Source organism: Kitasatospora sp. NPDC051984 (genome assembly GCF_044593455.1).
GTDB lineage: Bacteria > Actinomycetota > Actinomycetes > Streptomycetales > Streptomycetaceae > Kitasatospora.
Map to the genome: position 1 here is coordinate 44975 of NZ_JBIUCB010000025.1, position 57671 is coordinate 102645.

At 71.4% G+C, this 57671-nt stretch carries 52 protein-coding genes and 1 pseudogene (1 of these 53 cut by a window edge); 42 read left to right on the top strand and 11 right to left on the bottom strand.

The features are described from left to right. Both ACIHEI_RS31645 and ftsY read left to right on the top strand, forming a co-directional pair. Nucleotides 1-2071, top strand: a 2071-nt coding sequence (locus tag ACIHEI_RS31645; RefSeq protein WP_396609123.1) for an AAA family ATPase, incomplete at its 5' end; no start/stop codon positions are given. Between the two features lie 24 nt (nt 2072-2095). Beyond that, entirely contained in the window at nt 2096-3361 is a 1266-nt protein-coding gene (ftsY, locus tag ACIHEI_RS31650) for a signal recognition particle-docking protein FtsY (RefSeq protein WP_387649280.1), read from the top strand. A gap of 109 nt (nt 3362-3470) precedes the next feature. Here ftsY and ACIHEI_RS31655 read toward each other — a convergent pair whose 3' ends face one another. Further along, nucleotides 3471-4136, bottom strand: a complete 666-nt coding sequence (locus tag ACIHEI_RS31655; protein ID WP_396609124.1) for a bifunctional DNA primase/polymerase — start codon at nt 4134-4136, stop codon at nt 3471-3473. Nucleotides 4137-4568: 432 nt separating this feature from the next. Between ACIHEI_RS31655 and ACIHEI_RS31660 the strand changes: the two genes are divergently transcribed. The 7 genes from ACIHEI_RS31660 (at nt 4569) to ftsH (ending at nt 14591) form a co-directional block, all read left to right on the top strand. Further along, complete coding sequence (locus ACIHEI_RS31660) at nt 4569-6023, top strand: hypothetical protein (RefSeq protein WP_392955319.1); 1455 nt, start codon at nt 4569-4571, stop codon at nt 6021-6023. A gap of 175 nt (nt 6024-6198) precedes the next feature. Beyond that, nucleotides 6199-7515, top strand: coding sequence for an ammonium transporter (locus ACIHEI_RS31665; protein WP_396609125.1), 1317 nt, complete (start codon nt 6199-6201; stop codon nt 7513-7515). Then, complete coding sequence (locus ACIHEI_RS31670; protein ID WP_387649291.1) at nt 7512-7850, top strand: P-II family nitrogen regulator; 339 nt, start codon at nt 7512-7514, stop codon at nt 7848-7850. The genes ACIHEI_RS31665 and ACIHEI_RS31670 overlap by 4 nt, the downstream gene beginning before the upstream one ends. Continuing rightward, on the top strand, nt 7847-10219 hold the full coding sequence (locus ACIHEI_RS31675; RefSeq protein ID WP_396609145.1) for a [protein-PII] uridylyltransferase: 2373 nt from the start codon (nt 7847-7849) through the stop codon (nt 10217-10219). Before ACIHEI_RS31670 ends, ACIHEI_RS31675 begins: the two co-directional genes overlap by 4 nt. 103 nt (nt 10220-10322) lie before the next feature. Further along, nucleotides 10323-11876, top strand: a complete 1554-nt coding sequence (gene ffh, locus ACIHEI_RS31680; protein WP_387649293.1) for a signal recognition particle protein — start codon at nt 10323-10325, stop codon at nt 11874-11876. Between the two features lie 228 nt (nt 11877-12104). Then, complete coding sequence (locus ACIHEI_RS31685; RefSeq protein WP_396609126.1) at nt 12105-12629, top strand: GNAT family N-acetyltransferase; 525 nt, start codon at nt 12105-12107, stop codon at nt 12627-12629. Between the two features lie 57 nt (nt 12630-12686). Next, nucleotides 12687-14591, top strand: coding sequence for an ATP-dependent zinc metalloprotease FtsH (ftsH, locus tag ACIHEI_RS31690; protein WP_396609127.1), 1905 nt, complete (start codon nt 12687-12689; stop codon nt 14589-14591). On the opposite strand, the gene ACIHEI_RS31695 is transcribed toward ftsH, so the two are convergent. Further along, complete coding sequence (locus ACIHEI_RS31695; RefSeq protein ID WP_387649301.1) at nt 14578-15387, bottom strand: class I SAM-dependent methyltransferase; 810 nt, start codon at nt 15385-15387, stop codon at nt 14578-14580. The two genes, ftsH and ACIHEI_RS31695, sit on opposite strands and share 14 nt — an antisense overlap. Before the next feature lie 244 nt (nt 15388-15631). On the opposite strand from ACIHEI_RS31695, the gene proS reads away from it, so the two are divergent. The 18 genes from proS to ACIHEI_RS31785 all read left to right on the top strand — a co-directional run bounded on the left by proS (nt 15632) and on the right by ACIHEI_RS31785 (nt 33450). Continuing rightward, the gene (gene proS, locus ACIHEI_RS31700) at nt 15632-17044 is read left to right on the top strand and encodes a proline--tRNA ligase (protein ID WP_396609128.1); all 1413 of its coding nucleotides are present in this window, start codon (nt 15632-15634) and stop codon (nt 17042-17044) included. Nucleotides 17045-17466: 422 nt separating this feature from the next. Beyond that, nucleotides 17467-18045, top strand: a complete 579-nt coding sequence (locus ACIHEI_RS31705) for a hypothetical protein (protein ID WP_043916169.1) — start codon at nt 17467-17469, stop codon at nt 18043-18045. A gap of 426 nt (nt 18046-18471) precedes the next feature. Continuing rightward, complete coding sequence (gene rpsP, locus ACIHEI_RS31710; RefSeq protein ID WP_043916170.1) at nt 18472-18900, top strand: 30S ribosomal protein S16; 429 nt, start codon at nt 18472-18474, stop codon at nt 18898-18900. Between the two features lie 2 nt (nt 18901-18902). Then, on the top strand, nt 18903-19142 hold the full coding sequence (locus tag ACIHEI_RS31715; RefSeq protein WP_043916171.1) for an RNA-binding protein: 240 nt from the start codon (nt 18903-18905) through the stop codon (nt 19140-19142). 238 nt (nt 19143-19380) lie between these two features. After that, nucleotides 19381-20055, top strand: a complete 675-nt coding sequence (gene rimM, locus ACIHEI_RS31720; protein WP_396609129.1) for a ribosome maturation factor RimM — start codon at nt 19381-19383, stop codon at nt 20053-20055. Between the two features lie 5 nt (nt 20056-20060). Further along, a complete protein-coding gene (gene trmD, locus ACIHEI_RS31725) occupies nt 20061-20879 on the top strand; it encodes a tRNA (guanosine(37)-N1)-methyltransferase TrmD (RefSeq protein WP_380488282.1) in 819 nt (272 codons plus the stop codon). A gap of 155 nt (nt 20880-21034) precedes the next feature. After that, a complete protein-coding gene (gene rplS / locus ACIHEI_RS31730) occupies nt 21035-21385 on the top strand; it encodes a 50S ribosomal protein L19 (RefSeq protein WP_030458810.1) in 351 nt (116 codons plus the stop codon). 176 nt (nt 21386-21561) lie between these two features. Continuing rightward, complete coding sequence (lepB, locus tag ACIHEI_RS31735) at nt 21562-22338, top strand: signal peptidase I (protein WP_396609130.1); 777 nt, start codon at nt 21562-21564, stop codon at nt 22336-22338. Between the two features lie 268 nt (nt 22339-22606). Continuing rightward, on the top strand, nt 22607-23371 hold the full coding sequence (lepB, locus tag ACIHEI_RS31740) for a signal peptidase I (protein WP_396609131.1): 765 nt from the start codon (nt 22607-22609) through the stop codon (nt 23369-23371). Nucleotides 23372-23576: 205 nt separating this feature from the next. Further along, nucleotides 23577-24500, top strand: coding sequence for a signal peptidase I (lepB, locus tag ACIHEI_RS31745; RefSeq protein ID WP_396609132.1), 924 nt, complete (start codon nt 23577-23579; stop codon nt 24498-24500). Between the two features lie 167 nt (nt 24501-24667). Continuing rightward, nucleotides 24668-25417, top strand: coding sequence for a signal peptidase I (gene lepB / locus ACIHEI_RS31750; protein WP_396609133.1), 750 nt, complete (start codon nt 24668-24670; stop codon nt 25415-25417). A 70-nt stretch (nt 25418-25487) separates the two neighbouring features. After that, entirely contained in the window at nt 25488-25961 is a 474-nt protein-coding gene (locus ACIHEI_RS31755) for an NUDIX hydrolase (RefSeq protein WP_396609134.1), read from the top strand. Nucleotides 25962-26017: 56 nt separating this feature from the next. Further along, a complete protein-coding gene (locus ACIHEI_RS31760) occupies nt 26018-26344 on the top strand; it encodes a DUF2469 domain-containing protein (RefSeq protein WP_030458804.1) in 327 nt (108 codons plus the stop codon). A 289-nt stretch (nt 26345-26633) separates the two neighbouring features. Then, nucleotides 26634-27104 carry a YraN family protein gene (locus ACIHEI_RS31765; protein WP_387649382.1) on the top strand — a complete coding sequence of 157 codons (471 nt, stop codon included), beginning with the start codon at nt 26634-26636 and terminating at the stop codon, nt 27102-27104. Nucleotide 27105: 1 nt separating this feature from the next. Further along, nucleotides 27106-28758, top strand: a complete 1653-nt coding sequence (locus ACIHEI_RS31770; protein ID WP_396609135.1) for a YifB family Mg chelatase-like AAA ATPase — start codon at nt 27106-27108, stop codon at nt 28756-28758. 609 nt (nt 28759-29367) lie between these two features. After that, nucleotides 29368-30519 carry a DNA-processing protein DprA gene (dprA, locus tag ACIHEI_RS31775; RefSeq protein WP_396609146.1) on the top strand — a complete coding sequence of 384 codons (1152 nt, stop codon included), beginning with the start codon at nt 29368-29370 and terminating at the stop codon, nt 30517-30519. A 1327-nt stretch (nt 30520-31846) separates the two neighbouring features. Continuing rightward, nucleotides 31847-32716, top strand: coding sequence for an RNA polymerase sigma factor WhiG (gene whiG / locus ACIHEI_RS31780; RefSeq protein ID WP_396609136.1), 870 nt, complete (start codon nt 31847-31849; stop codon nt 32714-32716). A 98-nt stretch (nt 32717-32814) separates the two neighbouring features. Next, nucleotides 32815-33450 (top strand): TetR/AcrR family transcriptional regulator, encoded by a 636-nt coding sequence (locus tag ACIHEI_RS31785; RefSeq protein ID WP_392955344.1) that lies wholly within the window; start codon nt 32815-32817, stop codon nt 33448-33450. A gap of 120 nt (nt 33451-33570) precedes the next feature. On the opposite strand, the pseudogene ACIHEI_RS31790 reads toward ACIHEI_RS31785, so the two are convergent. Further along, nucleotides 33571-34158, bottom strand: a pseudogene (locus tag ACIHEI_RS31790) (peptidoglycan DD-metalloendopeptidase family protein); the annotation flags it as partial. A 441-nt stretch (nt 34159-34599) separates the two neighbouring features. Between ACIHEI_RS31790 and rpsB the strand changes: the two are divergent. The 7 genes from rpsB to rlmN all read left to right on the top strand — a co-directional run bounded on the left by rpsB (nt 34600) and on the right by rlmN (nt 40551). Further along, entirely contained in the window at nt 34600-35460 is an 861-nt protein-coding gene (gene rpsB, locus ACIHEI_RS31795) for a 30S ribosomal protein S2 (protein WP_387649330.1), read from the top strand. A gap of 131 nt (nt 35461-35591) precedes the next feature. Next, entirely contained in the window at nt 35592-36431 is an 840-nt protein-coding gene (gene tsf / locus ACIHEI_RS31800) for a translation elongation factor Ts (protein WP_387649333.1), read from the top strand. A 287-nt stretch (nt 36432-36718) separates the two neighbouring features. After that, on the top strand, nt 36719-37474 hold the full coding sequence (pyrH, locus tag ACIHEI_RS31805) for a UMP kinase (RefSeq protein WP_387649334.1): 756 nt from the start codon (nt 36719-36721) through the stop codon (nt 37472-37474). Nucleotides 37475-37555: 81 nt separating this feature from the next. Further along, nucleotides 37556-38113 carry a ribosome recycling factor gene (gene frr / locus ACIHEI_RS31810; protein WP_014138333.1) on the top strand — a complete coding sequence of 186 codons (558 nt, stop codon included), beginning with the start codon at nt 37556-37558 and terminating at the stop codon, nt 38111-38113. A 142-nt stretch (nt 38114-38255) separates the two neighbouring features. Continuing rightward, nucleotides 38256-39122, top strand: a complete 867-nt coding sequence (locus ACIHEI_RS31815) for a phosphatidate cytidylyltransferase (protein WP_396609137.1) — start codon at nt 38256-38258, stop codon at nt 39120-39122. 99 nt (nt 39123-39221) lie between these two features. After that, complete coding sequence (locus ACIHEI_RS31820) at nt 39222-39410, top strand: hypothetical protein (protein ID WP_392955349.1); 189 nt, start codon at nt 39222-39224, stop codon at nt 39408-39410. 40 nt (nt 39411-39450) lie between these two features. After that, nucleotides 39451-40551 (top strand): 23S rRNA (adenine(2503)-C(2))-methyltransferase RlmN, encoded by a 1101-nt coding sequence (gene rlmN / locus ACIHEI_RS31825; protein WP_387649339.1) that lies wholly within the window; start codon nt 39451-39453, stop codon nt 40549-40551. 59 nt (nt 40552-40610) lie between these two features. Here rlmN and ACIHEI_RS31830 read toward each other — a convergent pair whose 3' ends face one another. The 4 genes from ACIHEI_RS31830 to ACIHEI_RS31845 all read right to left on the bottom strand — a co-directional run bounded on the left by ACIHEI_RS31830 (nt 40611) and on the right by ACIHEI_RS31845 (nt 44546). Continuing rightward, complete coding sequence (locus ACIHEI_RS31830; RefSeq protein WP_396609138.1) at nt 40611-41750, bottom strand: hypothetical protein; 1140 nt, start codon at nt 41748-41750, stop codon at nt 40611-40613. A 9-nt stretch (nt 41751-41759) separates the two neighbouring features. Continuing rightward, nucleotides 41760-42467 carry an ABC transporter ATP-binding protein gene (locus ACIHEI_RS31835; protein ID WP_396609139.1) on the bottom strand — a complete coding sequence of 236 codons (708 nt, stop codon included), beginning with the start codon at nt 42465-42467 and terminating at the stop codon, nt 41760-41762. A 214-nt stretch (nt 42468-42681) separates the two neighbouring features. Continuing rightward, a complete protein-coding gene (locus ACIHEI_RS31840; protein ID WP_387649345.1) occupies nt 42682-44076 on the bottom strand; it encodes an aspartate aminotransferase family protein in 1395 nt (464 codons plus the stop codon). Further along, nucleotides 44073-44546 (bottom strand): Lrp/AsnC family transcriptional regulator, encoded by a 474-nt coding sequence (locus ACIHEI_RS31845; RefSeq protein WP_014138339.1) that lies wholly within the window; start codon nt 44544-44546, stop codon nt 44073-44075. The genes ACIHEI_RS31840 and ACIHEI_RS31845 overlap by 4 nt, the downstream gene beginning before the upstream one ends. Before the next feature lie 266 nt (nt 44547-44812). Between ACIHEI_RS31845 and ACIHEI_RS31850 the strand changes: the two genes are divergently transcribed. The 5 genes from ACIHEI_RS31850 to ACIHEI_RS31870 all read left to right on the top strand — a co-directional run bounded on the left by ACIHEI_RS31850 (nt 44813) and on the right by ACIHEI_RS31870 (nt 49866). Next, nucleotides 44813-46258 (top strand): gamma-aminobutyraldehyde dehydrogenase, encoded by a 1446-nt coding sequence (locus tag ACIHEI_RS31850; protein ID WP_387649349.1) that lies wholly within the window; start codon nt 44813-44815, stop codon nt 46256-46258. Nucleotides 46259-46431: 173 nt separating this feature from the next. Then, complete coding sequence (locus tag ACIHEI_RS31855) at nt 46432-47790, top strand: aspartate aminotransferase family protein (protein ID WP_387867674.1); 1359 nt, start codon at nt 46432-46434, stop codon at nt 47788-47790. A gap of 209 nt (nt 47791-47999) precedes the next feature. Further along, a complete protein-coding gene (locus ACIHEI_RS31860) occupies nt 48000-48227 on the top strand; it encodes a hypothetical protein (protein WP_387649353.1) in 228 nt (75 codons plus the stop codon). A gap of 68 nt (nt 48228-48295) precedes the next feature. Further along, entirely contained in the window at nt 48296-49252 is a 957-nt protein-coding gene (locus ACIHEI_RS31865; RefSeq protein WP_396609140.1) for a WXG100 family type VII secretion target, read from the top strand. Beyond that, nucleotides 49249-49866 carry a hypothetical protein gene (locus ACIHEI_RS31870; RefSeq protein ID WP_387867678.1) on the top strand — a complete coding sequence of 206 codons (618 nt, stop codon included), beginning with the start codon at nt 49249-49251 and terminating at the stop codon, nt 49864-49866. Before ACIHEI_RS31865 ends, ACIHEI_RS31870 begins: the two co-directional genes overlap by 4 nt. 26 nt (nt 49867-49892) lie before the next feature. On the opposite strand, the gene ACIHEI_RS31875 is transcribed toward ACIHEI_RS31870, so the two are convergent. Further along, on the bottom strand, nt 49893-51539 hold the full coding sequence (locus tag ACIHEI_RS31875) for a PucR family transcriptional regulator (protein ID WP_392955362.1): 1647 nt from the start codon (nt 51537-51539) through the stop codon (nt 49893-49895). A 184-nt stretch (nt 51540-51723) separates the two neighbouring features. On the opposite strand from ACIHEI_RS31875, the gene ACIHEI_RS31880 reads away from it, so the two are divergent. The 3 genes from ACIHEI_RS31880 to ACIHEI_RS31890 all read left to right on the top strand — a co-directional run bounded on the left by ACIHEI_RS31880 (nt 51724) and on the right by ACIHEI_RS31890 (nt 55703). Then, on the top strand, nt 51724-53238 hold the full coding sequence (locus tag ACIHEI_RS31880; RefSeq protein ID WP_396609141.1) for a gamma-aminobutyraldehyde dehydrogenase: 1515 nt from the start codon (nt 51724-51726) through the stop codon (nt 53236-53238). A 73-nt stretch (nt 53239-53311) separates the two neighbouring features. Beyond that, nucleotides 53312-54073, top strand: a complete 762-nt coding sequence (locus ACIHEI_RS31885) for a hypothetical protein (protein WP_396609142.1) — start codon at nt 53312-53314, stop codon at nt 54071-54073. 106 nt (nt 54074-54179) lie between these two features. Then, complete coding sequence (locus tag ACIHEI_RS31890; protein WP_387649369.1) at nt 54180-55703, top strand: CoA-acylating methylmalonate-semialdehyde dehydrogenase; 1524 nt, start codon at nt 54180-54182, stop codon at nt 55701-55703. 59 nt (nt 55704-55762) lie between these two features. Here ACIHEI_RS31890 and ACIHEI_RS31895 read toward each other — a convergent pair whose 3' ends face one another. The 3 genes in view from ACIHEI_RS31895 to ACIHEI_RS31905 are tightly spaced (at most 32 nt apart) and all read right to left on the bottom strand, a layout consistent with a single transcriptional unit that may run on beyond the window. After that, complete coding sequence (locus ACIHEI_RS31895; protein WP_396609143.1) at nt 55763-56404, bottom strand: TetR/AcrR family transcriptional regulator; 642 nt, start codon at nt 56402-56404, stop codon at nt 55763-55765. A 32-nt stretch (nt 56405-56436) separates the two neighbouring features. After that, nucleotides 56437-57174 carry a DUF4166 domain-containing protein gene (locus ACIHEI_RS31900; protein ID WP_392955372.1) on the bottom strand — a complete coding sequence of 246 codons (738 nt, stop codon included), beginning with the start codon at nt 57172-57174 and terminating at the stop codon, nt 56437-56439. After that, nucleotides 57171-57671 carry the 3' portion of a hypothetical protein gene (locus ACIHEI_RS31905; RefSeq protein WP_396609144.1) on the bottom strand. Its footprint extends 477 nt past the window's final position, so 501 of the gene's 978 nt are visible here — the last part of the coding sequence; its start codon lies beyond the right edge, outside the window — the gene reads right to left on this strand; it ends in the stop codon at nt 57171-57173. The genes ACIHEI_RS31900 and ACIHEI_RS31905 overlap by 4 nt, the downstream gene beginning before the upstream one ends.

Here is a 57671-nt window from a genome sequence, read left to right on the forward strand (position 1 = left end):
ACTGCTGATCGCCGCCGATGGCACGGACGTTGACGACCGGCTGCCCGAAGGTGCCCGCCCGGCAGGGGAGTTGGTCGACGGACCGATGGCCGCCGCCGCGGACGCCGTCGCCGTCGAGGACGTGGCCACCGCCGCCGCCGCACTCACCCGGCTCCGGGCCGAGGACGGCGGCCGGGCCGCACTGCTGATCGCCGCCGATGGCACGGACGTTGACGACCGGCTGCCCGAAGGTGCCCGCCCGGCAGGGGAGTTGGTCGACGGACCGATGGCCGCCGCTGCCCGAAACCTGCTGCGCCGCACCGCCGTCGTCGAAGACCTCGACGCCGCACAGCAGTTGATCGACCGGCAGCCGTACTGGACGGCCGTCACCCGGGACGGCGACCTGCTCTCCGCCACCCTCGCGCACGGCGGCTCGGCCGGCGCGCCCAGCCCGCTGGAGACCCAGGCCGCCGTCGCCGAGGCCGCCCGCGGTATCGAAGAACTCGACGCCCGCTGCGAAGAGTTGACCCACCGACTGGCCGAGACGCAGGAACACCACCGCGAACTCGGCGCCGAAGTCGAACAGTTGGCCGCACTGCGTCGGCAGGGCGAGAAGCAGCGCGCCGAACTCGCCGGAGCACTCGGGCGATCGGGCGGCGCCGCGCGCGCCGCCGCCGGCGAAGCCGAACGCGCCACCACCGCCGCCGCCAAGGCCGAGAGCGGCCTCGCCGAAGCCCGCGCCGCCGCCGAAGAACTCGCCGAACGCCTCGCCACCGCCGAAGAGTTGGCCGACAGCGGCGAGGACGAACCCAACAGCGCCGAACGTGACCGGCTGGCTGCCGCCGGTACCGCCGCCCGGCAGACGGAGCTGGAATCCCGGCTCGCCGTCCGCACCCACGAAGAACGGGTCCGCGGACTGGCCGGCCGCGCCGACCAGTTGGACCGCGCCGCCCGCGCCGAACGCGAAACCCGGGCCCGCGCCGCCGAACGCCGCGCCCGCGCCCGCCGGGAATCCGCCGTCGCCGGAGCCGTCGCCACCGGCGCCCGCCACCTGCTCGGCCGGATCGAGGAGACCCTCGCCGCCGCCGAGACCGAACGCGCCGCCGTCGAGGCCGACCGGGCCGCCCGCGAGGGCGAACTGCGCCAGTTCCGCGAACACGGCCGCGAACTCCAGGCCGAACTCGACCGGTTGGTCGACGCCGGCCACCGCGACGAGGTGCTGCGAGCCGAGAAGCGGCTGCGGATCGAGCAGCTGGAGGCCAAGGCGCTGGAGGAGTTCGGCATCGAGGCCGCCGAACTGCTCACCGGCTACGGCCCCGACCTGCCCGTCCCCGCGCCGCCCGCCGAGGACGGCGAGAGCGCCGGCGAGGAGCGCCCCTACGTCCGGGCCGAGGTCGAGAAGCGGCTCAAGGCCGCCGAACGCGCCTACCAGCAGCTCGGCAAGGTCAACCCGCTCGCGCTGGAGGAGTTCGCCGCCCTGGAGGCCCGCCACCAGTTCCTCGGCGAACAGCTGGACGACCTGCGCAAGAGCCGCCGCGACCTGCTCGACATCGTCCGCGACGTCGACGCCCGGGTCGAGCAGCTGTTCACCGCCGCCTACCACGACACCGCCGCCCAGTTCGAAGGCGTCTTCGCCCGGCTGTTCCCCGGCGGCGAGGGCCGGCTCGTCCTCACCGACCCCGAGAACATGCTCACCACCGGTGTCGAGGTCGAGGCCCGCCCGCCCGGCAAGAAGGTCAAGCGGCTCTCCCTGCTCTCCGGCGGCGAACGCTCGCTGACCGCCGTGGCACTGCTGGTGTCGATCTTCAAGGCCCGGCCCAGCCCGTTCTACGTCATGGACGAGGTCGAGGCCGCGCTCGACGAAACCAATCTGCGCCGACTGATCGCGATCATGGAAGAACTTCGGGAAAGCTCCCAACTGATCGTCATCACCCACCAGAAACTCACCATGGAATCCGCCGACGCCCTGTACGGCGTGACCATGAAGGGGGACGGCATCTCCCAGGTGATCAGCCAGCGCCTGCGGATGCCCGAGAGACCGCCACAGCACAGGACGAAAAGGCTGGAGCCCGCACAACCCGGGCCGGCATAGGCGCTAAGTGATACTGGACGGGTTATGGAATACGTGATCCTTGCCGTTGTCATCGCGGTGGTCGCCATCGGCGCGATCACCGGACTCGTCGTTTCCGGCAGACGACGCAAAGAGCTCGACAAGCCGAGCCAGACCCCCACGATCACCGCGCCGCCCACTGCGGACACCAAGAGCGCGCCCACCAAGCCGGCCGAGACCGCCGCGCCGCCGACCGTCGAGAAGCCCGCGGTAGCGAAGCCCGCGGCGGAGAAGCCGGCGGTCGAGGAACCGGCGGCGGAGAAGCCCGCGGTCGAGGAACCGGCGGTCGAGAAGCCCGCCGAGGAGGTGCGGATCGAGGAGGCGGAGGCCGCCCCCGCGATCGAGGTCCCCGAACCCACCGCCGGACGCCTGGTGCGCCTGCGCTCGCGGCTCTCCCGCTCGCAGTCCACGCTCGGCAAGGGCCTGCTCACCCTGCTCTCCCGCGACCGCCTCGACGAGGACACCTGGGAGGAGATCGAGGAGACCCTCCTCACCGCGGACGTCGGCGTCGGCGCCACCCAGGAACTCGTCGACAACCTGCGCACCCGGGTCAAGGTGCTCGGCACCCGCACCCCCGACGAGCTGCGCGGACTGCTCCGCGACGAGCTGATCAAGCTGATCAACCCCGAGCTGGACCGCACCGTCCACTCCGTCAAGACCGACGGCGGCCCCGCCGTGGTCCTGGTGGTCGGCGTCAACGGCGTCGGCAAGACCACCACCACCGGCAAGCTCGCCCGCGTCCTGGTCGCCGACGGCCGCAAGGTCGTGCTCGGCGCCGCCGACACCTTCCGCGCCGCCGCCGCCGACCAGCTCCAGACCTGGGGCGAACGGGTCGGCGCGCACACCGTCCGCGGCCCCGAGGGCGGCGACCCCGCCTCCGTCGCGTTCGACGCGGTCAAGCAGGGCATCACCGACGGCGTCGACACCGTCCTGGTCGACACCGCCGGCCGCCTGCACACCAAGACCGGCCTGATGGACGAACTCGGCAAGGTCAAGCGGGTCGTCGAGAAGCACGGGCCGGTGGACGAGGTCCTGCTGGTGCTCGACGCCACCACCGGCCAGAACGGCCTGGTGCAGGCCCGGGTGTTCGCCGAGGTCGTGGACATCACCGGCATCGTCCTCACCAAGCTGGACGGCACCGCGAAGGGCGGCATCGTGATCTCGGTGCAGCGCGAACTCGGCGTGCCCGTCAAGCTCATCGGCCTCGGCGAAGGCGCGGACGACCTCGCGCCGTTCGAGCCCGGCGCATTCGTGGACGCGCTCCTGGGCTAGCCGCCCGGGTGGGTGCGAGAACAGGGGCGCGGGGGACTGCGCGAGGCACCCGGCAGCAAGGTCCGTTCGAGGAGGGATGTTCTCTCCTGGGACGGACCTTGCTGTGTGTTCAACCCGCCAGCGAGGTTTCCCGATCGCGGGTGCGGTGGCACGCGTACGCCAGGGTGCCCAGCAGCAGGCGGGCCTCCGGCGGGGGGTTGTCCGCGGTGGGGCGGCGCAGCCATCGCATGGGGCCGAGCGGGCCTAGGGCGACCGGTGGGGCGGCCAGGTAGGAGCCGAGGCCGTGGCAGGCGAGGTCGAGGGAGGCGTCGTCCCAGCCCATGCGGTAGAGCAGGTCGGGCAGGCGCTCGGCGGTGCGCGGGGCGACGAAGAGCAGCAGTCGGCCAGTGGGGGAGGCGAGGACGGGGCCGATCTGGGTGCCCATCCGTTCGAGCCGGAGCAGGGCCTGGAGGCCGGGCTGGGCCGGTACGTCCAGGACGTCGAACTGGTGGCCGGTGGGGAGCAGGAGCGGCGCGTCCGCCGGACAGCTCGCGGCGAGTTCGGCGGCGCCGGTGCCGGGGGCGATGAGCGGGCCGACCCGCTGGTGCAGGTTGGGCGCGGCGCAGAGCGGGACGGCGCATTCGCAGCGGGCCGAGGTGTGTGCGGGCGGGCTGCCGGCGGCGAGCGTCCAACCCCAGCGCTCGGAGTACTCGGTGGCGGCCTGGAGCGCGGTGGGCCGGGTGCGGCGGCGGGCGCCGAGGGGCGCGCGTCGCAGGGTGCCGAACAGCTTGTCCATACCTCCCCCAACAGCTTCCGGTTGCCGGTGGTTACGGGATTGTGACGGTGCGTCGCCCGGTGGGCGTGTGATGCGTGGTGCGCCGGAGGCGCGCGCGGACCGGCGCACACCGATTCGCGCGGCTCGGGCGAGCAAGCGCCTTGTACGGGTGGTTCGGATGCCGGATCGTCGTTGCCGCACGCGTGCCTCCGTCGGGTCCGGGCATGTGCCGGGGTCATGCCGGGCTGACACATAGTGAAGCGCGGCTCCACGCCCGGTAGTTCACTCGTGGGGGTGGCGAAGGGTGGCGTTTCAGCGGCGTCGCTCCCTCGGATGGCGGAGGGACGCTACGTTCTGGATACGGAATGCAGCGGACCGGTCACTGCGGTCGGCGAAATGACGAGTCGTCAAGGCGAGCGGGAGCCCCGGGCCGGGGCGGGATGGGGACTTCCCATGGGTGAGAAGCAGCCGAACGAGAAGCTGGGCTCCTGGTTCGCGCGCAGTGGCTGGTCGAAGGGCGAGCTGGCCCGCCAAGTGAACCGCCGGGCCCGTCAGATCGGTGCGCACCACGTCTCCACGGACACCTCCCGGGTACGTCGCTGGCTGGACGGCGAGCAGCCGCGCGAGCCGATCCCGAAGATCATGTCCGAGCTGTTCTCCGAGCGCTTCGGCTCGGTGGTGGCGATCGAGGACCTCGGCCTGCGCGCCGCCATCCCGGTGACCACCGTCGGCGGCGGGGTGGACCTGCCGTGGAGCCCGCAGCAGACCGTGCAGGCGATCAGCGAGTACTCCCGCAGCGACCTGATGCTCAACCGCCGTGGATTTCTCGGCACTTCGCTTGCGCTGACGGCCGGCGCGGCGCTGATCGAACCGATGCAGCGCTGGCTCACGCCGGGTCCGAACGGCGAGCCCACGCCGATCCTGGCGGCGGCCAACGGCGGCGAGCAGTTCTCCGGGCGGCTGTCCGAGCCGGAGATGCAACTGCTGGAGCAGACCACCGAGATGTTCCGGAAGTGGGACGCCCAGAACGGCGGCGGCCTGCGCCGCAAGGCCGTGGTGGGCCAACTCCACGAGGTCACCGACCTGCTGCAGGAGACCTACCCGGAGGCCACCACCAAGCGGCTGTTCCGACTCACCGCCGAACTCGCCCACCTGGCCGGCTTCATGTCCTACGACGTGGGCATGCACCCGAGCGCGCAGAAGTACTACGTGCTGGCGCTGCACGCCGCCAAGGAGGCCGGGGACCGGCCGTTCGGCGCGCACGTGCTGACCGACATGTGCCGGCAGATGATCCACCTGAACCGCGGCGAGGACGCGCTGGAGCTGATCCACCTGGCCCAGTACGGCAGTCGGGACACCGCGAGCACCCGCCAGCAGTCGCTGCTGTACGCGATGGAGGCCCGCGCGTACGCCACCATCGGCGAGGTCAACCGCTGCGCCCGGGCGATCCGGCTCTCGGAGGACACCTTCACCGACATCAACGCCGGTGACGAGACGCCGAATTGGCTGCGGTTCTTCTCGGCCGCCGAGCTCAACGCGGAGAACGGGCACTCCTACCGGGACTTGGCGTACACCTCGGACCGGAGCGCCGCGATGGCCAAGGCCGCCGAGCCGATGATCACCAAGGCGGTCGACCTGTTCCGGAAGGACGGCGACCACGTCCGCACCTACGCGTTCAACCTGGTCGGCATGGCCTCCGTCCGGCTGCTGCAGCGCGAGCCGGAGGAGGCGGCGGAGTACTGCGAGGCGGCGGTGGACATCGCCCGCAAGGTCCGTTCGGAGCGGCTGAACACCCGGGTCAGGAAGACCTCCGAGGCCGCCACCCGGGACTTTCGCGGCGTGGCCGGCGTGGACCGGCTCGCCGAGCGGGTGGTCCAGGACATCCCGGAGTTCGTCTCGGTCGTCTAACCTGCCGCCGCGCCCGGTTCACGCGCCCGTAACGGGCGCGTCGACCACGTCACCGCGGTGAAACACCGGGCCGCATCGGCGGAAACCCGCCTTCGGCACGCTCCTCCCATCGCCGCCGTTCCGGGACAGGCACACGTCCCGGCACGGAGCGGCTTCCAGCTGGGAGGAGACGCCGATGCCGGAGGGCTTCAGCGCGGGCGACACCGCCTTCGTGTTCATCAGTGCGGCCCTGGTCATGGTGATGACCCCGGGTCTGGCCTTCTTCTACGGGGGCATGGTCAGGGTCCGGAGCACCCTCAACATGCTCGCCATGAGCTTCATCTCGCTCTCGATCGTCAGCGTGCTCTGGGTGCTCTACGGGTACTCGCTGGCCTTCGGGCCGGACGCCGGCGCCGGGCTGGTCGGCAACCTCGACTTCGTCGGGCTGCGCGGCATCGACCTGAACGCGCTCACCGGCAGCATCCCGGTCACCGCGTTCGCCGCGTTCCAGCTGATGTTCGCGGTCATCACGCCGGCGCTGATCAGCGGCGCGATCGCGGACCGGGCCAGGTTCGCGTCCTGGAGCCTGTTCGTGGCGCTCTGGGTGACGATCGTCTACTTCCCGGTCGCGCACTGGGTGTTCTTCTTCGACGGCGGCCACGGCGGCTGGCTCGGCGACCGGGCCGGCGTGATCGACTTCGCCGGCGGCACCGCCGTGCACATCAACGCCGGTGCGGCGGGCCTGGCCCTGGTGCTGGTGCTGGGCCCGCGGATCGGCTTCCGGAAGGACCCGATGCGCCCGCACAGCCTGCCGCTGGTGATGCTCGGCTCCGGCCTGCTGTGGTTCGGCTGGTTCGGCTTCAACGCGGGCTCGGCGCTGGCCGCCAACGGCGTCGCCGGGATGGCGTTCGTGAACACCCAGGTCGCCACCGCCGCCGCGATGCTCGGCTGGCTGGCGTACGAGCGGCTGCGGCACGGCGCGTTCACCACCCTCGGCGCGGCGTCCGGCGCGGTGGCCGGACTGGTCGCCATCACCCCGGCCTGCGGTTCGGTGTCGCCGCTCGGCGCGATCGCCGTCGGGTTGATCGCGGGTGCGGTGTGCGCCGCCGCGATCGGCCTCAAGTACCGCTTCGGGCTGGACGATTCGCTCGACGTGGTCGGCGTCCACCTCGTCGGCGGGGTGATCGGCTCGCTGCTGGTCGGCCTGTTCGCCACCGGCCACGTCGGACAGTCCGCGGCCGGCCTGTTCTACGGCGGCGGGTTCGGCCAACTCGGCAAGCAGGCCCTCGGCGTGGCCGCCGTGCTGGCGTACTCGTTCGTGCTCTCCTGGCTGCTGGGCACGGCGATCCAGCGGACGATCGGCTTCCGGGTCGCCGCGGACGTCGAGGTCTCCGGCATCGACCAGGCCGAACACGCCGAGTCCGCCTACGACTTCACCGCCCTCGGGGCCGGCTCGGCCCGCACCGCCACCACCTTCACCACCGCCGGAAAGACCGAGGTCGACGCCCGATGAAGCTCATCACCGCCGTCATCAAGCCGCACCGCCTGGACGAGGTCAAGGAGGCCCTGCAGGCGTTCGGGGTGCACGGGCTGACCGTCACCGAGGCCAGCGGGTACGGCCGGCAGCGCGGCCACACCGAGGTCTACCGGGGCGCCGAGTACACCGTCGACCTGGTGCCCAAGCTCCGGGTCGAAATACTCGTCGAGGACGAGGACGCCGAGCAGTTGATCGACGTGGTGGTCCGGGCCGCCCGCACCGGGAAGATCGGCGACGGCAAGGTCTGGTCGGTCCCGGTGGAGACCGTGGTGCGGGTCCGGACCGGCGAACGCGGCCCCGACGCGCTCTGACCGTGACGACCGACCCCGGCGACCACCTCGCCGAACGCGCCCGGCTGCTGGCGGATCCCGAGCTCCCCGCCCGCAGCCGGCGCACCGCGCTGGCCCGGCTCGCCGACGACTGGCTGACCGGCCTCCACCGGACGGCCGGCGCACCCGCCGGCACCGCCCTGGTCGCGGTCGGCGGCTACGGCCGCGGCGAACTCTCCCCGCGCAGCGACCTGGACGTGCTGCTGCTGCACGACGGCCCGCTCGACCCCGGGGTCGCCGAACGGATCTGGTACCCCGTCTGGGACAGCGGCATCGCCCTCGACCACGCCGTCCGCACCCCCGCCGAGGCCCGCAAGGTCGCCGCCGAGGACCTCAAGGCAGCCCTCGGCCTGCTGGACGCCCGCCACCTGGCCGGTGACGCGCGGCTGACCGCCGAACTGCGCGCCCGGGTGCTCGCCGACTGGCGCGCCACCGCCCCCGCCCGGCTGCCCGAACTGCGCGCCCTCGGCCGGGCCCGGGCCGAACGCCACGGCGAACTGTCCTTCCTGCTGGAACCCGACCTCAAGGAGGCCCGCGGCGGCCTGCGCGACCTCGCCGCACTCGACGCGATCGCCGCCAGCTGGCTCGCCGACGCCCCCCGCGACGGCCTGGACGCCGCCGCCCGCACCCTCGCCGACGTCCGCGACGCCCTGCACCTGAGCACCGGCCGCGCCACCGACCGGCTCGCCCTGCAGGACCACGACCAGGTCGCCGAACAGCTCGGCGTGCCCGACGCCGACACCCTGCTGCGGCAGGTCTACGCGGCCGCCCGCACCGTCGCGTACGCCTCCGACGTCACCTGGCGGGCCGTCGACCGGGTGCTCGCCCGCCGGGGTCGGCCCTTCCGAGCGGCCCGCCGGGCCGCGCCCGCCGAACGCCGCCCGCTGGCCGAAGGCGTGGTCGAGCAGGACGGCGAAGCGGTGCTCGCGCAGACCGCCCGGCCCGCCACCGACCCGGCGCTGCCGCTGCGCGCCGCCGCCGCGGCCGCCCAGGCCGGACTGCCTCTCGCCCATGCCACGGTGCGCCGGCTGGCCGCCGAGACCGGACCGCTGCCGGTGCCCTGGCCCGCCGAGGCCCGCGACCGCCTGGTCGGCCTGCTCGGCGCCGGCGAGGCCTGCCTGCCGGTGTGGGAGGCGCTGGACGCCGAAGGGCTGATCGTCCGGCTGCTGCCCGACTGGGAACGCGTCCGCTGCCGCCCGCAGCGCAACGCCGTGCACCGCTGGACTGTCGACCGGCACCTGATCGAGACCGCGGTACGGGCCGCCGCGCTGACCCGCCGCACCACCCGCCCCGACCTGCTGCTGGTCGCCGCCCTGCTGCACGACCTCGGCAAGGGCCTGCCCGGCGACCACTCCGCGGCCGGCGAGGCGATCGTCCGCCGGCTGGCCGCCCGGATGGGCTTCGACCGGCCGGACACCGACACCTTGGCGCTGCTGGTGCGCCACCACCTGACGCTGGTGGACACCGCCACCCGCCGCGACCCCGACGACCCCGCCACCGCCGACCTGATCGCCAGGGCCGTCGGCGACCGGACCCACCTGGAGCTGCTGCACGCGCTCACCGAGGCCGACGCCACCGCCACCGGCCCCGCCGCCTGGTCCGCCTGGCGCGCCTCGCTGGTCGACCAGCTGGTCGCCCGCACCGCCGCCCGGCTGGCCGGCACGCGTCCGCCCACCACCGACGCCCCGACCGCCGAACAGGAGCGCCTCGCCGTCGAGGCCGCCCGCACCGGCGGCCCCGCCCTGGCCCTGCGCGCCGAACTCGCCGCCGACGGCACCGAATCCGTCGGCATCGAACTCACCCTCGCCGTCCCCGACCGCCCCGGCCTGCTCGGCACCGTGGCCGGCCTGCTCGCCCTGCACCGCCTGACCGTCCGCAAGGCCGGCCTGCGCGAACTCGACCCGGCCGGCGCCGGCCCGGTCCTGCTGCTCGGCTGGACGGTGGCCGCCGAGTACGGCGACGTCCCCGAGACGGCCCGGCTGCGGGCCGACCTGCGCCGCGCGCTGGACGGCTCGCTGGACGTGGCCCGCAGACTCGCCGAGCGCGACGCCGCCGCCCCGCGCCGGCCCGGCATCCGCACCCCGCCGCCGGTGGTCACCGTCGCCCCCGGCACCGCGTCCCGTTCGGCGACCGTCCTGGAGGTGCGCGCCCACGACGCGCCCGGCCTGCTGCACCGCATCGGCCGGGCCCTGGACACCGCGGGCGCACGGGTCCGCACCGCGCACGTGTCCACCCTGGGCGCGGAGGCCGTGGACGCGTTCTACCTGACCACCGAGGCCGGCCGTCCGCTGGCACCGGAGCGCGCACAGCAGGTGGCGCAGGCCGTGCGGGACGCCCTGAAGACCCGCTGAGAGCCCGTTCACGCAGGGGCGCAGACCGTCCACCGGGCGTACGGCTACCCTTGGGGGCGACGACAGTACCCGTACTCGATGCCGCAAGGGACCCGCGACCGACGTGTTCGACACTCTCTCCGACCGCCTCGCAGCGACGTTCAAGAACCTCCGGGGCAAGGGCCGTCTCAGCGAGGCGGACATCGACGCCACCGCGCGCGAGATCCGGATCGCCCTGCTGGAGGCGGACGTCGCGCTCCCCGTGGTCCGCGCCTTCATCAAGCAGGTCAAGGAACGCGCCCTCGGCTCCGAGGTCTCCGGCGCGCTGAACCCCGCCCAGCAGATCATCAAGATCGTCAACGAGGAGCTGATCGGCATCCTCGGTGGCGAGACCCGCCGCCTGAAGTACGCCAAGACCGGCCCGACGGTGATCATGCTCGCCGGTCTCCAGGGTGCCGGTAAGACCACCCTGGCCGGAAAGCTCGGCCACTGGCTCAAGGCCCAGAAGCACACCCCGCTGCTGGTCGCCTGCGACCTCCAGCGCCCCAACGCCGTCACCCAGCTCGGTGTCGTGGCGGAGCGGGCCGGCGTCGCCTTCTACGGCCCGCAGCCCGGCAACGGCGTCGGCGACCCGGTGCAGGTCGCCCGCGACTCCATCGAGTACGCGAAGCAGAAGCAGTACGACGTCGTGATCGTCGACACCGCCGGCCGCCTCGGCATCGACGCCGAACTGATGCAACAGGCCGCGGACATCCGCGCCGCCGTCAACCCGGACGAGGTCCTGTTCGTGGTCGACGCCATGGTCGGCCAGGACGCGGTCACCACCGCGCAGGCCTTCCTCGAAGGTGTCGACTTCACCGGCGTCGTGCTCTCCAAGCTCGACGGCGACGCCCGCGGCGGTGCCGCGCTCTCCGTCGCGCACGTCACCGGCCGCCAGATCATGTTCGCCTCCAACGGCGAGAAGGTCGACGACTTCGACGCCTTCCACCCCGACCGGATGGCCTCGCGCATCCTCGGCATGGGTGACGTCCTCTCGCTGATCGAGAAGGCCGAGCAGACCTTCTCGCAGGCCGAGGCCGAGAAGATGGCCGCCAAGCTGCAGGGCGGCGGCAAGGAATTCACGCTCGACGACTTCCTGTCGCAGCTCGAGCAGGTCCAGAAGATGGGCTCCATCTCCAAGCTGCTCGGCATGCTCCCCGGCATGGGCCAGATCCGGGACCAGATCAACAACATCGACGACAAGGACGTCAACCGCGTCGGCGCGATCATCAAGTCGATGACCCCGGCCGAGCGCACCGACCCCAAGCTCATCAACGGCTCGCGCCGCCTGCGCATCGCCAAGGGCGCCGGCGTCCAGGTCGGCGAGGTCTCCAGCCTGGTCGAGCGGTTCTTCGACGCCCGCAAGATGATGGCCGCGATGGCCTCCGGCAAGGGCATCCCGGGCATGCCCGGCATCCCCGGCATGGGCGGCGGCGGCAAGCGCTCCGGCAAGAAGGCCCCCGTCGCCAAGGGCAAGCGCAAGAGCGGCAACCCGCTCAAGCGGGCCCAGGAGGAGGCGGCGGCCGCCGAGCGCAAGGCCCTCGGGCCGGGCCAGGCCGACGGCAACGCGTTCGGCCTCCCGCCGGGCAAGGGGCCGTCGGACTTCGAGCTGCCCAAGGAGTTCAAGGACCTGCTGTAGGAGTGGGTACCAGGGGCGCGGGGAGTCCTGCGCGAGTGATTGGGCGCGAAAACAGGGGCGCGGGGAACTGCGCGAAGCGGAAGGCACCCACACCGCAAGATCGCGACGCAGGACAATGACTTGCACTTGATCGCGACCTTGCGGACGTGGTGAGCGCTGGTCGCGCAGTTCCCCGCGCCCCTGGGTTCGCGCCTGTCCGCTTTCGCGGTATGCGCCATGATGACTCGCATGCGCGTAACGATCCGAGCCCCCCGCCCAGATGACGTCGTTCCCTATGCCGATGCGGTGCGGCGTTCCGCCGAACACATCGGGCGGTGGAACCCGGTGGAGCCCGACGGGTTGCCGGATCTGCTGAGTCGTCAGGGTGCCGGGCTCCGGACGTTCCTGATTTTCGATCAGGAGACCGGTGGCCTGGTGGGCAAGTGCAACGTGGCGAACATCGTGATGGCGCGGTTCCGCAACGGCGTGCTGGGCTACGACTCGTACGTGCCGTTCGTCGGGACGGGACGGATGTCGGAGGGCATGCGGCTGGTGGTGGAGCGGTGCTTCACGCCGGCCGAGCAGGGCGGGCTGGGGTTGCACCGGCTGGAGATCAACGTGCAGCCGGACAACGAGCGTTCGGTGGCGATGGCGCGCCGATTGGGCTTCCGGCATGAGGGGTTCACGCCGCGGATGCTGTTCCTGCAGGACGCCTGGCGTGATCACGAGCGGTTCGCGCTGACGGCGGAGGAGTGGCCGACCCCCGTGCGCTGACCGGCGTCGCGGCGTTGCGCGCCGACCGGTGGTCGGAATGTCCGTATCGTCCGGCTGGTGAGCAACCCTGTGCCGCCGCGTCAGACTCCCGACCAGCCCTGGCGGTCCGAGGGGGCGCCGCCCCCTCCGCCGCCGAAGCGGAAGATGCCGGGCGGCTGGACGGGCCTGATCCTCACCGCGCTGGTGGTGTTCCTGCTGTCCGACCTGCTGCTGAGCTTCTTCGGTGGTGGCGGCTCCACCACCATCTCGTACACCGAGTTCAGCAAGCAGCTCAACAGCGGCAACATCACCAAGATCTACTCCAAGGGCGACTCCATCGAGGGCACCTTGAAGAACAAGCAGCCCAAGCCGGACGGCGGTAAGGGCGACTACACCGAATTCACCACCCAGCGCCCGGCGTTCGCCACCGACAACCTGTGGGGCACCCTCCAGGCGCAGAACGTCGAGGTGATTGCCCGGCCGGTGGTGCAGCAGCGCAGTTTCCTGGCCAACCTGCTGATCTCGCTCGCCCCGATGCTGCTGCTGATCGCGGTCTGGGTGTTCCTGGCCCGCCGGATGGCCGGCGGTCTGGGCGGCGGCGCGCTCGGTCGCAAGGCCCCGCCGAAGCCGGTGGACACCAGTCAGGGCCGGCGCAGCACCTTCCAGGACGTGGCCGGCATCGACGAGGTGGAGGCCGAACTCAGCGAGGTCGTCGACTTCCTGAAGAACCCGCAGGCGTACCGCCGACTCGGCGCGAAGATGCCGCGCGGCGTCCTGCTGTCCGGCCCGCCCGGCACCGGCAAGACGCTGCTCGCCCGCGCGGTCGCGGGGGAGGCGGACGTCCCGTTCTTCTCCGCCTCGGCGTCCGAGTTCATCGAGATGATCGTCGGCGTCGGCGCCAGCCGGGTCCGCGACCTGTTCGCCGAGGCCCGCAAGGTCGCCCCCGCGATCATCTTCATCGACGAGATCGACACCATCGGCCGCCAGCGCGGCGGCGGTGGCGGCATGGGCGGCCACGACGAACGCGAACAGACGCTCAACCAGATCCTCACCGAGATGGACGGCTTCTCCGGCTCCGAGGGCGTCATCGTGATCGCCGCGACCAACCGGGCCGAGATCCTCGACCCCGCGCTGCTGCGTCCCGGCCGCTTCGACCGGCGGATCACCGTCAGCCCGCCCGACCGGGCCGGCCGCGAACAGATCCTGCGGATCCACGCCCGCGAAGTCCCGCTGGCCAAGGGCACCGACCTGGACGTCGTCGCCCGCACCACCCCCGGCATGACCGGCGCCGACCTGGCCAACCTGGTCAACGAGGCCGCGCTGCTGGCGGTCAAGAACCAGCAGGACGCGGTCAACCAGGAGAACCTGTCAGAGGCCCTGGAGAAGGTCCAACTCGGCGCGGTGCGCCCGCTGGTGATGCCCCAGCAGGAACGCGAACGCACCGCCTACCACGAGTCCGGGCACGCCCTGCTCGGCATGCTCCAGACCGGCGCCGACCCGGTCCGCAAGGTCACCATCGTGCCGCGCGGCCGCGCCCTCGGCGTCACCCTCTCCACCCCCGACACCGACCGCTACTCCTACACCGAGCCCTACCTGCGCGGCCGGATCATCGGCGCGCTCGGCGGGATGGCCGCCGAGCAGGTGGTGTACGGCGTGGTCACCACCGGCGCCGAGAGCGACCTCGAACAGCTCACCACCATCGCCCGCTCGATGGCCGGCCGCTGGGGCATGAGCAGCCTGGTCGGCCGGGTCACCGCCGTCCCCAACGACGGCCAGTCCCCGTACGGCCTGTCCGCCGCGCCCACCACGCTGGACGCGGTCGACGAGGAGGCCCGCCGGATCGTCGCCGAATGCTGGGAGGAGGCGATCGTGCTGCTGAACCGCCACCGCCACCGCCTCGACGCCCTCGCCGCCGCCCTGCTGGAGGCCGAAACGCTGGACGAGGACGCCGCCTACGCCGCCGCCGGGATCACCCGCGAGTAGCGTCCTCCGGCCGGAGGCCCGCCACCCAGCGGTACTCGTTCACCATCCGCACCGAGCCGTCCGGGAGCCGGTACGGGTGCAGCGCCTCCTCCAGTTCCTTGGCCACCAGCGCCGCCCCGGCCTGCTGCTCCGCCCGGTCGAACAGGCCGGTGGCCAGCAGCCCGCGGACCGCCGAGTCCAGGTCCGCGTACGCGAACGGGCAGACCACCCGGCCGGCGGTGGACGGGCGCAGACCGGCGGAGACCAGTAGCGACTCCAGCGCCGCCGGAGCGGGCTCCGGCCGGTCCTCCGGCGGGGCGTGCCGGTGCGCCACCTCCAGCACCGCCGTGCTCTCGCAGCGCGCCGCCGGGCCCCGGTCCGCGAGCACCAGCAGCCCGCCGGGGAGCGTGCGCTGCGCCGACCAGGCGACCAGCGCGGGCGTCGGCGACTGCTCGAAAACCGTCACCAGGGAGTGCGCCGGCCGGGGGACGGGGTGCGCCGAACGGGCGAGGCTCCCACCGGGCGCCACCTGCAGCCCGCGGGCCGCCGCCAGCTCGCGCAGCTCGTCGTCCCACTCCACCCCCGAGACCTGCGCGCCGCGTCCCTCGGCGAGCAGCAGCGCCAGCCCGGACCGGCACCCCACCCCGAGCAGGCTGGTCGCCGGGCCGACCTCGAGCCGCCGGTAAACGTCCTGGTAGAGGGGGACGAGCATGCGTTCCTGGATCTCCGCCCAGTCCCGCGCCCGGCCGCACCGCTCCGCCGGACCGTCCGCCCGGACCCGGTCCACGGTGCTGCCGGTCACTCGCGCTGAAGCCATCGCGGCCTCCCAATCGGTCCACGTCGGTCCTCGGAATCGGCTGCGTGTGCCGCAGCCCGGCACCCCCCGGCCCCTCCCAGCGAACAGCGGGTCGCCGCCGTCGTCCAGAGGGGTGCGAGCAGGACTCCGCGCGCCGCAGGTGTGCGCCCCGGGGTGTGCGCGGGCGCGCCCCCCGCCCCGTCCGAGGGCCGGGGCGGGGAAACGGATTCACGGTCCGGCCGCCGCTCCCCGTACCATTCGGCCCATGGCTAAGGCACCCGTTCTCACCCCCCAGGCGGAAGACTTCCCGCGCTGGTACCAGGACCTCATCAACAAGGCAGAGCTGGCCGACAACGGTCCGGTGCGGGGCACCATGGTCATCCGACCGTACGGCTACGGCCTGTGGGAGCGGATGCAGCAGGAGATGGACGCGCGGATCAAGAAGGCCGGCGCCCAGAACGCGTACTTCCCGATGTTCATCCCGCAGTCCTACCTGACCAAGGAAGCCGAGCACGTGGAGGGCTTCGCCCCCGAGCTCGCGGTGGTCACCCACGGCGGCGGCAAGGAGCTCGAGGAGCCGGTGGTCGTCCGGCCCACCTCCGAGACGATCATCAACGAGTACTTCTCCAAGTGGGTGCAGAGCCACCGCGACCTGCCGCTGCTGATCAACCAGTGGGCCAACGTGGTCCGTTGGGAGCTGCGCCCGCGCGTCTTCCTGCGCACCACCGAGTTCCTCTGGCAGGAGGGCCACACCGCCCACGCCACCTACGAGGACGCCCGTGACTACGCCTCGCGGATCCACACGGACGTCTACGGCGACTTCATGACCAACGTGCTCGGCATCGACGTGGTGCTCGGTCGCAAGACCGCCCGCGAGCGTTTCGCCGGCGCCATCAACACCCTCACGCTCGAAGGCATGATGCGTGACGGCAAGGCCCTGCAGATGGGCACCAGCCACGAGCTGGGCCAGAACTTCGCCAAGGCCTTCAACACCACCTACCAGCTCCAGGGCGCCGAGCGCGAGTTCGTCTGGCAGACCTCCTGGGGCGTCTCGACCCGCATGGTCGGTGGCCTGATCATGTCCCACGGCGACGACAACGGTCTGCGGGTTCCGCCGCGGCTGGCCGCCGTCCAGGTCGTGGTGCTCGCCATCAAGGGCGAGGACGCGGTGCTGGCCAAGGTCCGCGAGATCGGCGCCCAGCTGGAGGCCGCCGGCGTCCGGGTGGTCGTCGACGACCGCACCGACACCCCGTTCGGCCGCCGCGCCGTCGACTGGGAGCTCAAGGGCGTGCCGCTGCGCATCGAGGTCGGCCCGCGCGACCTGGAGGCCGGCACCGCGATGCTGGCCCGCCGGATCGCCGGCGGCAAGGCCCCGGTCCAGGTCGACTCCCTGGCCGCGATCGTCCCCGGCATCCTGGAGGAGGACCAGGCGCAGCTGCTGCGCGAGTCCCGGGAGCGCCGTGAGGCCCGCACCGTGGACGTCAAGACCATCGACGAGGCCGTCGAGGCCGCCGCCACCGGCTGGGGCCGGATCTCCTGGGCCGACCTCGGCCCCGAGGGCGAGGCCAAGTTGGCCGAGCAGGGTGTGTCGGTGCGCTGCATCGTCGCTGCGGACGGCACCGTGCCGGCCACCGACGACCAGGAGGGCAACCTCGCCCTGGTGGCCCGCGCGTACTGATCCGACCGCCGACGGCGTCCCCGGGCTCCGGCCCGGGGGCCCTGTGCGGAGCGTGATCACCGGGATGAGCTGCGGCTGTCCGGGCCGGCCGTCGCCGAACCCGAACCCCGGTTCGTGTGTTGGTAGTTGAGACTACTCACCAGTCAACTCCCGGGAGTACCTGACAAGCGGTACGGTATACGGCCCGTGGCCCTGTCAATTTTCGGACAGGTCGCGGGCCGTCCGTCGTGGGGATGTTGGGCTCCGCGACGGGTGCCGAGAGCCCGGCGAAGGCGCCGGGTCCAAACGTGCAGGGGGTTGGTCTTGCGTCAGTTCGGAACCGCGCAATTCGCGTGCGGAAGTGCATTCCTGAGAGTTCGCTGGGAATTCCCGAACCACGGGGTCCAGCGGAACATCGGCTCTCTCCCCATCGTTGGTACAGCGTGAGCACGACACAGCCCCTCGTCCTTGCGGCCGAACTGGCCGCCGCCTGGAGCGACATCCAGGCCCACCACCGGGACCTGCCCGACCTGGCGTCTCCCGAGGCGCTGATCGGCGAGTCCTCGTCGGCCTGCGGCACCCGCCTCAACTTCGAGCGGCTGCTGCACGAGGCCGCGCACGGCCTGGCCGCCGCGCGGGAGATCCGCGACACCTCGCGGGCCGGGCGCTACCACAACCGCCGCTTCCTGCTGCTCGCCTCCGAGCTGGGCCTGGCCCACCCGGTCGAGCCGCACGCCAGCAGCGGCTTCTCCCAGGTCACGATGGGCCACGAGACCCGCGAACGCTACGCCGAGACCATCGAGCGTCTCGACCGCGCGCTCGGGGCGCACCAGCTCGCCGTCGCCGGCGAGGGCAACCACCGCGCCTTCCGCGGACCGGCCGCCCGGCACGGTTCCTCGGGCGGCGGCGTGCGGGTCAAGGCGGTGTGCGGCTGCGGTCGCAACGTCCGCGTCGTCCCGTCCGTGCTGGCGCAGGCCTCGATCGTCTGCGGCGCCTGCCAGCAGCCGTTCAAGATCGCTTGACAGCTGTTGAAGAACGCTTGATCCGGGCCGCGGGCGGGGTGTCCGCGGACCGGCCATGAGTCGGCCGACCCCTCCGGGGGCGGTCGACGCAACTTTTTCCGGCCCTGTTTGTTGTGGCGCTGTCGTGGTGCCGCCTGCCTTGTCGCTCGCCGGTCGCCGCTTGCCGCTTGTCGCTCGCCGCTTGTCGCTCGCCGCTCGCCGCGTGCCGGGGTCGGTCGGGCCGGTGGTGCCTGGAGGGCCTGCCGGGCCGTGCGGGGGCGCGGTCCGGGGGGTCTCGGCAATGTGGCAGAATGGACAGCTGAGTACTCGGCAGCCAGGCAGGACCCTCTCTCCTAACGGCTGGCGTGTCCCTTGAACGGCATCTCGCGCCGCAGCCCCACGCGGCGGAGCGCTGCTCACCCACGTCAAGACCAGGAGAATCCACCCGTGGCTGTCAAGATCAAGCTGAAGCGTCTGGGCAAGATCCGCTCCCCGCACTACCGCATCGTCGTCGCCGACTCGCGCACCAAGCGTGACGGCCGCGCCATCGAGGAGATCGGCATCTACCAGCCGACCTACAACCCCTCGAAGATCGAGGTCGACGGCGACCGCGCCCAGTACTGGCTGTCCGTCGGCGCCCAGCCGACCGAGCCGGTTCTCGCCATCCTCAAGCTGACCGGCGACTGGCAGAAGTTCAAGGGCCTGCCGGCTCCGGAGCCGCTGAAGGTTGCCGAGCCCAAGGTCGAGGACTTCTCGCACCTGTTCGCCAAGGCCGTCGCCGGCTTCGAGGACGCCACCACCGGTGTCGCCATCACCCCGAAGGCCAAGAAGTCGGACAAGGCTGACGAGGCCGAGGCCGCTTCCACCGAGGCCTGAGCATGATCGAGGAAGCCCTCGACCACCTGGTGAAGGGCATCGTCGAGCACCCGGACGAGGTGCAGGTCCGCTCGCGGAACCTGCGCCGCGGCCACACCATCGAGGTGCGGGTGCACCCTGACGACCTCGGCAAGGTGATCGGCCGGGGCGGCCGCACGGCACGCGCACTGCGCACCGTGGTCGGCGCCCTCGGCGGTCGCAACGTCCGGGTCGACCTGGTCGACGTGGACAGCATTCGCTGACCTCCTCGATCGACCGGCAACGTCAACCGACAGGTCGACCACCGGGTTTCCGGACCGGCCGGGACGCATCCGTCCCGGCCGGTCCTTCCCGTTTTCCGGCCCCTTCCGGGCGGCTCCGTTCGGGTAACCCCGGTCGGACAACTCCGTTCGGGTGGCCCGTTCCTCTCGGGGCCGTTCGCTTCATGTTCCGCACCACCTCGCTCGCCTCACCCAGGCTCATCTCAGGAGAACGATCACCGTGCAGCTCGTCGTCGGCAAGATCGGCCGCGCCCACGGCATCCGAGGGGACGTCAGCGTCGAGGTCCGCACCGACGAGCCGGAACTGCGGCTCGGACCCGGCGCGGTCCTCATGACCGACCCGGCAGGCATCGGACCGCTGACCGTCGAGTCCGGCAAGGTGCACAGCGGACGCCTGCTGCTGCGCTTCGCCGGCGTCAAGGACCGCACCGCCGCCGAGGCGCTGCGCGGCACCTTCCTGATCGCCGAGGTCGACCCGGACGAGACCCCCGAGGACCCCGACGAGTACTACGACCACCAGCTGATCGGCCTGGACGTCGTCCTCACCGACGGCACCCTGATCGGCGAACTCACCGAGGTGGTCCACCTCCCGTACCAGGACCTGCTCACCGTCCAGCGCCCCGACGGCACCGAGGTGCTCATCCCGTTCGTCGAACAGATCGTCCCCGTCATCGACCTGGACGAGCAGCGCGCCGTGATCACCCCGCCGCCCGGCCTGATCGACCCCGCCGACGCGGTGGTCGTCTCGTCCCGGGACGACGCGGACGCGGACGCGGACGACGACGCGGACGCGGAGGCCGGCGCTGAAGAGTCGGCCGACTCTGCCGATTCTGCCGACTCCGAGGGCTCCGAGAGCTCCGAGAGCTCCGACGGCTCGACCGGGGGTGCGGCGTGACCGACATGCGGATCGACGTCGTCACGATCTTCCCCGAGTACCTGGAGCCGCTGAACGTCTCGCTGGTCGGCAAGGCCCGGGCCCGCGGTCAGCTCGACGTGCACCTGCACGACCTGCGGCAGTGGACCACCGACATCCACCGCACCGTGGACGACACCCCCTATGGCGGTGGCCCCGGCATGGTGATGAAGCCCGAGCCCTGGGGCGCGGCGCTGGACGCCGTCCTCGCGGCCGGGCCCGAGGGCGAGGTGCCGACCCTGGTGGTGCCCACCCCCAGCGGCCGGCCGTTCACCCAGGAACTCGCGCAGGACCTGGCTGCCCGCAACTGGCTGGCCTTCGCGCCCGCCCGTTACGAGGGCATCGACCGCCGGGTCATCGAGGAAGCCGCGACCCGGATGCCCGTGGTCGAAGCCTCCATCGGCGACTACGTGCTGGCCGGCGGCGAGGTCGCCGTCCTGGTGATGGTCGAGGCGATCGCCCGGCTGCTGCCCGGCGTGCTCGGCAACGCCGAGTCGCACCGGGACGACTCCTTCGCCCCCGGCGCCATGGCCGACCTGCTGGAGGGCCCGGTGTACACCAAGCCCGCCGAGTGGCGCGGCCGCGAGGTGCCGGAGATCCTGCTCAGCGGCCACCACGGGAAGATCGCCCAGTGGCGGCGCGAGCAGGCGTTCGCCCGCACCCTTGCCAACCGGCCCGACCTGGTCGCCCGTTGGCAGCGCGACGCGTTCACCAAGAAGGAACGCGAAGCACTCAGCGTCCTCGGCCTGGCCTGGGACGACGCCGCAGGCCGATTTCGGTCTGCGGTAGAGCCTGTGGAAGAATAGGCGACTGCTGTCTGTCGCCGGGCTCCCCTCGTGGGGGCCAGTGGACCGGTGCCCCCGCCACGGGGGGTTCATCGCCAACCGAAGCGGCCCGCAGCACCACCCAGTTGAGACGATTTTCCGTGGGCGGCCCGTGGCGCCTGCGATGGAGAGCAACGATGAGCAACAAGCTCGCTGCTGTCGACGCGGCCTCGCTGCGCACCGACATCCCCGCCTTCCGCCCCGGCGACACCCTGAAGGTGCACGTCCGAGTCATCGAAGGCAACCGCTCGCGCGTCCAGGTCTTCCAGGGCGTTGTCATCCGTCGTCACGGCGCCGGCATCGGTGAGACCTTCACCGTTCGCAAGGTCAGCTTCAACGTCGGTGTCGAGCGCACCTTCCCGGTGCACACCCCGGTCGTCGAGAAGATCGAGGTCGTGACCCGCGGTGCGGTTCGCCGCGCCAAGCTGTACTACCTGCGTGACCTCCGCGGCAAGGCCGCGAAGATCAAGGAGAAGCGCGACGCGTGATCGCGCAGGCTCGACGGGGGAAGGCCCTCCGACCGGTTTAGACCGGGAGGATAGGCTCACCCCCGATGAGCACGCACGAGCCACCGACGGACCGCGACGGCAGTCCCGTACCCACGGGTGCGGACACGCCGGCGCGGTCCGTTGCCGTTTCCGGGCCCGTGATCGGCATCGGGGCCGTGACCGACGGTGGAACCGAGGGCGACGCTGCGGGTGGGCGCCGGGCCAGTGAACCGGACGCTGGAGACGACGCCGAGGACGACGCCGGACACGATGCCGAGGACGGTGCCGGGCGGCGGTGGTCGCGGGACTTGCTGTGGATCGGTGCGGTGTGCGTGGCCGCGCTGCTGCTGGTGAACGCCTTCGTGGCCCGGCCCTTCGCGGTGCCGTCCGGCTCCATGGAGGGGACCTTGCAACCGGGGGACCGGGTGCTGGTCAACCAACTCGCCTACGCCTTCGGCGAGCACCCGCAGCGTGGCGATGTGGTGGTCTTCGACGGCATCGGCTCCTTTCTGCCATACCAGGACGAACCGTCCGGGGTGAAGCGACTGCTGACCAGGGCCGGGCTGGCCCCGGCCGGCAACACGGTCTACGTGAAGCGAGTGATCGGTGTCGGCGGCGACCGGATCACCTGCTGCGGCTCCGACGGCCGTCTCCGGGTCAACGGGGTGCCGCTGGACGAGAGCGGCTATCTGCTCCCCGGCGACGCACCGTCGGCAGTGCCGTTCGACATCGTGGTTCCTTCCGGCAAGTTGTGGGTGATGGGTGACCACCGCAGCACGTCCCGCGACTCCCGGGACCACCTTGGCGAGCCCGGCGGCGGCACCGTTCCCGTGGACCGGGTGATCGGACGCGCCGACTGGCTGCTGTTCCCCCTCGGCCGGACGACCTCGCTCGACCGGCCGGCGGCATTCGCCGCGATAGAGGGGACCGGTGGCCATGGGGAGCAGAGGTAGACCCAGGGCCGCCATCGACGGAGCGGACGGTGCTGACCAGGCCGATGGCGCCGAGGCTGCCGACACGGCCGGGGGAGCGGGGGCTGGGGGAACCGAGGAGGCCGGGGGAGCCGAGGGAACTGGGGGAGCCGAGGAGGCCGAGGGGGCGGCCGACGGCGGTGGGGGCGGTGCCGGGGGCAGCCAGGCCGTGAGGGGCCGCGCCGAGCAGCGGCGGGCCGCAAAACGGGCTGGGCGTCGCGGACGGCGCTCCTTTCTGCGTGAACTGCCGGTGATCGTGCTGGTGGCGCTGGTCATTGCCATGGTGCTGAAGACCTTCCTGGTCCAGGTGTTCGTCATTCCCTCCGGTTCGATGGAGCCGACCCTGCAGGTCGGCGATCGGGTCGTGGTGGACAAGCTCACCCCGTGGTTCGGTTCGGAGCCGGAGCGCGGCGAGGTGGTGGTCTTCAAGGACCCCGGCGGCTGGCTGGAGAACGACCACAAGCCGGCTGCGGACGGATCCGTGCTGCACAAGGCCACGTCGGTGTTCTCCGCGGTGGGGCTCCTTCCTTCCGACGACGAGCGGGACTTGATCAAGCGGGTGATCGGTGTCGCGGGCGACACCGTGGAGTGCTGCGACGCCCAGGGCCGGCTGAGCGTGAACGGCACCCCGCTGGACGAGCCGTACATTGCGCCCGGCAACGTGCCCTCGCGGATCACCTTCAAAGTGACAGTCCCTCAGGGGCGGTTGTGGGTGATGGGGGACCATCGCGACCTGTCCGCGGACTCCCGCTACCACATGGGCAATCCGGGCGCCGGGACCGTCCCGGTGGCGAATGTGGTGGGTCGTGCGTTCGTGGTCGCGTGGCCGCTCTCCCACTTCGGTCAACTGGGTGTTCCCAATTCACTCTCCGCTGTGCCGGTGCAAGTGGCAGGATCATCGGCCGTTGGACCGATTCCTGCGGAACCCCCGCTCGTTATGGGTGTGTTGGGCGTCCTCCCGGTCGTTGTCGGGCGGTGGAGAGTGCACCGGCGGGTCGGGCCAACGGCCGACTGACGGTTCGGTCGGCGCGTGGGAACACGGGCTGGCTGACCGGGAGTGATAGAGAAGTGCTGAAGTGCTCGGTTCCGGCCTGGTGTCGGGCGTGCCCGGGTAGGGCAAGCCAGAGGCGGGTTGTCGGTCGATCGCAGAGTGTGGTGCCCGCTGTGCGGCACTGGTGAGCGCGGACGCGCAGGCGTCCGCACAGCAGGGAGGAGATGTCGTGGGGGATCTGGTGATCGGTGCCCGCTCAGGTGCTCCGGAGCCCGACGGGGAGCCTTCGGGCAACTCCGATGGGCGACACGCGGAGGACGGTGACGCCCTGCGGGCGGCCGAGTCCGATGCGGCCGAGGAGAGCGATTCGGCGGCGCCGCCGGGGGCCAAGAAGGCTCCCACGCAGCGTTCCTTCTGGAAGGAACTGCCGATCCTGGTCGGCATCGCCCTGATCCTGGCCCTGGTGATCAAGACCTTCTTCGTCCAGGCGTTCTCGATTCCGTCGGGTTCGATGGAGAACACGCTCCAGGTCGGTGACCGCGTGCTGGTCGACAAGCTCACCCCGTGGTTCGGTTCGGAGCCGGAGCGCGGCGAGGTGGTGGTCTTCAAGGACCCGGGTGGCTGGCTGAACGACGAGCCCGCCCAGCGCAGCAGCAACTCCTTCGTGCGTGGCGTCCAGGACGTCTTCAGCTTCATCGGGCTGATGCCGTCCAGCGACGAGAAGGACCTGATCAAGCGTGTCATCGCGGTCGGCGGCGACACCGTCGAGTGCCAGGGCACCGGCCCGGTCAAGGTGAACGGCATCGCACTCGACGAGCCGTACATCTTCCCCGGCAACACCCCGTGCGGGGAGAAGCCGTTCGGTCCGGTGAAGGTGCCGGACGGCCGGATCTGGGTGATGGGTGACCACCGCGCCAACTCCCTGGACTCCCGGTTCCACATGGACCAGCCGGGCGGCGGCACCGTGCCGGTCGGGAACGTCGTCGGCCGCGCGTTCGTGGTGGCCTGGCCGATCGGTGACTGGGCGACGCTGCCCGTGCCCGACACCTTCGACCAGAAGGGTCTGGCCGCCGGCGGGCCGCTCGCGCCGCCGCTGGCCGGCGCGGCCCTGGTTGCCCCCGCCGTGTGGTGGGTGCGCAAGCGCCGTCGCTGACCGGTCGCAGACCGTCCGCGACTGACTCTTGCGCGGGCCGTGGTACTCGTGAGTAATCTGCTCGCACGTGCCACGGCCCGCAGTGCTGTCCAGCCCAGGACGGCGAGGCCCAGGCAGGTAGCGAGCGCTCGCCCGGAGCGCGTGAGCGCCAGGAGAGGGCGAAGCCGATGAGCAGCGTCGTGGAGCAGACACCGCCCACCGAGGCCCAACCGGCCCGCCGCCGGAACCCGGCGTCGATCGCACAGGGCGTGGTGATCGCAATCGGATTCGTGATGCTGGTCGGAGGCTTCGCGATGCTTGCCATCCAGTACCGGCCCTTCAAGATCCCCACCGGATCGATGAGCCCCACTCTGGAGGTCGGCGATACCGTCCTCGCGCACACCGCTGACGGGAAGTCGATCGGACGCGGCGACATCGTGGTCTTCCAGGACGCGGATTGGGGCAACGCCACCCTGGTCAAGCGGGTGGCCGCCGTCGGTGGCGACACCGTCTCCGGCGATCGCGAGGGGCGGATCACCGTCAACGGCCACCAGGTGGACGAGCCCTACTTGGCGAAGGCCACAGCGCCCGCCACCGCGTTCTCGGTGACGGTGCCCGAGGGGCGGCTGTTCCTGCTCGGTGACTTCCGGGGGAACTCGATGGACTCGCGCAGCCACCTGGATGTGGCCTTCGGCTCCGTTCCTGCCTCCGGAGTGAAGGCGAGGGTCGAGGCGGTGATCCTGCCGCTGTCCCGGGCAGGGTTGGAGGGGCGCACCGCAGCCTTCGACGAACTGGGCGCGCCGCGTGCTCACCAGGCGGGCGTGCTGGTGCCGGCCAGCTGGACGGCGGTCGGCGGGGCGGTCCTGATCGTGCTCGCCTCCGCGGCGGGCTGGGCGGTCTCTCTGAGCCGCAAGCTGCAGGGGCGGCGGAAGGCCTGAATCGGGGGCCGACGGCATCTCGGGGCCGGCCCGGAAACGGGCGCAGAATCTCAGGACGGAGCTGAACCAGGTGGCGGTCGAACGTCGCAGAGCCGTCCGCGTGCTGCTGCTGGACCCGGACGGGCGCGTCCTGCTGCTGCAGGGGACCGATCCGGCCGCGCCGGGCATCGACTGGTGGATCACCCCCGGTGGCGGCATCGAGCCGGGCGAGAGCCCGGCCGAGGCGGCCCGGCGTGAACTGGCCGAGGAGATCGGGCTGACCGAGGTGGAGTGGGGACCGCTGGTCGCGTACGGCACGGTGGAGTTCTCCTTCCAGGGCAGGGACTACGAACAGGAGCAGTGGTTCCACCTGGCCCACATCGGTCGGAGCGAGGTGGTACTGCGGCAGAGCGGGGCGGAGGAGCACGCGCTGCTGCTCTCCGTCCGCTGGTGGACGGTGGGGGAGTTGAGGACCACCGAGGAGACCGTCTACCCGCGCGGACTGGCCGCGCTGATGGAGCAGGTTCTGACTGAAGGGCCGCCAGAACCGCCAGTACGGCTCTGAGCACGGGCCCGGTGGTCCACAATGGGGTGGACGTGACGAGTGAGGGGACGCTTGGAATGAGTGCCGAAGACCTCGAGAAGTACGAGACCGAGATGGAGCTCAAGCTCTACCGGGAGTACCGGGATGTCGTCGGCCTGTTCAAGTACGTGATCGAGACCGAGCGGCGTTTCTATCTGACGAACGACTACGACCTCCAGGTGCATTCGGTGCAGGGCGAGGTGTTCTTCGAGGTGTCGATGGCGGATGCGTGGGTCTGGGACATGTACCGACCGGCCCGGTTCGTTCGAAAGGTCCGCGTGCTGACTTTCAAGGACGTGAATATCGAGGAGCTGGCCAAGAGCGATCTCGAGCTGCCCTCGGACGACTCCGCGTTCGGGAACTGACCGCTCTGCGGCTGAACGGCCGGCCCGGGAGTGCCCCGGGCCCGACAGCCCAGGGTGGGCGGGGAACGGCGCGGCCGACCGAGCCCTTCCACCGGAGCGGCCGCACCACGATGGCCTGCGGCGACGCCCGGGCCACCGAGACTGGTCGTTGAAATCGTCGGATGTCCAGCGCATTTTGGATTTGCCACTCGAACGAGTGAGCTAAGTTATCCACAGGCCCGAGTTATCCACAGGCTCGACGATTTCGCTGGCCCATCTCCCGGCTGTGACGGCAACCTTCCGGCCGGAGGTGATTGCCGTGCAGAATCCCAACAAGATTTCCACCAACGGCCTCGGACGCTACGGCGAGGAGGTCGCCGCCCGCCGGCTCACGGAGGGCGGGCTGTGCATCCTGGAGCGCAACTGGCGCTGCGCCGAGGGCGAGCTCGACATCGTCGCGCTGGACGGGGACACCCTCGCGGTGTGCGAGGTGAAGACCAGGTCCGAGCGGGGCTTCCAACAGCCGTCCGAAGCGATCGACCAGAGCAAGGCCGATCGGTTGCGCCACCTTGCCGAACGGTGGCTCGTCGAACGCTGGCCCGTGCACTTCTCCCGACTGGTGCTCGCTGCCGAGCGGGTCGACGGCGGCGAACCGACGGACGAAGCCTCGGTCGGCGGACCGGCGCCCCCACCGCCGGGCGGAGTCCGCATCGACCTGGTCGCCGTGGTCAACCCCCGCAAGGGCGCCGCCGCGGTCGAGCACCTGCGGGGGGCGGTGTGAGATGGCCTTCGCCCGCACCTGCTCGGTCGCCCTGGTCGGGGTGGACGGCGTCGTGGTCGAGGTCCAGGCCGACCTCGAACCCGGACTCGCAGCCTTCAGCCTGGTGGGCCTCGCCGATAAGGCCCTCCTCGAAGCCCGCGACCGGGTCCGCGCAGCCGTCTCCAACAGCGGCGAGAAATGGCCGCTGCGAAAACTCACCGTGGGCCTCACCCCGGCCTCCGTACCGAAGAGCGGCAGCGGGTACGACCTGGCAGTGGCCTGTGCCGTACTGGCGGCCGCCGAACGGCTCGACCCCGCATCGATCGACGGCCTGCTGATCATCGGCGAACTCGGACTGGACGGCCGGGTGCGCCCGGTGCGCGGCGTCCTGCCCGCAGTACTCGCTGCGGCGGACGCCGGCTACCGCCAGATCGTGGTCGCCGAACAGACCGCCGCCGAAGCCGAGTTGGTTCCAGGTGTCTCCGTCCTCGGCGTGCGAAGCCTGCGTCAACTCATCGCCATCCTCACCAACGCCCCCATCCCCGACGAACCACCCGATCCGTCCATCGGCCGTCCGGACTCCTCGTTCGCCGGACTGATGCTCCCCGGGCTCGGCGTCCGCGATTTCAGCTCGGACCAGGCCTGCCGACCCGACCTCGCCGACGTGGCCGGGCAGTCCGAAGCCAGGCAGGCCCTGGAGATCGCCGCAGCGGGCGGCCACCACCTGTACCTCAAAGGGCCGCCCGGAGCCGGCAAAACCATGCTGGCGGAACGGCTCCCCGCCCTGCTCCCACCACTCACCCAGGCCGAAGCCCTCGAAGTGACCGCGATCCATTCCGTGGCCGGCCTGCTCCCACCCGACCGTCCGCTTATCAACACCCCGCCGTACTGCGCACCGCACCACTCGACCACCATGCCCGCCATCGTGGGCGGCGGAACGGGACTGCCCAGACCCGGTGCCGTCTCCCTGGCCCACCGCGGCGTGCTCTTCCTCGACGAGGCACCCGAATTCCCGGTCCGGGTCCTCGACGCCCTTCGACAACCCCTGGAATCGGGGGAGGTGATGATCGCCAGAGCCGCGGGTTCGATGCGGCTACCCGCCCGATTCCTGCTCTGTCTGGCCGCCAACCCCTGTCCCTGCGGCCGCTATTCGTTGAGAGGAGAAGGCTGCGAATGCACACCCGTCATGGTCAACCGCTATCAGGCCAGACTGTCCGGGCCGCTGCTCGATCGAGTAGACCTCCAAGTACAGGTGGCCGGGGTCAGCAGAGCCGAGTTGCTGCAGCAGGGCGGAAAAGTCGAGAGCACAGCTACGGTCGCCGAACGCGTAAGGGAGGCCCGCGAGCGGGCCGCCGCTCGCCTCGCCGACACCCCGTGGCGGACGAACGCCGAAGTGCCTGGGCACGAACTGCGCACGCGCTGGCAACTCGCGCCCGGCTCGCTCATCGACGCCGAGCGTGACCTCGACCGGGGGTTGCTCACCGCACGAGGCCTCGACCGAATTCTCCGCGTCGCCTGGACGGTCGCCGACCTCGCCCACCGTCCCCGCCCCACCCGTACCGACGTCCAGACCGCGCTCACCCTCCGCACCGGAGTCCAGCGCGTCACCCGCCCGAACGACCGCAGATCCGACCCGTACTACGACGTGGATGCCGACCTGGGCGCCGAGTCCTGACCAGGCATCACTGTGCTGCGGCTGGCAAGTCCGCAGGCCGGCAGGCCCGCAGACCCGCAGCACAAGGCGCCACGCAGCGCACCAGACCGTGAAGCGGCCCGTGCGCCAACTCCCCCGCCGGACAAGCCATCGCAGGAGGACCTTCCCGTGACCGCAGCACTTCCCGCACCCCAGCAGCATGCCGACTCCGCCGCCCCACCGACGCTCACCTCGGTGCCCAACAGCCCGGCCCGCGACCGCGAGACCGTGGGCCCGCATGGCGGCCCGGCCCACGCCGGGCGAGCCCAGCGCGGCAGACGTCACATCGTTGGCGAGCCCACCTTGCCGGGTCCACCTGACAGCCCCTGTCCGCCCCATCCGCCCGACGACCGTACGGCGGGTGACGGCCACGACCGGTTGCGCCACCTGATCCGCGGAGCCGGCCCACCCGCCGTCCATCGAGCGGGCTCGGACACAGTCGATTCCCGGCTTGCGGTCCCGGACTGTGCGGTGACCACAGGCCATGCCGCACAAAGTGCCGCGACGAGTCGGCACTGTACGGCCGAACCGGGCGCCGCAGGCCACTCCGCACACCGGGTCATCCGTCCCGTCGGGTGGGCCGCAGCAGTGATCACGCCGGACCCGCCCGAGCCCGAGCGGGTCGCCAGAGCGGCGCTCACCCGGCTGATCGAACCGGGCGATGCGGCCATCGGCCGGGCGATTCAGCGCCTCGGTGTGGTCGGCCTGGTGCAGGGCTTCTACCGCGGCGCATCGCCGAGCCGACTTGGGCTCGGAGCGGACCGGATCACCGCCTACCAGGAGAGGCTGCGAAAGTTCAACCCGGCCACCGACCTTGAACGAATCGCCAAGCTCGGTGGGAAGTTCATCATTCCGGGCGACACGGAGTGGCCCTCTCAGCTGGACGACCTCGGCGACAGCCGCCCAGTCGGACTGTGGATCCGCGGCCGGCCGCGGACGCGGCTCCCCTCGTTGCGCCTGCTGGCGCTCAGGTCGGTCGCCATTGTCGGATCCCGGGCCTGCACCGCCTATGGGCGGCACATCGCCGGCCAGCTCGGCTCGGAACTGGCCGAGCGCGGCTGGGTGGTGGTCTCCGGAGCCGCGTACGGCGTCGACACGGCCGCCCATCAGGGTGCGCTGGCCGTCAACGGGATGACGATTGCGGTCCTGGCCAGTGGGGTCGACATCTGCTACCCGCGCGGGAACGAGTCACTGATCGAGCGGATCGGAGATGCCGGGTTGCTGGTGAGTGAATTGGCGCTCGGGATGAACCCGACCAGGTTCAGATTCGTGCTGCGCAACCGGGTGATAGCGGCGCTCACCAGAGGCACGGTCGTGGTCGAGGCGGCACCTCGCAGCGGCGCGCTCAGCACCGCACGTCGTGCGATGGATCTCAACAGGCACACGATGGGTGTTCCCGGCCAGGTGACGTCCGAACTCTCGGCGGGAGTCCACGCGTTGATCAGAAGCGGAGCCGCAACTCTGGTCACCAACGGTGCCGAAGTGGGCGAGCTGATCGGCTCCATCGGCAACGATCTGGCACCGGAGCGGGTCGGTCCGATCCTGCCGAGAGACGCGCTGGTGCCATCGGTGGCAAGGGTTCTGGAAGCGGTGCCGGCGAGTGCGGACGGCGCGCCGGTGCAGCGACTCGCCCAGTACGCCGCGCTCTCCCCGCAGGAGACCGTGCACCACCTGCACGAGCTGAGCTCGCTGGGCTTCGTCGAGAGGCACGGAGCGCACTGGAGGTTGGTACGACGCAAGTGATCGGATCTGCGCAATAGCGGACATGGAAGGTCGACCGAACGGAGCATCCCGTCAACAGGAAGGAACCCCAGGTGAGTTGAGAGCGACGCTGAGACGGGTGAGCCCGGGAGGGCGACAGCGGCGAGCGGGAGTGACGCAAAGATTCCGACGTGTTGAGGGAGGTCTGTGCTGGTCGGCGGCTCGGCGGAGGTGGGGTGCCCGGCAGCCGGCCGGGCCCCGACCCGCGACGCGCCGGTGGAGCCCGTTGCTGCCACCGGATCGGGCGACGCCCGAGTGGCGGTAGCACTGTGCAGCGACTTGGTCACGCTACGCTCCCTTATGGCGTCCCTATCAGCACATGACTCGGCAGAACGGCGCAGACCAACGCATGCCCACTCACATTCCCGGACACAGGGTGACCGGTGACGGTCGGTCCCCGGACGGGACCGGGGCCGAGACCCGCAACGCCGCGGAGCTGCGGGCCAGGCCCTCGGGAGTCGTGGGAATGGCGAGGCCGGGCAATCCCCCGACCGCGACCCCACAGTCCCAGGCCCGTCCCGCTTCGCCCTCGCCCCTTCCCCGTCCTCCCGTCCCGCTGGGGCCGTCGGACCGGCAGTCCCCAGCGCGCCCGTCCATCGAACGGCCCGGCCAGTTGCTGCCCTGCCCACAAGCAGTGCCGTCCAGTGTGGCCAAACCGAGGCCGCGCGGGGAGGAGACCACCAGCACCCCGCCGGGTGGGCTGGCGCCGGTCGGTGGGGGGAGTGCCGATCAGCCGGGCACCGATCAGCCGGGCGCCGATCAGCCGGGCGCCGACCAGCCGGGCGGCAGTCAGCTCGGCGAAGGCCAGGGCGACGATGGGCCGACGCCCGGGCGGGCTGCGGCCGAAGCGCAGGCGGCGGGTGCCTCCTTCGTCGACGCGTCGCCCGCGAACGCCAGGCCGGTGCGGGGCCAGTCCAGGCGCGGCGCGCGTTCGAAGGTGAAGCCGGGGGAGCTTCCCGCCCGGAGTTCGCAGGTTCGCCGACAGACGGGCGGGCCGGAGGCGGAACGTTCCTCGGATGCGGCAGCCGCCGAGTCGGCAACGGCGCCGGAGCCTGGGCAGGGCGAGTCGCAGCCTCAGCCCCAGCTTCTGGCCGAGCCGCCGCCGGTCGGTCTGCGGCCGGTCGCGCTGCCCGGGCCGGCCTCGGCGTCGACGTCCAGGCCTGCGCCCGTGTCCGCGACTCCCGTGTCCGAGACGCCGGCGACTGCGACGCCGGCGACTGCGGCACCCGCGTCCGCGGCACCCGCGTCCGCGGACGGCGAGGGCTTGGCGAATGCGGAGGCCGGGCCGGGCGCGCGTGTTGGCGCGGTGGTGCCTGCGCCGGCGGCGGCGCCCACGGTGGGTGGTGCCGGGCCCGAGGGTGCGGAGGCTGAGGGGAAGACAGCGGCGGCGAGTCGGGGTAGCACAAAGGGCGGGGCGGACCAGTCGGCGCTCCAGATGCTGTGGCGTTCGTACAAGGAGACGGGCGCCCAGGGGCTGCGCGACCAGCTGATCCTGCACTACTCGCCGCTGGTGAAGTACGTCGCGGGCCGGGTCGGGGTCGGACTGCCGGCCAATGTGGAGCAGGCGGACTTCGTGTCCTCGGGGGTCTTCGGGCTGATCGACGCCATCGAGAAGTTCGACATCGATCGGGCGATCAAGTTCGAGACCTACGCGATCAGCCGGATCCGCGGCGCGATCATCGACGAGCTGCGGGCGCTGGACTGGATCCCGCGGTCGGTGCGGCAGAAGGCGAAGGCGGTCGAGCGGGCCTACGCCACCTTGGAGGCCCGGCTGCGGCGGACGCCGCACGACCCCGAGGTGGCGGCGGAGATGGGCATCGCGCTGGACGAGCTGCACACCATCTTCAGTCAGCTGTCGCTGGCCAACGTGGTGGCGCTCGACGAACTGCTGCACTCGGCGGGCGAGAGCGGTGACCGGCTGACTCTGATGGAGACGCTGCCGGACCACGGTGCCGACAACCCGGTCGAGATCGCCGAGGACCGCGAGCTGCGCCGCCTGCTGGCCTCGGCGGTCAACACCCTGCCCGAACGAGAGAAGACGGTGGTGACGCTCTACTACTACGAGGGCCTGACGCTCGCCGAGATCGGCCAGGTGCTCGGGGTGACCGAGAGCCGGGTCAGCCAGATCCACACCAAGTCGGTGCTGCAACTGCGGGCGAAGATGTCCGACGCCCGCTGAGACGAGGATGCGAAGGCGGGGACGGCTCGCGAGGTCGGCGGATCGGCGGGTACGCGGTGTGCGCCCCCGTCGGCCGTTGGCGTCCGTAGAGTTGGTGCGTGCCGAAAATCCGGGCGGCCACGGTGGCCGAGCATCGACAGTTGCAGCAGGCAGCACTGTTGGACGCCGCGCGCGTCCTGTTGGCGGAGGGCGGCAGGGAGGCGCTGAGCTTCGGTGCCCTCGCCGCGCGGGCCGGCCTGGCCAGGTCCTCGGTGTACGAGTACTTCCGGTCCAAGTCGGAGCTGGTGGAAGCCCTGTGCGCGGTGGACCTCCCGCTGTGGGCCGCCGAGATCGAAGCCGGCATGGCGGCCTGCGACGGTCCGGCCGAGCGGATCGAGGCGTACGTCCGGGGGCAGGTCGCGCTGGCCACCGATCCGGTGCACCGCGCCCTGGTGGCTGTCGCCGAGTACGAACTCGACGACGCGGCGCGGGCGCGGATCAGGGCCGCGCACACCGGCCTGACCGCGCTGGTGGTGCGCACCTTGGAGGAACTCGGCCACACCGGACCGGCCGTCGCGGCTTCGCTGCTGCAGGGCGTGGTGGAGGCGGCGGTCCGCCAGATCGAGCGGGCCCGGGAGGCTGCCGAGGTGCCGGAGATCGCCGACGCCGCGGTGCGGTTCGCTCTGGACGGCCTCCGGTCCGGTGCCGCGGGAACCGCCGGGGTCGACGCGGACTCCGGTTCGGGCGCGGGCTGATCCGGCCTCGGGGGAGTCGAGCGGCAGCAAGCGGGCCCGGCCGGTGCCGAGCAGGGCGAGTGGATCGAGGTAGCGGGTGCCGCGGAGCAGGCCCCAGTGCAGGCAGTCGACGGGGCAGTGCCCGGAGTCGGCGGTCAGTTCGCCGATCGGTTCGCCCGCCGCGACCGCAGCGCCGACCGGGACGGACCCGGCCACCGGGAGGTAGGTGGTCCGCAGCGGGGGAGCGCCCGAGCCGGTGTGGGTGACCACCACGATCGGGCGGCCGGCCACCTGCCCGGAGAACGTCACCACGCCGGGCGCGGCCGCCCGCACCGCCGTACCGGCCGCGGCTGCCAGGTCGACGCCGCGATGCCCGGCCGCCCAGCGCACCGGAGGCGGATCGAACCGCCGCAGCAACCCGGACCGACCACCCACCGGCCACACCCTCCCCGGCCCCGGCCCGGCCGTCCCGAGCCGTACCGCCCCCGGCCCCGCCGCCGCGGAGAACCCCATCGGGACCACCGCCACCGGGCTCCCCGACCCGTTCCCACCGGTGATCGCGGACGCAAGACCCGCCATCACCAGCACCACACCGACGCGAACCGCCACCCGCCTGAACGAACCCCGCCCGCACCCCACGCCAACCTCCCTCAACGCGACGAAACCGGCACAGCGCCAGCACCCGGCGCAAACCACGACAAGCCCGCTCAGCAGGCGCGACCCCACCATGGAGGTCGGAGCGTCGGCGTCGCCCGCCGATTCCGGAGGCTGTGGACAAACCGGGGGCTGTGGACAACTGCCGTCCCCCACAGGGGTGAACGGTGGGCGTCGGGCCGCCCGTAGCGGTGCTGAACAGGGCGGCGGGACCGCACGGAGTCGCCCGCCGCTCGGGGCTTCCCGTACACTTCACACGCGACCCGGTCTGCCGGGTCGACTTCGCACGCCCCGCCACCGACGGCCCGCCCCTCCGGGGAACGGTCGAAAGGTGCGAGTGCCGCTCGGTCCGCCGAGCCTGCCGAGGCCGCAAGCCCCGAGTAGGCCAAGCGGCTTGGCACGTCGGGGCGTCAGGCGTGACGGTCGCCCGACCGGCACGGACAAACCGAGAGCCCCGGCACCCCGCAGAGCGCACCTGCCTCGCGGCGCGCCGGGAAACACAGAGGAGTACGGCACATGGCCGTCGTCACGATGCGGGAGCTGCTGGAGAGCGGCGTCCACTTCGGTCACCAGACCCGTCGTTGGAACCCGAAGATGAAGCGCTTCATCTTCACGGAGCGCAACGGCATCTACATCATCGACCTCCTGCAGTCGCTGAACTACATCGACCGCGCCTTCGAGTTCGTCAAGGAGACCGTTGCCCACGGCGGCAGCGTCCTCTTCGTCGGCACCAAGAAGCAGGCCCAGGAGGCCATCGCCGAGCAGGCGACCCGCGTGGGCATGCCGTACGTCAACCAGCGCTGGCTGGGTGGCATGCTGACCAACTTCTCGACCGTCTACAAGCGTCTGCAGCGCCTCAAGGAGCTCGGCGAGATCGACTTCACGGATGTGGCCGGCTCTGGCCTCACCAAGAAGGAGCTCCTGGTCCTCCAGCGCGAGTACGACAAGCTGGAGAAGACCCTCGGCGGTATCCGCGACATGCAGCGCGTTCCCAGCGCTGTCTGGATCGTGGACACCAAGAAGGAGCACATCGCGGTCGGCGAGGCCCGGAAGCTCAACATCCCGGTCGTCGCCATCCTCGACACCAACTGTGACCCGGACGAGGTCGACTACAAGATCCCGGGCAACGACGACGCGATCCGCTCCGTCACCCTGCTGACCCGCGTGATCGCCGACGCCGTCGCCGAGGGCCTGAAGTCCCGCGCCGGTGTCGCCAAGGGCGACGCGAAGGCCGAGCCGGGCGCCGACCAGCCGCTGGCCGCCTGGGAGAAGGAGATCCTCGAGGGCGAGAAGGCCGCCGAGGCCCCCGCCGCCGAGGCTGCTGCCGAGGCCCCGGCCGAGGCTGAGGCTCCGGCCGCCGAGGCCGAGCAGGCCTGACGTACCACCAGGGTGAGGGGCACCGGCCGGGCTGAGCCGGTGGGTGCCCCTCTCTCCCGTGCCGGGGTACCGCACCCCGGGCCCCGGCACTTTCCCACGCAGACACGCGAGACGTGAGAAGAGATCACACGATGGCGAACTTCACCGCCGCGGACGTCAAGAAGCTCCGTGAGCTCACCGGCGCCGGCATGATGGACTGCAAGAAGGCTCTGGACGAGGCCGAGGGCGACGTTCAGAAGGCCGTCGAGCTCCTGCGCATCAAGGGCCAGAAGGGCGTTGCGAAGCGCGAGGGCCGTGACGCCTCCAACGGCGCCGTCGCCGCGCTGATCGCCGAGGACAAGAAGTCCGGCGTTCTGGTCGAGCTGAACTGCGAGACCGACTTCGTCGCCAAGGGTGGCAAGTTCGTCGAGGTCGCCGACGCGATCGCCGCGCACGTTGCCGCCACCTCCCCGGCCGACCTGGAGGCCGCGCTGGCTTCCGAGATCAACCCGGGCCAGACCGTCCAGCAGTTCGTGGACGAGGCCAACGCGACCCTGGGCGAGAAGATCGTCTTCCGTCGCTTCGCGCAGTTCGACAACGACGGCTTCGTCGGCGTCTACATGCACAAGTCGGACCCGGACCTGCCGCCGACCATCGGTGTCCTCGTCGAGCTCGACCAGGAGAACGCCGAGACCGCCAAGGACGTCGCGCAGCACATCGCCGCGTTCGCGCCGAAGTACCTCTCCCGCGAGGAGATCCCGGCCGAGGAGCTCGAGAACGAGCGCCGCGTCGCCGAGGCCACCGCGCGCGAGGAGGGCAAGCCCGAGGCTGCCCTGCCGAAGATCGTCGAAGGCCGCGTGACCGGCTTCGTCAAGGAGAACGCCGTCCTGGAGCAGGCGTTCGCCAAGGACAACAAGAAGTCCGTCGCCAAGGTCCTCGAAGAGGCCGGCGTCACCCTCAAGCGCTTCGTTCGCTTCCGCGTCGGCGCCTGAGACCGTTCCGCGCAGTTCCTCCCCGCCAGGACCGGCCCCGGGCCGGACATAAGGTAGGAGGACACGCCCGTCCGTAAGGACGGAGGAACGCGCCGACCGCGCCCTCCAGCACCCCGTGGGGGCGGCGTCGGCACCATGAACGACGAGGAGGCCATTGCCGTGCAGGAGACCGTACCGGTTCCCGCGGCAGTGGCCTCCTCGCGTATACACGGCACCGGGCCCGCACGCCCGGCGTCGTGAGTAGCACTTGCAGATCTGCTGACCAGCAGGCGGAGAAGGGAAAGTCCATGCAGGAGACGCAGGAGACCGCACCGGACGGCACCCGCCGCCGGGTACTGCTCAAGCTGTCCGGCGAGGCGTTCGCCGGCGGAGGCGGCCTCGGCGTCGACCCGGACGTGGTGCACGCCATCGCCCGTGAGATCGCCACGGTGGTGCGCGCGGGAACGGAGGTCGCCATCGTGATCGGCGGCGGCAACTTCTTCCGCGGCGCCGAACTCCAGCAGCGCGGCATGGACCGGGCCCGTTCCGACTACATGGGCATGCTGGGCACCGTGATGAACTGCCTCGCGCTCCAGGACTTCCTGATCAAGGAGGGCATGGAGACCCGCGTGCAGACCGCCATCACGATGGGCCAGGTCGCCGAGCCGTACCTGCCGCTGCGCGCCATCCGGCACCTGGAGAAGGGCCGCGTGGTGATCTTCGGCGCGGGCATGGGCATGCCCTACTTCTCCACCGACACCACCGCCGTGCAGCGCGCCCTGGAGATCCACGCCGACGTCCTGCTGATGGGCAAGAACGGCGTCGACGGGGTCTACGACTCCGACCCGCGCACCAACCCCGCCGCGGTCCGGTTCGACGCGCTGGACTACACCGAGGTGATCTCCCGCGACCTCAAGGTCGCCGACCTGACCGCGATCACCCTGTGCAAGGACAACCGCCTGCCGATCCTGGTCTTCGAGCTGCTCGCCGAAGGCAATATCGCCCGTGCGGTCAAGGGTGAGAAGATCGGCACACTCATCAGCGAGGACTCCGCCCAGGCCTAGCCGCCGGGGGCACTGAGTAGCAACAGCCGTCCGGGGCACCGGTACGGAACAACAGCAGATGAACCGGACAGGGAGCACACAGTGATTGACGAGACCCTCCTCGAGGCCGAGGAAAAGATGGAGAAGGCCGTCGGGGTCGCCAAGGACGACCTTGCCGCCATCCGTACCGGCCGTGCACACCCGGCGATGTTCGCCAAGATCGTCGCGGAGTACTACGGCGCCCTGACGCCGATCAACCAGCTGGCCTCGTTCTCCGTCCCGGAGCCGCGGATGGCCATGGTCACCCCGTTCGACAAGACCGCGCTGAAGGCCATCGAGACCGCGATCCGCGACTCGGACCTGGGCGTCAACCCGTCGAACGACGGCTCCGTCATCCGGGTGGTGCTCCCGCAGCTCACCGAGGAGCGCCGCCGCGAGTACATCAAGCAGGCCCGCGGCAAGGGCGAGGACGCCAAGGTCTCGGTCCGTTCCATCCGCCGCAAGGCGAAGGACGCGATCGACAAGCTGGTCAAGGACAAGGAGATCGGCGAGGACGACGGCCGCCGCGGCGAGAAGGAGCTCGACGACCTGACCGCCAAGTTCGTGGCGCAGATCGACGAGCTGCTCAAGCACAAGGAAGCCGAGCTGCTGGAGGTCTGACCCCAGACCCCGCGCGTACGCCCCGGTCCGGCGGCTCTGTCCGCCCGGCCCGGGGCGCGGCTCGACCCGGGCCGGCACCAAACGGGTCACTCGCGGCGGCCTCCGGTATGGCACAGGGGGCGGCGCGGCACAGACTCAGTTCATGCCCCCCGCCCAGGAGACCTCCGTGGCCCAAACCGACCAGCAGCCCCGCAAGCCGCGCGGCGGCCGCAACCTGCCCGCCGCGATAGGTGTGGGAGTCGGCCTCGGGGCGGTGATCGCGGCCTCGCTGTTCGTGGTCAAGGCGGTCTTCATGGTGGTGGTGGCCGCCGCCGTCGCCGTCGGCATCTGGGAGCTCACCAGCCGGCTCGCCGAACGCAAGGACATCCACGTCCCGCAGATCCCGCTGCTGGTCGGCGGCGTCGGCATGGTGGTGACCGGCTACTTCGAGGGCGGCCAGTGGGCCGCCGCGATCCTGGCGCTGACCGGCCTGGCGATGATGGTCGCCCGGATGTCCACGCCGCCGGAGAACTACCTGCGCGACATAACGGCAGGTGTGTTCACCGCGTTCTACGTGCCCTTCCTGGCGACCTTCGTCGCGCTGATGCTGTCCGCCGAGGACGGCGCCTGGCGGATCCTGCTGTTCCTGGTCGTCACGATCTGTTCGGACACCGGCGCGTACGCCGTCGGCTACAAGTTCGGGCGGACCAAGCTCGCCCCGACCATCAGCCCCGGCAAGACCCGCGAGGGCCTGGCGGGCGGCATCGGCCTGTCGATGATCGCCGGCGCGCTGCTGATGCACTTCCTGATCGACGGCGGCGCCTGGTGGCAGGGCCTGATCCTGGGCGGCTGCGCGGCCGTCACCGCGACCCTCGGCGACCTCGCCGAGTCCATGATCAAGCGCGACCTCGGCATCAAGGACATGGGCACCCTGCTCCCCGGCCACGGCGGCATCATGGACCGCCTGGACTCGCTGCTCCCGACCGCCCCGGTGGTCTGGCTGCTGCTCACGGTCTTCGTCGGCAACTGACGCGCGCGCGACCGCTACGGCCTCCGGTTTCCGGGGGCCGTTTTTCGGTTGAGCGCGGGCCGTCGGCCCGCTACCGTCCGCTGTGGCATAGGGGGTGCGATGAGCAGACGGCGGTACGTGGCACGCGGCGTCCCGGGCGGGTACCGGATCTGGGACAACCGGTCGCGGCGGTGGTGGGGAGACCTGTACGAGCTGTGCCCGGACGATCTGGTGGCGGGCCTGAACGCGGGAGTCGACCATCCGACGCTGACGGCGCTGCTCAAGCGGTACCGGGCGGCGAAGAGGTAGCGACGGGGCAGGGTCCGCGGTCTGCGACACTGGATGAACCATGCCTAAGCCCGGAGAACTGACCTTTGTCGCGCCGCGTGGCGCCAAGCCCCCGCGACACCTTGCCGACCTCAGCCCTGCCGAGCGCAAGGAGGCCGTCGCCGAGCTGGGCGAACAGCCGTTCCGCGCGAAGCAGCTGTCGAACCACTACTTCGGCCGGATGTCGAACGACCCGGAGAGCTGGACGGACATTCCGGCGGCCAGCCGGGGCAAGCTGACCGAAGCGCTGCTGCCCGAGCTGATGTCGGTGGTGCGGCACGTGTCGTGCGACGACGACGCGACCCGCAAGACGCTGTGGAAGCTGTTCGACGGCACGCTGGTCGAGTCGGTGCTGATGCGGTACCCGGACCGGGTGACGATGTGCATCAGCTCGCAGGCCGGCTGCGGCATGAACTGCCCGTTCTGCGCGACCGGCCAGGCCGGGCTGACCCGGAACCTGTCGACGGCCGAGATCGTCGAGCAGATCGCCGCCGGCATGCGCGACCTGAAGACCGGGACGGTTCCCGGCGGCGAGGCCCGGCTGTCCAACGTGGTGTTCATGGGCATGGGCGAGCCGCTGGCGAACTACAACCGGGTGCTGTCGGCGATCCGTCGCCTCACCGACCCGGCGCCGGACGGCTTCGGGCTCTCCCAGCGCGGCATCACGGTCTCCACGGTCGGCCTGGTCCCGGCCATGCACCGGTTCGCGGACGAGGGCCTGAGCTGCCGTCTCGCGCTGTCGCTGCACGCCCCCGACGACGAGCTGCGGGACGAGCTGGTCCCGGTGAACACCCGGTGGAAGGTCGCCGAGGTGCTGGACGCCGCGTGGAACTACGCGGAGAAGTCCGGTCGCCGGGTGTCGATCGAGTACGCGCTGATCAAGGACATCAACGACCAGGCGTGGCGGGCGGACCTGCTCGGCCGGCTGATCAAGAACCAGCGGGTGCACGTGAACCTGATCCCGCTCAACCCGACGCCGGGTTCGAAGTGGACGGCCTCCCGCCCGGAGGACGAGCGCGAGTTCGTCCGCCGGCTGCAGGCGCACGGCGTGCCGACCACCGTCCGCGACACCCGCGGCCAGGAGATCGACGGCGCCTGCGGTCAGCTGGCCGCGGCGGGCTGAGGCCGCAGCAGCACGAACGCCCCGGTGGAAACCACCGGGGCGTTCCGCGTTCGTGGGTGCTACCTCAGCGGGCAGAGCGCCAGCGTCAGTCCGCCGGTCACCAGCAGGACGGTGCCGGCGGCGAGGGCGCGCAGGGCGAGGGTGCCGGTGAGCAGGCCGGGCGGGGTGCCGAGCCGGTCCAGGGTGGCGAGGGTGGTGCGGCGGTCGGCGCGCAGTTCCAGCAGCCGGGCGGCGAGCGCGGCGACGGCGCAGGCCAGGATCAGCAGCCCCTCGACCAGGGTGAGGGTGGGGACGTCGGCGTCGGCGCGGGCCCACTCGCGGCCGGCCACCAGCAGCAGCGCCGCGATCGCGGTGAGCACGGCCAGCGGCGTGCCGAGGCGGGGTGCCTGGGCGGTGAGCGCGCGGCCGGCCAGCAGGCGCATCGGCGCGGGCCGGCGGATCACCATCAGCCGTCCGGCGAGGGCGAGCAGCGGGCCGGTCCACAGGGCGAGCGCGAGGGCGGCGAGCGTCCAGCCGGCCAGCAGGGCGGGGCTGGTGGCGGGCAGGCCGCCGGGCAGGTCGAGGGTCTTTTCGGCGTCGGTGGCGCCGGGCCGCAGTCCGTACAGTTCGAGGCCGATGCCGGCGAGCAGCAGCGGGCCCGGCAGGGCGAGCCTCCGGGCGCTCCAGCGAGCCGGGGCGGGTTCGGCGGGGCGGCCGGGCAGGGTGTCGGGGAACCGGACGGCGCAGGCCGCGGAGACTCCGGCGACCAGCGCGGGGACGGCGAGCAGGGTGACGGGTGCGGCGGTGGGCAGCGGGATGCCCAGGCCGATGTCGGAGGCGAGCGAGGGCCCGGCGATGTCGTTGCGCAGCACCAGGAAGAGCAGCAGGGTGAGCCCGGAGCCGAGGGCGTAGGCGAGGGCGATATCGCCGGCGATCAGCAGCCGGATCCGGCGGGGGCCGGCGCCGGCGGCGGTGAGGCCGGTGATCCGCTCGGGGTGCTGGGCGGGGACGGCGCGGGCGGCGACGGCGGCGAACCAGGCGACGGCGGCCAGCGGGGGCAGGCACCACAGCAGCCGGTCGGCGCCGCCGGAGGGTTCGGCCAGGGCCCGGCCGAGGGCGCGCAGCAGGAAGGCGGCGACCACGGCGGCGGCGGTGGCGGTGAGCAGCCAGCGGACCAGGTCGGGGGCGCGGTAGCCGCGGGCGAGTCCGAGATAGTACACGTCGGCCTCTCAGCGCCCGGCGGGGACGGCGGCGGCTTCGGTCGCGATCCGGCCGTCGATCAGGTGGACGGTGCGGTCGGCGTAGCGGGCGAGTTCCGGGTCGTGGGTGGCGAGTACCAGCGTCAGGTGGTGGGAGCGGGCGGCGCTGGTCAGTATCCGCAGGACCTGCTCGCGGGCGTCGCGGTGCAGCGGCGCGGTGGGGTCGTCGGCGAAGACCACGGGCGGCTCGGCGGCGAGGGCGCGGGCGACGGCGATCCGCTGGCGGCGGTCCTGCGGGAGGTCGGCGGGCCGGAGCTTGGCGCAGTCGGCGACGTCGAGGCGGTCGAGCCATTCGGTGGCGGCCCGGTGGGCGGCCCGGTGGCCGGCGCCGGCCAGCAGCAGGGGCAGGGCGACGTTCTCACGGGCGGTCAGTTCCGGTACCAGGTGCGGTTCGGGGCCGACGTAGCCGAAGCGTTCGCGGCGCAGCCGTTCGCGTCCGGCCCGGCCGAGGGTGTGCACGGGGGAGCTGTGGAACCAGACCTCGCCCTCGTCGACCGGGAGTTGCGCGGACAGGCAGCCGAGCAGGGTGGACTTGCCGGAGCCGCGCGGGCCGGTGACGGCGAGCATCTCGCCCTCGCGGACGCGGAGGGAGACGCCGCGCAGTGCGGGGGTGCCGTAGTGGGACTTGACGATCCCTCGGGCCCAGAGCACGTCGTTGTCGGGCGGGGCCGCTGACATGTGATCCATCCAGGTGCCGACGGGGATATGACAGTCGTCAGATTAGAACGATCGGACGGTGGTGCGGGTGCGCCGCACTGGCCCGAACGGGGGCGAATTGCCGCGAAAGCGGCGTGTTGCCCGCAGATTTGCTTCCGGATACGCCGAAGGGCGGTCCCGACGTGAGGAGTCGGGGCCGCCCTTCGGTGGAGGGTGGGGAAGAAAGCTCAGGTGATCAGATCTTCGCCCACGCGTCGGTCAGGCTGGTCCGCAGGATCTGCTCGATCTCGTCGAAGGTCGACTGGTCGGAGATCAGCGGCGGGGCCAGCTGGATGACCGGGTCGCCACGGTCATCGGCACGGCAGTACAGGCCGTTGTCGAACAGCGCCTTCGACAGGAAGCCGTACAGAACGCGCTCGACCTCTTCGTCGTTGAACGACTCCTTGGTGACCTTGTCCTTGACGAGCTCGATGCCGTAGAAGTAGCCGTTACCGCGAACGTCGCCGACGATCGGCAGGTCGCGCAGCTTGTTCAGGGTGCCGAGGAACTTCGACTCGTTGTCGAGGACGTGCTGGTTCAGGCCCTCACGCTCGAAGATGTCGAGGTTGGCCAGCGCCACCGCGGAGGACACCGGGTGACCACCGAAGGTGTAGCCGTGCAGGAAGGTGTTGTCACCCTTGTAGAACGGCTCGGCCAGGCGGTCCGAGATGATCGTGGCGCCGATCGGGGAGTAACCCGAGGTCATGCCCTTGGCGCAGGTGATCATGTCGGGCATGTAGTTGAACTTCTCGGCGCCGAACATGGTGCCCAGGCGGCCGAAGGCGCAGATGACCTCGTCCGAGACCAGCAGCACGTCGTGGCGGTCGCAGATCTCGCGCAGGCGCTGGAAGTACCCGGGCGGCGGCGGGAAGCAGCCACCGGCGTTCTGCACCGGCTCGACGAAGACGGCGGCGACGGTCTCGGCGCCCTCGTTGAGGATGGCCACCTCGATCTCGTCGGCGCACCAGCGGCCGTAGGCCTCGGGGTCGACCGTGCCGTCGGGGCCCTCGAGGAAGGCCGGGGCGCGGTAGATGTTGGTGTTCGGGGCCTTGTGGGTGCCCGGAACCAGCGGCTCGAACGGGGCCTTCAGGCCCGGCAGGCCGGTGATCGACAGGGCGCCCTGCGGGGTGCCGTGGTAGGCGACCGCGCGGGAGATGACCTTGTACTTGGTCGGCTTGCCGGTCAGCTTGAAGTACTGCTTGGCGAGCTTCCACGCGGTCTCGACGGCCTCGCCGCCACCGGTGGAGAAGAAGACCTTGTTCAGGTCGCCCGGGGCGTAGTTGGCCAGGCGCTCGGCCAGCTCGACGGCCTTCGGGTGGGCGTAGCTCCACACCGGGAAGAAGGCGAGCTCCTTGGCCTGCTTGGCAGCGGCCTCGGCCAGCTCCTCGCGGCCGTGGCCGGCCTGGACGACGAACAGGCCGGCGAGCCCGTCGAGGTACTTGCGCCCCTTGTCGTCCCAGACGTAGGTGCCCTCGCCCCGGACAATCGTCGGCACGGGGGAGTTCTCGTACGACGACATGCGGGTGAAGTGCATCCACAGGTGGTCGTAGGCGGTCTTGGAAAGGTCCTTCTGCGCCGGCTCGGCTGTCATCGGGTGCCCCAGGTGTAGGTCTGTTTCCGGAGCTTCAGGTAAACGAAGCTCTCGGTGCTCCGCACGCCGGGAAGCGAGCGGATGCGCTTGTTGATCAGTTCGAGGAGGTGTTCGTCGTCCTCGCACACCAGCTCTGCGAGGAGGTCGAACGAGCCCGCGGTGCAGACCACGTAGTCGACCTCGTCGAACGCGGCCAGCGCGTCCGCGACCGGCTCGATGTCGCCCTCGACCCGGATGCCCACCATCGCCTGGCGGGTGAAGCCGACGGTGAGGGGATCGGTCACGGCGACGATCTGCATCACGCCCTGGTCGAGCAGCTTCTGGACGCGCTGTCGAACGGCCGCCTCGGACAGGCCTACAGCCTTGCCGATGGCGGCGTACGGACGGCGCCCGTCCTCCTGGAGTTGCTCGATGATCGCCTTGGAGGCGGCGTCGAGGGGAACGCTGGCGTTCCGGTCACGGTTGGCCACGCCGACACTGTGCCCGACATGGCAAGGATTCGCAAGCGGTGATGCTGCTGATTTCGTCGTCCATTCGATGATCAAGAACGAAATGCGTGGCGCTCCGGGCGGGTCCCTGTCGATTCCGGCAGTGCCGGAGGTAGTCTGACGACGTACACGCGCGAGCGTGCACACCGCCGATCGTGGCTTGTCGCTGACATGCTGTGTCTGCGCCGGTCCGGAGTAATCTGGCGCCCGGGGATGCAACGAGGCAGGCCCAGACCGAGGAGAGACCCGTGAGCGAGCTTCGTACGCTGCGCAACTACATCAACGGTGAGTTCGTCGACGCGGCGGACGGCCGCACCCTCGACATCGTCGACCCGACCACGGGTGAGGTGTACGCGACCTCCCCGCTGTCCGGTGCCGCCGACGTGGACGCCGCGATGGAGGCCGCGGCCGCCGCGTTCCCGATCTGGCGGGACTCCACCCCGTCCACCCGGCAGAAGCTGCTGCTCAAGATCGCCGACGCGGTCGAGGCCCGGGCCGACGAGATCGTCGACGCCGAGGTCCGCAACACCGGCAAGCCGCGCGCGCTGACCCTCTCCGAGGAGATCGGCCCGATGGTCGACCAGCTGCGCTTCTTCGCCGGCGCCGCCCGCCTGCTGGAGGGCAAGGCCGCGGGCGAGTACATGGACGGGATGACCTCGATCATCCGGCGCGAGCCGGTCGGCGTCTGCGCGCAGGTCGCGCCGTGGAACTACCCGATGATGATGGCCGTGTGGAAGTTCGCCCCGGCGATTGCCGCGGGCAACGCCGTGGTGCTCAAGCCGTCCGACACCACCCCCGCCTCCACCGTGCTGCTGGCCGAGATCATCGGCGGCGTGCTGAAGGAGATGGAGCTGCCGGCCGGCATCTTCAACGTGATCTGCGGCGACCGTGAGACCGGCCGCCTGATGGTCGAGCACCACACCCCGGCGATGGCCTCCATCACCGGCTCGGTCCGGGCCGGCATGCAGGTCGCCGAGTCCGCCGCGAAGGACGTCAAGCGCGTCCACCTGGAGCTCGGCGGCAAGGCCCCCGTGGTGGTCTTCGACGACGCCGACATCGCCGAGGCCGTCGAGGGCATCTCGGTCGCCGGCTACTTCAACGCCGGCCAGGACTGCACCGCCGCCACCCGCGTGCTGGTGCACGAGTCGATCCACGACGCGTTCGTCGAGGCGCTCGCCAAGGCCGCCAAGGACATCAAGACCGGTGGCGTGGACGACGAGGACGTGCTCTACGGCCCGCTCAACAACGCCAACCAGCTGAAGCAGGTCACCGGCTTCATCGAGCGCCTGCCCGAGCACGCCAAGGTCGAGGCCGGCGGTCACCGGGTCGGCGAGGTCGGCTACTTCTACGCGCCGACCGTGGTCTCCGGCCTGAAGCAGGACGACGAGATCATCCAGAACGAGGTCTTCGGCCCGGTCATCACCGTGCAGAAGTTCACCGACGAGGAGCAGGCCGTCAACTACGCCAACGGCGTCGAGTTCGCGCTCGCCTCCTCGGTGTGGACCAAGGACCACGCCCGCGCGATGCGGATGTCCCGCCGCCTGGACTTCGGCGCGGTGTGGATCAACACCCACATCCCGCTGGTCGCCGAGATGCCGCACGGTGGCTTCAAGAAGTCCGGCTACGGCAAGGACCTGTCGTCCTACGGCTTCGAGGACTACACCCGGATCAAGCACGTCATGACCGCGATCTGACGCGGTAGCGGACGGAAGAGGGGCGCGAGGAACTGGGCCACCGATCATCGCTCTACGTGAGTGCATGGTCGGGCGCGCAGTTCCTCGCGCCCCTTCACGTTGTCAGGGTGCGACACGAGCTCCGTGACACGATGCAGCTGCCCCGGGAGGAGCCGGCTCCCTACGCTGGGCGCATGAGCACTCCCACCGCTGACTCGGTCGCCGGGCAGGCCGTCAAGGCCGCCGATCGTGCGCACGTCTTCCACTCGTGGTCCGCCCAAGCACTGATCGACCCCCTCGCGGTGGCCGGTGCCGAGGGCTCCTACTTCTGGGACTACGACGGCAACCGCTACCTGGACTTCTCCTCGCAGCTGGTGAACACCAACATCGGTCACCAGCACCCGAAGGTGGTCGCCGCGATCCAGGCGAAGGCCGCCCAGCTGTGCACCATCGCCCCGGGCTTCGCCGAGGAGTCGCGCAGCGAGGCCGCGCGGCTGATCGCCGAGCGCACCCCCGGCGACCTGGACAAGATCTTCTTCACCAACGGCGGCGCCGAGGCGAACGAGAACGCGATCCGGATGGCCCGGCTGCACACCGGCCGGCACAAGGTGCTTTCCACCTACCGCTCGTACCACGGCGCCACCGCCAACGCGATCGCCCTGACCGGCGACCCGCGCCGCTGGGCGAACGAGGCCGGCGTCTCCGGCATCGTGCACTTCTGGGGCCCGTACGCCTACCGCTCGAACTTCCACGCCGAGAACGAGGCGCAGGAGTGCGAGCGTGCGCTCGCGCACCTGGAGCAGACCCTCGCGTTCGAGGGCCCCGGTACCGTCGCGGCGATCATCCTGGAGACCGTGGTCGGCACCGCGGGCATCCTGGTGCCGCCGGCCGGCTACCTGGCGGGCGTGCGGGAGATCTGCGACAAGTACGGGATCGTGTTCATCCTGGACGAGGTGATGGCCGGGTTCGGCCGCACCGGCGAGTGGTTCGCCGCCGACCACTGGGGCATCACCCCCGACCTGCTGACCTTCGCCAAGGGCGTCAACTCCGGCTACCTGCCGCTCGGCGGCGTGGCGATCTCCGGGGCGATCGCCGAGACCTTCGCGCAGAAGGCGTTCCCGGGCGGCCTCACCTACTCCGGCCACCCGCTGGCCTGCGCCTCCGCCGTGGCCACGATCAACACGATGGCCGAGGAGGGCATCGTGGAGAACGCCAAGCACATCGGCGAGAACGTGCTCGGCCCCGGCCTGCGCGAGCTGGCGGAGCGGCACCCCTCGATCGGCGAGGTCCGCGGCCTCGGCGTGTTCTGGGCGCTCGACCTGGTGAAGAACCGTGAGACCCGCGAGCCGCTGGTGCCCTACAACGCGGCCGGCGCCGACAACGCGCCGATGGCGCAGCTCGCCGCGGCCTGCAAGCAGCGCGGCCTGTGGCCGTTCACCAACATGAACCGCTTCCACGTGGTCCCGCCGTGCAACATCAGCGAGGAGGACGCCAAGACCGGCCTGGCCGTCCTCGACGAGGTGCTCACCCTCACGGACGCGCACGTGATCTGACGACATGTTGGCAACGAAGGGGCCCCGGGCGACCGCCCGGGGCCCCTTCGTGCTGAAGTCAGCACACGACGCGCAGATATGTATGATGATCGGCTTAAACTTGGCACGATCTTGGGGGAATCATGGGGGGACAGGGCTTTCAGGTTCATCCGGAACAGTTGGAGAGGTACGGGCAACTGATCCACGATCAGATTGCTCGGGTCGAAGCGGTGCGCTCCAGGCTCGCGGGCTTCCCGCTGGCCCCGGAGGACTTCGGCAAGCTGCCCGGCTCCGGATCGCTGCACCAGGCGTACCTGGAGCACGCGCAGGCCGAGGGGCAGAACTTCACCGACCTGACGGAACTGCTCGACGGCGCTGGGGAGGCGCTGCACGGGGTGGCCGGGCACTATCGGGACACCGACGAGGAACTCGCAGTCGGACTGGGGGGCCAGCCGTGAGCAGGCTCGCGATCAACGACTTCGGCCAGGTCGGCGAGGCCTACAAGTGGACCCGGGACCGGGTCGACGTGATCACCGCGCCATTGCCAGACCTGAGCAACCCGGTCAGCGAGGGGCTGGACGCCGGTCTCGACCACATCGTCAAGGCCGCGCTCGACGCCACCGGCCTCATGGGCATGCTGGAGAAGGTCACCGGCAACCTGGCCGAACTGACCGCCGCCGCCCAGGAGTGGCAGGCCCAGGCCAAGGAGATGCGCGCCATTGCCGCAGATCTGCGGGCCGGCGCCGCACCGCTGGCCGAGGACTGGCGCGGCGGCGCCTCCGTATCCTTTGCCGGATACATGGGCGAGGTGGTCGAGAGCATCGACGCGACCGCGGCCGACATGGAGCAGGTCGCACAGATCATCGGGCAGGGCGCGGCCCAGTGCCAGCTCGCCGAGAACCTGGTGATCGGCATCATCCGGGAGGCGATCGAGACCCTGATCGTCAGCCTGGCCGTCATGGTGGTCATCGACATCGTCACGGTCGGCCTGGCCACCATCGTGGAGGCCTTGGTCGCCGAGGCCGAGATCGCGATCTTCATCGCTCGGGTCGAGAAGGTCTCGGTCGACCTCGCCAAGGCGCTGAGGACGCTTCAGAAGGCTGTCAAGGACCTGCGCACCATCGACCGCAACCGTAAGGGCCTGCAGAAGGCGACGGAGGCGGCCAAGGCGGTCCGCAAGATGGGCAAGAAGCCCTTGAAGGCCGGCTGGGGTGTGATCAAGAACGCCGATGACCTGCCGCTGGAGGAGCGCCTGTTGAAGGCGGGCGTGCAGATCGGAGTCAAGCAGGTGTTCTCCCCGATCAAGGGCGGCACCAAGGCGGTGATCGGCGCCGGTGTCGGTGCGGGCGACTACGGCGGCCTGCTCGGGGACACCTTCCGCGACGACCGCAACGTCGACACGGTCACCGGCGCCCTCGACGGTCCCGGCAAGCATCAGCCCTACCGGGTTCCGAAGAACCGCATCGAGGAGGCTTTCGGATGAACCATCTCCCGTACGACACCCCGCCGACGTACGGCACCGTCCAGTACGGCGGACAGCACCTGTCGGAGATCGTCCACCTGCTCGCCCCCGGCGAGCAGGTGCGCGGCATCGTGGACGCCGACCTCTGCGACCTGATCCGCCGCCCCCCGCGCCGCTACCGTAAGGAGCGCTTCGGGCGGGGCGCCGAGGCCGGGGTCGGCTGCCTGTCCGTGGTGCTCGACTTCGGAGGGTTCCTCTCCGACCTGGTCGAGGACTGCACCTGGGGCCTGATCCGCACCTTCCGCCGGCTCTTCCGCGGCCGCGGTCTTACCCGCGGCTGGCAGAGTCAAGCCGGACAGTTCGTCATCGCGGTGCGTTCCGCCCATGGCGACTTCGACAACGACGACGTGCTGATGGTCTTCACCGACCGGCGGATTCTACTGGCCGCCACCGCGGTCAACAGCCGCACCATGTACGCCCTCGGCGACCTGCCCTACGCCCACCTGGTCCGGGTCGAGCCCCGGCACACCTGGCTCTCCAACCGCGCCGACCTGCACCTCGCGGACGGCTCGCTGGCCGCGCTGGAGATCTACGAGGAGGAACTCGCCGGGCTGGTCGCCCTCGGACCGCGCTGATTCCAGGGTGCGTCGCTGACATCGTGTCAGCGGCGCACCGCGTCCAGCGCCAGCAGTGCGACGTGCAGGGAGAGGCAGGACTCCACCTGGTCCAGGTCGACGCCGAGGATGCGTTCGACCTTGTGGAGGCGGTCGTAGAAGGACGGGCGGGACAGGTGGGCGGCGTCCGCGGCGGCGGACTTGTTGCGGCCCTGTTCCAGGTAGATGCGCAGCATCTGCACCAACTGGCCGCCGTGTTCGGCGTCGTGGGCGAGGAGGGGGCCGAGCTCGCGTTCCACGTAGGTCTGCAGGCGCTCGTCGTCGCGCAGCAGGTGCAGGAGGCCGCGCAGGCGGACGTCGGGGAGGCGGTAGTAGGCGGCCCGGCTGCCGGGGGCGTCGTGCAGGGCGGCGTCGGCGACCTGGGTGGCTTCCAGCAGGGCGCGGCGGGCGTCGCGGACCGAGCCCACCGAGGAGCCGACCGCTATGACCGGTTCGGCGGCCGCGCCGTCCCGGCCGGCCTCGGTGGACAGCCGGCGCAGCGCCGCGGCGAAGGCCTCCAGCGAGGTGTGTTCGTCCTGCTGCGAGCCGAGCGCGATCAGGACGCCCACGCCCTCGTCGTCCAGCGCGCCGACCAGGGCGGAGAGCCGGGCGGAGCGGATCGCGGTGGCGGCCAGTTCGGTGAAGTCGCGCAGGCGGGCCTGCGCCTCCAGGGCGGCGGGGAGCGGACCCTGACGCTGCCTCAGCACCACGCCGACCAGGCGGCGGCCCTCCAGCGGGACGCCGAGCGCCTGGGCGCGCAGCGACACCTCGGAGACGGTGAGGGCGTGGGTGAGGATGCCCGACAGCAGGGTGCGGTGGGTCTGCCGCTCCAGCGACTCGCGGTCGCGGACCACCAGCCGGTTCAGCGCGAGGGTGGCCGCGCCGCGCTCCAGCAGCATCGCGTGCTTGTGCGGCATGTCCCGGGGGAGCGGCGCGGGCTCGTCGACCAGTACCAGTCGGCCCCAGTCCTGGCCGCGCGCGCCGACCGTGGTGACCAGCCAGCCCGAGCGCGGGTCGTAGCCGGTGCGGCCGGGCGGGTGGACGCCGCGCGAGCGGTGCTCCCAGTTCTCCAGCAGCTCCTGCTCGCCTCGGCCCGCCGTGTCGTGCGCCAGCACCTGGTGGGCCAGGTTCTCCAGCACCACCGGCGCGCCCGCCATCCGGCCGACCTGCCGGACCACCTCGGAGGGCTCCGCGCCCTCGGTGGCCAGCTCGTTGAACACCTGGTGCACCGCCTCGGACACCCGCAGCTGCTCCAGCTGCGCGTTCACCACCAGCGCGTGCACCGCCTCGGTCACCGCGACGAACTTCAGCTCGCGGCGCAGCACCACCAGCGGCAGGTTGTGACGCTCGGCGGCCGCCACCAGCGCGCGTGGCAGCGAGTCGAAGTAGCGCCGGCCGAACTCGATCACCAGCCCGGCCACCCCGACCTCGGCCAGCTCCCGCACGTACCGGGCCAGCCCCTCCCGGTCCTCCGGGAGCGCGATGCCGGTGGACAGCACCAGCTCACCGCCGTGCAGCAGCCCCGCCAGGTCCGGCAGCTCGCTGACGTGCACCCAGCGCACCGGCCGCTCCAGCGCGGAGGCGCCGGCCACCACCTGGGGCAGGCCGCGCCGCATCACGTCGAGATCGAGCACGCGGGCGACGGTGGGGAGCATCGCGGGTACCTCCAGGGGTTTCAGGGTGTCAAGTGAATCATGCTCGTGAGCAACGCCCTGTCGCCCAGGTGCGGGCCTTGCAGCGTGTAAGGAGGGTCGGGAGGGCCGTTGCTGAGTGACGCTTGCCCCGGCCACCCGAATCGAGGCATCGTCGGCCGGGTCGAGTAGGCAATGGAGGCAACTCATGGACCTGACCAGCTTCAACGACGGCGCGCAGTACATCGCGGGCCGCTTGACCCGAGCCTCCGGCGGTGAGCCGTTCAGCGTGGTCAACCCCGCCGACGGCAGCACCGTCCAGCAGGTCGAGCTCGCCACCACCGCCGATGTCGACGCCGCGGTCGCCGCCGCCCGCGCCGCGTTGCCCGAGTGGTCCGGCGCCACCCCCGGCGCCCGCTCGGAGGCGCTGAACCGGCTGGCCGGCATCCTCGGCGAGCGGGCCGGCCAGTTCGCCCGGGTGGAGACCGCGCAGACCGGCAAGCCGATCAAGCTGTCCACCGAGTTCGACGTCCCCGGCACCATCGACAACACCGCGTTCTTCGCCGGCGCCGCCCGCAACCTCGAAGGCAAGGCCGCCGGCGAGTACAGCGGCGACCACACCTCGTACGTGCGCCGCGAGGCGATCGGCGTGGTCGGCAGCATCGCGCCGTGGAACTACCCGCTGCAGATGGCCGCCTGGAAGATCCTCCCGGCCATCGCGGCCGGCAACACCATCGTCCTCAAGCCCGCCGAGCTCACCCCGCTCACCTCGCTGATGTTCGCCCGGGCCTGCACCGACGCCGGCATCCCCGACGGCGTCGTCAACGTCATCACCGGCGCCGGACGCACCGCCGGCGAGCATCTGATCGGCCACCCCGACGTCGCCATGGTGTCCTTCACCGGCTCCACCGCCGTCGGCAAGCGGGTCGCCGAGATCGCCACCGCCACCGTCAAGCGCACCCACCTCGAACTTGGCGGCAAGGCCCCGTTCGTGGTCTTCGACGACGCCGACCTGGACGCCGCCGTGCACGGCGCCGTCGCCGGCTCGCTGATCAACAGCGGCCAGGACTGCACCGCCGCCACCCGCGCCTACGTCCAGCGCCCGCTGTACGACGCCTTCGTGGCCGGCGTCGCCGAGCTGTACGCCGCGATCCGCCTCGGCGACCCGATGAACCCGCAGACCGACCTGGGCCCGCTGGTCTCCTTCGCCCACCGCGACCGCGTCGCCGGCTTCGTCGAACGCGCCCGTGCCTACGCCACCGTGGTCACCGGAGGCCCCGCCGACGGCAAGGGCCACGACGGCGCCGACCTCACCCTCGGCGCCTACTACCGCCCCACTCTGATCGCCGGCGCCGCCCAGGACAGCGAGGTCGTCCAGGGCGAGATCTTCGGCCCTGTGCTCGTCGTGCTGCCCTTCGACAGCGACGAGGAGGGCCTGCGGCTCGCCAACGACACCCCCTACGGCCTGGCCGCCTCCGCCTGGACCCGCGACATCCACCGCTCGCTGCGCGCCACCCGGGAGATCGCCGCCGGCTGCGTCTGGGTGAACGACCACATCCCGATCATCAGCGAGATGCCGCACGGCGGATACAAGGCCTCCGGCTACGGCAAGGACATGTCGCAGTACTCGCTGGACGAGTACACCCAGGTCAAGCACGTCATGTTCGACACCACCGCGGTCGCCCGCAAGGACTGGCACCGCACCATCTTCGGCGACCGCTGACCACGCGGGCGGCGCAGCGTGTCGTGCAGCTGCGCCGCCGCACCGGGCGGCCCGGGCGGCCCACACTGTCCCCATGGACACCAGCACCGCCGACCCCGGGCCACCCGCCCTGGACCCGCACGCCGACCGCACCCGGCTGCTCACCGACGCCCAGCCGTACTGCCTGCAGCACGCCCTCGCACTCGCCGGAGCCGACGCGCTCCGGCTGCACGGCCTGCCCGTCCGGCTGCACGGCACCGACCTGCTGCTGGTCTGCGCCGGCGGCCCGCCGCTCGCCGACCTCGCCACCGGACTCGCCGAAACGCTGCGCGCCGCCGGACGCCGCACCGAGGACACCCCCGGCACCGCCCGCCGCCACCAACTCGCCGTCACCGCCTCCGGAGGACTCGGGCTCCCGGACCCGGCCCGGCCCGCGCTCGGCATCGAACTGCGGCGCGAACCGCTGCGCCACCCGCCGGTGCTGTCCGACGGCGCCCCGCTCCCGGTCGCCGCGCTGGAGGACACCGCCGCGCTCGCCGTCCTCACCCTCTGCGAACGCGCGCTGCCCACCGACCTGTTCGCCCTGCACGCCCTGACCGCCCGGCTGCGCGAAGGCCAACTCCTCGCCCTGGCAGGCGCGTTCGACGAGGAGTTCACCCCCGGGATGCTCGCCGACCGGCTGGAGAGCGCCGCCGCGCTGCTCCCGGCCGGCGCCGCCGACATCCGGCAGTGGGCCGAGACCTGGGCCCAGGACCTGCGGCTCGACCTGCTGGAGACCACCGAACTCGCCGACGGGCTGCACGACCCCTACCTGGACGCCGGAGACGAGAATTCCGAGGCTCCCGACGACCTGTAAGGGTGAATCGCGGTTCTCCGTCAGGGTGCTCGTTGAGTGGACCAAGTACGCGGAGCAGACTGGACAACGAGCGCGGGACGTCCGTGGACAGTCGGAGGCAGAGACCTTGAGCAAGCACATCACGCACTGGATCGGCGGCCAGCCCGTCGCCACCGCCGGAACCGCGCCCCGCCGGGGCGACATCTTCGACCCGGCCACCGGGCAGACCACCGGCCAGGTCGACTTCGCCGAGATCGCCGAGGTCGACCAGGCGGTCGCCGCGGCCGCCCAGGCCTTCACCAGCTGGCGCAAGGCGTCCATCGCCAAGCGCACCCAGGTGCTGTTCAACTTCCGCGAGCTGTTCAACGCCCGCAAGGACGAACTCGCCGCGATCATCGTCGCCGAGCACGGCAAGGTGCACTCCGACGCCCTCGGCGAGCTCGCCCGCGGCCAGGAAGTCGTCGAGTACGCCTGCGGCATCCCGCAGCTGATCAAGGGCGGCTTCACCGAGCAGGCCTCCACCGGCGTCGACGTCTACTCGATCCGCCAGCCGCTCGGCCCGGTCGCCATCATCTCGCCGTTCAACTTCCCGGCCATGGTGCCGATGTGGTTCTTCCCGATCGCGATCGCGGCCGGCAACACGGTCGTCCTGAAGCCCTCGGAGAAGGACCCGTCCGCCGCCAACTTCATCGCCGAACTGTGGAAGGAAGCGGGCCTGCCCGACGGCGTCTTCAACGTCGTGCACGGCGACAAGGTCGCGGTCGACCGCCTGCTGGAGCACCCCGACATCAAGTCGGTCTCCTTCGTCGGCTCCACCCCCATCGCCCGCTACGTGTACGAGACCGGCACCCGCTACGGCAAGCGCGTGCAGGCCCTCGGCGGCGCCAAGAACCACATGCTGGTGCTCCCCGACGCCGACCTCGACCTGGCCGCCGACGCCGCCATCAACGCCGGCTTCGGCGCGGCCGGCGAGCGTTGCATGGCCGTCTCCGTGCTCGTCGCCGTCGACCCGATCGGTGACGAACTCGTCGCCAAGATCAAGGAGCGGATGGCCACCCTCAAGGTCGGCCCCGGCTGCAACGGCGACTCCGAGATGGGCCCGCTGGTCACCGGCCAGCACCGCGACAAGGTCACCTCCTACGTCGAGTCCGGCGTCGCCGATGGTGCCGAACTCGCCGTCGACGGCCGCAAGCACGCCATCACCGGCGAGGACGCCTCGGGCGCCCCCACCGCCGACGGCTTCTGGCTCGGCCCCACCCTCTTCGACCACGTCAAGCCGGGCATGTCCGTCTACAACGACGAGATCTTCGGCCCGATCCTGTCGATCGTCCGGGTCCCCTCCTACGACGAGGGCCTGGAACTGATCAACAACAACCCGTACGGCAACGGCACCGCCATCTTCACCAACGACGGCGGCGCGGCCCGGCGCTTCCAGAACGAGGTCGAGGTCGGCATGGTCGGCATCAACGTGCCGATCCCCGTTCCCGTCGCCTACTACTCGTTCGGCGGCTGGAAGGCCTCGCTGTTCGGCGACAGCCACGCGTACGGCGCCGACGGCGTCCAGTTCTTCACCCGCGGCAAGGCCGTCACCCAGCGCTGGCTCGACCCCTCGCACGGCGGCATCAACCTCGGCTTCCCCACCAACAGCTGAGAACGCCGTACGAGCCGAACGGCCGGCCCCCTGCCCGGGGCCGGCCGTTCGGCGTTCCGCTATTCCGTGCTGTTGTTCTTCACCTGCCGGCGCACCGTCGCCCGCACCGCACGCGACACCACCGGGCCGAGGCCGTCCACCACCTCGACCAGCACCCCCAGCTGGTCCAGCGCCCCGAACGCGCCCGCCGCGCCCGTCGGGTCCACACCGTCGTACAGCTCCAGGCCGATGAACCCGGCCGTCACCGCCTGCGCCAGCCCCTTCAGGTCGAGGAACCCCGCCAGCGGATGACCGACGAACAGCCGGACCAGGACGGCCTCGATCTCCACCGTCCACAGTTGCAGCGCCTCGGCCGTCACCTCCGCGAGCTGCGGATAGCCCTTCGCCCCCGCCAGGAACTGCCCCAGCAGCGCGACGTTCCCCTCCTCCTGCTCCCGCGCATGCAGCTCCCGGCCGACCGTCAGCAACTCGCGCAGCGACCGCACCTCCGCGAACCGCTCGCGGTACCGCTCCAGCCGCAGACCCGTCTCGCGCAGCGCCGCCGCAGCGAGCAGCCCCTCCACCGTCTTGAAGTGGTAGAACACCAGCGCCTGATTGGCCCCGATCTCCCCGGCGATGGTCCGCGCCGACACCCCCGCGATCCCCTGCCGCTTGAGCGCACTGATCGCCGCATCCATCAACCGCTCACGTGTGTCGCTCATGGGCCGCAGCGTAGTCGCCGGTCGTTGTCGCACTACATGCGGAAGCTCTCGCGCACCGGACGGACATGACGCGGAATCCCCTCCGCCCCCACCCGCGGGTACTCCGCCGTGAACCACCCCTGGTACCCCAGCACCAGCCCCACCAGCGGATTGCTCACCCGCACCTTGATCCGGAACCGCCCCGCCTCGTCGTCGAACCACTCGTGCAACTCCGCCCGCCCCGTCAGCAACTCAGGCACCACCGGCGCCCCCACCAGCGGCGCCAAACGCTGCGCCGCCGAGGAGATCGTCAATCCGCCACGCGCTGTCACCCCCAGCCGCAGATCCACCGCCAGCTCCTGATGCGTGCCCAGATAGTCGAGCACCGTCCCCGGCCGGCCCGCCGCCGCGACCATCGTCGCGTCGAACCGCCGCGGCCGGGTGAACTGGAACGTCCGCACGAACGTCACCGTCTCCCGCCCGAACCCGTCCCGGTACGCGTAATTGGCGATCGTGAACGGAATGTCCCGCCCCTGCTCCGGAAACAGGATGTTGCGGCGCGCTCCCACACGGAGAAACGGCACCAGCAGCCGCGACCCGCGCTCGATCCGATCCATCCGTCCCGTGCCGATGCAGGCGATCCCATCCGCACTGGAGAAGCCGAACCGGCGCTGCAACTCCGGGTGCAGACGCTCGAAGTCCGCGCCGAGCGCCGCATGGAAGATCGAACGAGTCGGAGCCGCGGCGGCGGGGGAGCCGGCCGGGTCGGTGACGGCAAGGGTGACTGTCATGGCTGCTCCAGGGTGGTCGTGCCCAGGTTCCTGCTGGGTCGGCGTGGGGAGAGGTGCTTCCGGCTCGTAGAACTCGTAGAAGGAGCGGGCCGGTCGGACGGTGGGGCGAGCGCCGTCAGGAGACGGGGCGCGCGGGCGGCGGCCCGGCCGCGAACACCCGGGCGCGGGCGACGACGACAGCGGCGGGCAGCCGGAGTGAGCGGCGAGGGCGGGACGAGCGCCGCGAACACCAGCACCACCCCCGCCGTGAGCACGCCCGCGACGGCCTGCCCCGTGACCGCCGCATCCACCACCCCCGCCAGCGCCACAGCTCCCGCCCGGACCGCCACCTCGGCCAGCCCGTGCCACAACGCCCGCTCCGGCGAGATCCCGCGCTCCACCCACAGCCGCAGCCGGTCGAACGACCAGGCCGTCAGCCACCCCACGAACGGCCGCACCAGCCAGCGGTCCAGCTGCGCACCGCCGGGCCAACGCCAGCTGCGGTAGTCGTAGCCGGT

Excerpts from the sequence above, each read along its gene's own strand:
- ACIHEI_RS31885 (WP_396609142.1), top strand. The coding sequence starts at position 53,312 with ATGGACACCAGCACCGCCGACCCCGGGCCACCCGCCCTGGACCCGCAC.
- ACIHEI_RS31875 (WP_392955362.1), bottom strand. The coding sequence starts at position 51,539 with ATGCTCCCCACCGTCGCCCGCGTGCTCGATCTCGACGTGATGCGGCGC.
- ACIHEI_RS31895 (WP_396609143.1), bottom strand. The coding sequence starts at position 56,404 with ATGAGCGACACACGTGAGCGGTTGATGGATGCGGCGATCAGTGCGCTC.
- lepB (WP_396609133.1), top strand. The coding sequence starts at position 24,668 with ATGAGCAGCGTCGTGGAGCAGACACCGCCCACCGAGGCCCAACCGGCC.
- ACIHEI_RS31880 (WP_396609141.1), top strand. The coding sequence starts at position 51,724 with ATGGACCTGACCAGCTTCAACGACGGCGCGCAGTACATCGCGGGCCGC.
- ACIHEI_RS31685 (WP_396609126.1), top strand. The coding sequence starts at position 12,105 with ATGCGCGTAACGATCCGAGCCCCCCGCCCAGATGACGTCGTTCCCTAT.
- ACIHEI_RS31820 (WP_392955349.1), top strand. The coding sequence starts at position 39,222 with ATGAGCAGACGGCGGTACGTGGCACGCGGCGTCCCGGGCGGGTACCGG.
- ACIHEI_RS31665 (WP_396609125.1), top strand. The coding sequence starts at position 6,199 with ATGCCGGAGGGCTTCAGCGCGGGCGACACCGCCTTCGTGTTCATCAGT.
- ACIHEI_RS31670 (WP_387649291.1), top strand. The coding sequence starts at position 7,512 with ATGAAGCTCATCACCGCCGTCATCAAGCCGCACCGCCTGGACGAGGTC.
- ACIHEI_RS31815 (WP_396609137.1), top strand. The coding sequence starts at position 38,256 with ATGCCCCCCGCCCAGGAGACCTCCGTGGCCCAAACCGACCAGCAGCCC.
- rlmN (WP_387649339.1), top strand. The coding sequence starts at position 39,451 with ATGCCTAAGCCCGGAGAACTGACCTTTGTCGCGCCGCGTGGCGCCAAG.
- ACIHEI_RS31715 (WP_043916171.1), top strand. The coding sequence starts at position 18,903 with ATGATCGAGGAAGCCCTCGACCACCTGGTGAAGGGCATCGTCGAGCAC.
- ACIHEI_RS31835 (WP_396609139.1), bottom strand. The coding sequence starts at position 42,467 with ATGTCAGCGGCCCCGCCCGACAACGACGTGCTCTGGGCCCGAGGGATC.
- ACIHEI_RS31655 (WP_396609124.1), bottom strand. The coding sequence starts at position 4,136 with ATGGACAAGCTGTTCGGCACCCTGCGACGCGCGCCCCTCGGCGCCCGC.
- ACIHEI_RS31695 (WP_387649301.1), bottom strand. The coding sequence starts at position 15,387 with ATGGCTTCAGCGCGAGTGACCGGCAGCACCGTGGACCGGGTCCGGGCG.
- ACIHEI_RS31660 (WP_392955319.1), top strand. The coding sequence starts at position 4,569 with ATGGGTGAGAAGCAGCCGAACGAGAAGCTGGGCTCCTGGTTCGCGCGC.
- pyrH (WP_387649334.1), top strand. The coding sequence starts at position 36,719 with ATGCAGGAGACGCAGGAGACCGCACCGGACGGCACCCGCCGCCGGGTA.
- rpsB (WP_387649330.1), top strand. The coding sequence starts at position 34,600 with ATGGCCGTCGTCACGATGCGGGAGCTGCTGGAGAGCGGCGTCCACTTC.
- ACIHEI_RS31840 (WP_387649345.1), bottom strand. The coding sequence starts at position 44,076 with ATGACAGCCGAGCCGGCGCAGAAGGACCTTTCCAAGACCGCCTACGAC.
- ACIHEI_RS31760 (WP_030458804.1), top strand. The coding sequence starts at position 26,018 with ATGAGTGCCGAAGACCTCGAGAAGTACGAGACCGAGATGGAGCTCAAG.
- ftsY (WP_387649280.1), top strand. The coding sequence starts at position 2,096 with ATGGAATACGTGATCCTTGCCGTTGTCATCGCGGTGGTCGCCATCGGC.
- proS (WP_396609128.1), top strand. The coding sequence starts at position 15,632 with ATGGCTAAGGCACCCGTTCTCACCCCCCAGGCGGAAGACTTCCCGCGC.
- ACIHEI_RS31855 (WP_387867674.1), top strand. The coding sequence starts at position 46,432 with ATGAGCACTCCCACCGCTGACTCGGTCGCCGGGCAGGCCGTCAAGGCC.
- tsf (WP_387649333.1), top strand. The coding sequence starts at position 35,592 with ATGGCGAACTTCACCGCCGCGGACGTCAAGAAGCTCCGTGAGCTCACC.
- trmD (WP_380488282.1), top strand. The coding sequence starts at position 20,061 with ATGCGGATCGACGTCGTCACGATCTTCCCCGAGTACCTGGAGCCGCTG.
- ACIHEI_RS31900 (WP_392955372.1), bottom strand. The coding sequence starts at position 57,174 with ATGACAGTCACCCTTGCCGTCACCGACCCGGCCGGCTCCCCCGCCGCC.
- rplS (WP_030458810.1), top strand. The coding sequence starts at position 21,035 with ATGAGCAACAAGCTCGCTGCTGTCGACGCGGCCTCGCTGCGCACCGAC.
- ACIHEI_RS31870 (WP_387867678.1), top strand. The coding sequence starts at position 49,249 with ATGAACCATCTCCCGTACGACACCCCGCCGACGTACGGCACCGTCCAG.
- ACIHEI_RS31770 (WP_396609135.1), top strand. The coding sequence starts at position 27,106 with ATGGCCTTCGCCCGCACCTGCTCGGTCGCCCTGGTCGGGGTGGACGGC.